The organism is Streptomyces sp. NPDC058307 (genome assembly GCF_042880295.1).
In the GTDB taxonomy this organism is placed as follows: Bacteria; Actinomycetota; Actinomycetes; order Streptomycetales; family Streptomycetaceae; genus Streptomyces.
Genome location: NZ_JBHVYZ010000052.1, coordinates 1 through 56336, shown reverse-complemented (window position 1 = coordinate 56336; position 56336 = coordinate 1). Strand labels below are relative to the sequence as shown.

The 56336-nt window shown below is 71.4% G+C and carries 52 protein-coding genes and 1 pseudogene (1 of these 53 running past the window's edge); 28 read left to right on the top strand and 25 right to left on the bottom strand.

The window, feature by feature from the left end; translation table 11 throughout:
- Both ACFVYN_RS30520 and ACFVYN_RS30515 read left to right on the top strand, forming a co-directional pair.
- Positions 1-67 carry the final stretch of a helix-turn-helix domain-containing protein gene (locus ACFVYN_RS30520; RefSeq protein WP_390004259.1) on the top strand. 710 nt of this gene lie to the left of the window's left edge, so the window shows 67 of its 777 coding nt (coding positions 711-777); the start codon falls outside the window, past its left edge; the stop codon is at positions 65-67.
- The gene (locus tag ACFVYN_RS30515) at positions 64-873 is read left to right on the top strand and encodes a chitosanase (protein ID WP_390004256.1); all 810 of its coding nucleotides are present in this window, start codon (positions 64-66) and stop codon (positions 871-873) included. Before ACFVYN_RS30520 ends, ACFVYN_RS30515 begins: the two co-directional genes overlap by 4 nt.
- Positions 874-1044: 171 nt before the next feature.
- Here the strand turns inward: ACFVYN_RS30515 and ACFVYN_RS30510 are convergent, their stop codons facing one another.
- The 6 genes from ACFVYN_RS30510 to ACFVYN_RS30485 all read right to left on the bottom strand — a co-directional run bounded on the left by ACFVYN_RS30510 (position 1045) and on the right by ACFVYN_RS30485 (position 5030).
- Positions 1045-2424, bottom strand: a complete 1380-nt coding sequence (locus tag ACFVYN_RS30510; RefSeq protein WP_390004254.1) for an 8-oxoguanine deaminase — start codon at positions 2422-2424, stop codon at positions 1045-1047.
- Between the two features lie 100 nt (positions 2425-2524).
- Positions 2525-3421, bottom strand: coding sequence for a factor-independent urate hydroxylase (gene pucL, locus ACFVYN_RS30505; RefSeq protein ID WP_390004251.1), 897 nt, complete (start codon positions 3419-3421; stop codon positions 2525-2527).
- 6 nt (positions 3422-3427) lie between these two features.
- Complete coding sequence (gene uraH, locus ACFVYN_RS30500) at positions 3428-3823, bottom strand: hydroxyisourate hydrolase (RefSeq protein WP_390004249.1); 396 nt, start codon at positions 3821-3823, stop codon at positions 3428-3430.
- Positions 3824-3825: 2 nt separating this feature from the next.
- Positions 3826-4338, bottom strand: coding sequence for a 2-oxo-4-hydroxy-4-carboxy-5-ureidoimidazoline decarboxylase (uraD, locus tag ACFVYN_RS30495; RefSeq protein WP_390004246.1), 513 nt, complete (start codon positions 4336-4338; stop codon positions 3826-3828).
- 84 nt (positions 4339-4422) lie between these two features.
- Positions 4423-4731, bottom strand: a complete 309-nt coding sequence (locus tag ACFVYN_RS30490) for a helix-turn-helix domain-containing protein (protein ID WP_352382529.1) — start codon at positions 4729-4731, stop codon at positions 4423-4425.
- Between the two features lie 47 nt (positions 4732-4778).
- Positions 4779-5030 (bottom strand): hypothetical protein, encoded by a 252-nt coding sequence (locus tag ACFVYN_RS30485; protein ID WP_390004244.1) that lies wholly within the window; start codon positions 5028-5030, stop codon positions 4779-4781.
- 136 nt (positions 5031-5166) lie between these two features.
- Between ACFVYN_RS30485 and ACFVYN_RS30480 the strand changes: the two genes are divergently transcribed.
- The 3 genes from ACFVYN_RS30480 (at position 5167) to ACFVYN_RS30470 (ending at position 7645) form a co-directional block, all read left to right on the top strand.
- The gene (locus tag ACFVYN_RS30480; protein WP_390004241.1) at positions 5167-6024 is read left to right on the top strand and encodes a TIM barrel protein; all 858 of its coding nucleotides are present in this window, start codon (positions 5167-5169) and stop codon (positions 6022-6024) included.
- Positions 6025-6071: 47 nt separating this feature from the next.
- Positions 6072-6965 (top strand): 2-hydroxy-3-oxopropionate reductase, encoded by an 894-nt coding sequence (locus tag ACFVYN_RS30475; RefSeq protein ID WP_390004239.1) that lies wholly within the window; start codon positions 6072-6074, stop codon positions 6963-6965.
- Between the two features lie 440 nt (positions 6966-7405).
- Positions 7406-7645 (top strand): hypothetical protein, encoded by a 240-nt coding sequence (locus ACFVYN_RS30470; protein ID WP_390004236.1) that lies wholly within the window; start codon positions 7406-7408, stop codon positions 7643-7645.
- Positions 7646-7872: 227 nt separating this feature from the next.
- Here ACFVYN_RS30470 and gcl read toward each other — a convergent pair whose 3' ends face one another.
- Positions 7873-9657, bottom strand: a complete 1785-nt coding sequence (gene gcl, locus ACFVYN_RS30465; RefSeq protein ID WP_390004233.1) for a glyoxylate carboligase — start codon at positions 9655-9657, stop codon at positions 7873-7875.
- A gap of 183 nt (positions 9658-9840) precedes the next feature.
- On the opposite strand from gcl, the gene ACFVYN_RS30460 reads away from it, so the two are divergent.
- Positions 9841-10521 carry a hypothetical protein gene (locus ACFVYN_RS30460; protein WP_390004230.1) on the top strand — a complete coding sequence of 227 codons (681 nt, stop codon included), beginning with the start codon at positions 9841-9843 and terminating at the stop codon, positions 10519-10521.
- 387 nt (positions 10522-10908) lie between these two features.
- On the opposite strand, the gene ACFVYN_RS30455 is transcribed toward ACFVYN_RS30460, so the two are convergent.
- Entirely contained in the window at positions 10909-12495 is a 1587-nt protein-coding gene (locus ACFVYN_RS30455; RefSeq protein WP_390004264.1) for an AMP-binding protein, read from the bottom strand.
- Positions 12496-12512: 17 nt separating this feature from the next.
- Positions 12513-14180 (bottom strand): AMP-binding protein, encoded by a 1668-nt coding sequence (locus tag ACFVYN_RS30450; RefSeq protein ID WP_390004228.1) that lies wholly within the window; start codon positions 14178-14180, stop codon positions 12513-12515.
- A 116-nt stretch (positions 14181-14296) separates the two neighbouring features.
- Between ACFVYN_RS30450 and ACFVYN_RS30445 the strand changes: the two genes are divergently transcribed.
- The 3 genes from ACFVYN_RS30445 to ACFVYN_RS30435 all read left to right on the top strand — a co-directional run bounded on the left by ACFVYN_RS30445 (position 14297) and on the right by ACFVYN_RS30435 (position 19116).
- Positions 14297-15127 carry a response regulator transcription factor gene (locus ACFVYN_RS30445; protein ID WP_390004226.1) on the top strand — a complete coding sequence of 277 codons (831 nt, stop codon included), beginning with the start codon at positions 14297-14299 and terminating at the stop codon, positions 15125-15127.
- A gap of 163 nt (positions 15128-15290) precedes the next feature.
- A complete protein-coding gene (locus ACFVYN_RS30440; RefSeq protein ID WP_390004223.1) occupies positions 15291-18107 on the top strand; it encodes an AAA family ATPase in 2817 nt (938 codons plus the stop codon).
- Positions 18108-18324: 217 nt separating this feature from the next.
- Positions 18325-19116 carry a S1 family peptidase gene (locus ACFVYN_RS30435; RefSeq protein ID WP_390004221.1) on the top strand — a complete coding sequence of 264 codons (792 nt, stop codon included), beginning with the start codon at positions 18325-18327 and terminating at the stop codon, positions 19114-19116.
- 122 nt (positions 19117-19238) lie between these two features.
- Here the strand turns inward: ACFVYN_RS30435 and ACFVYN_RS30430 are convergent, their stop codons facing one another.
- Positions 19239-20354, bottom strand: a complete 1116-nt coding sequence (locus ACFVYN_RS30430; RefSeq protein WP_390004218.1) for a winged helix DNA-binding domain-containing protein — start codon at positions 20352-20354, stop codon at positions 19239-19241.
- A gap of 152 nt (positions 20355-20506) precedes the next feature.
- Between ACFVYN_RS30430 and ACFVYN_RS30425 the strand changes: the two genes are divergently transcribed.
- Entirely contained in the window at positions 20507-21694 is a 1188-nt protein-coding gene (locus tag ACFVYN_RS30425; protein ID WP_390004216.1) for a magnesium and cobalt transport protein CorA, read from the top strand.
- 72 nt (positions 21695-21766) lie between these two features.
- On the opposite strand, the gene ACFVYN_RS30420 is transcribed toward ACFVYN_RS30425, so the two are convergent.
- The 3 genes from ACFVYN_RS30420 to ACFVYN_RS30410 all read right to left on the bottom strand — a co-directional run bounded on the left by ACFVYN_RS30420 (position 21767) and on the right by ACFVYN_RS30410 (position 24659).
- Positions 21767-23212 carry an MFS transporter gene (locus tag ACFVYN_RS30420; protein WP_390004213.1) on the bottom strand — a complete coding sequence of 482 codons (1446 nt, stop codon included), beginning with the start codon at positions 23210-23212 and terminating at the stop codon, positions 21767-21769.
- 114 nt (positions 23213-23326) lie between these two features.
- Positions 23327-23899 carry an acyltransferase domain-containing protein gene (locus ACFVYN_RS30415; RefSeq protein WP_390004261.1) on the bottom strand — a complete coding sequence of 191 codons (573 nt, stop codon included), beginning with the start codon at positions 23897-23899 and terminating at the stop codon, positions 23327-23329.
- A 10-nt stretch (positions 23900-23909) separates the two neighbouring features.
- Complete coding sequence (locus tag ACFVYN_RS30410; RefSeq protein ID WP_390004210.1) at positions 23910-24659, bottom strand: hypothetical protein; 750 nt, start codon at positions 24657-24659, stop codon at positions 23910-23912.
- Positions 24660-24936: 277 nt separating this feature from the next.
- Between ACFVYN_RS30410 and ACFVYN_RS30405 the strand changes: the two genes are divergently transcribed.
- From ACFVYN_RS30405 to ACFVYN_RS30375, 7 genes are all read left to right on the top strand, one after another.
- Positions 24937-25920, top strand: coding sequence for a hypothetical protein (locus tag ACFVYN_RS30405; protein WP_390004207.1), 984 nt, complete (start codon positions 24937-24939; stop codon positions 25918-25920).
- A 249-nt stretch (positions 25921-26169) separates the two neighbouring features.
- Positions 26170-27978, top strand: a complete 1809-nt coding sequence (locus ACFVYN_RS30400; protein WP_390004205.1) for a methylmalonyl-CoA mutase family protein — start codon at positions 26170-26172, stop codon at positions 27976-27978.
- Positions 27978-30176, top strand: a complete 2199-nt coding sequence (gene scpA, locus ACFVYN_RS30395) for a methylmalonyl-CoA mutase (RefSeq protein ID WP_390004203.1) — start codon at positions 27978-27980, stop codon at positions 30174-30176. The genes ACFVYN_RS30400 and scpA overlap by 1 nt, the downstream gene beginning before the upstream one ends.
- Positions 30173-31159, top strand: a complete 987-nt coding sequence (gene meaB / locus ACFVYN_RS30390) for a methylmalonyl Co-A mutase-associated GTPase MeaB (RefSeq protein ID WP_390004201.1) — start codon at positions 30173-30175, stop codon at positions 31157-31159. Before scpA ends, meaB begins: the two co-directional genes overlap by 4 nt.
- 170 nt (positions 31160-31329) lie before the next feature.
- On the top strand, positions 31330-32478 hold the full coding sequence (locus ACFVYN_RS30385) for an ABC transporter substrate-binding protein (protein WP_390004198.1): 1149 nt from the start codon (positions 31330-31332) through the stop codon (positions 32476-32478).
- A gap of 62 nt (positions 32479-32540) precedes the next feature.
- Complete coding sequence (locus ACFVYN_RS30380; RefSeq protein WP_390004195.1) at positions 32541-33788, top strand: sensor histidine kinase; 1248 nt, start codon at positions 32541-32543, stop codon at positions 33786-33788.
- Positions 33785-34441, top strand: a complete 657-nt coding sequence (locus tag ACFVYN_RS30375; RefSeq protein ID WP_390004191.1) for a response regulator — start codon at positions 33785-33787, stop codon at positions 34439-34441. Before ACFVYN_RS30380 ends, ACFVYN_RS30375 begins: the two co-directional genes overlap by 4 nt.
- Before the next feature lie 11 nt (positions 34442-34452).
- Here ACFVYN_RS30375 and ACFVYN_RS30370 read toward each other — a convergent pair whose 3' ends face one another.
- Positions 34453-35208, bottom strand: coding sequence for an ANTAR domain-containing protein (locus ACFVYN_RS30370; protein ID WP_390004189.1), 756 nt, complete (start codon positions 35206-35208; stop codon positions 34453-34455).
- 130 nt (positions 35209-35338) lie between these two features.
- Between ACFVYN_RS30370 and ACFVYN_RS30365 the strand changes: the two genes are divergently transcribed.
- Positions 35339-35683 (top strand): helix-turn-helix transcriptional regulator, encoded by a 345-nt coding sequence (locus ACFVYN_RS30365; RefSeq protein WP_390004187.1) that lies wholly within the window; start codon positions 35339-35341, stop codon positions 35681-35683.
- 150 nt (positions 35684-35833) lie between these two features.
- On the opposite strand, the gene rox is transcribed toward ACFVYN_RS30365, so the two are convergent.
- From rox to ACFVYN_RS30345, 4 genes and pseudogenes are all read right to left on the bottom strand, one after another.
- Complete coding sequence (rox, locus tag ACFVYN_RS30360; RefSeq protein ID WP_390004184.1) at positions 35834-37258, bottom strand: rifampin monooxygenase; 1425 nt, start codon at positions 37256-37258, stop codon at positions 35834-35836.
- Between the two features lie 142 nt (positions 37259-37400).
- Positions 37401-38420 (bottom strand): hemolysin family protein, encoded by a 1020-nt coding sequence (locus tag ACFVYN_RS30355; RefSeq protein WP_390004181.1) that lies wholly within the window; start codon positions 38418-38420, stop codon positions 37401-37403.
- Positions 38417-39754, bottom strand: a complete 1338-nt coding sequence (locus ACFVYN_RS30350; protein WP_390004178.1) for a hemolysin family protein — start codon at positions 39752-39754, stop codon at positions 38417-38419. Before ACFVYN_RS30350 ends, ACFVYN_RS30355 begins: the two co-directional genes overlap by 4 nt.
- Before the next feature lie 170 nt (positions 39755-39924).
- A pseudogene (locus tag ACFVYN_RS30345) lies at positions 39925-40116 on the bottom strand (hypothetical protein); the annotation flags it as partial.
- 223 nt (positions 40117-40339) lie between these two features.
- Between ACFVYN_RS30345 and ACFVYN_RS30340 the strand changes: the two are divergent.
- The 4 genes from ACFVYN_RS30340 to ACFVYN_RS30325 all read left to right on the top strand — a co-directional run bounded on the left by ACFVYN_RS30340 (position 40340) and on the right by ACFVYN_RS30325 (position 42815).
- Positions 40340-40564: a twin-arginine translocase TatA/TatE family subunit gene (locus ACFVYN_RS30340; protein WP_390004177.1), complete on the top strand. Its 225-nt coding sequence runs from the start codon at positions 40340-40342 to the stop codon at positions 40562-40564.
- 72 nt (positions 40565-40636) lie between these two features.
- Positions 40637-41263, top strand: a complete 627-nt coding sequence (locus tag ACFVYN_RS30335) for a hypothetical protein (protein ID WP_390004176.1) — start codon at positions 40637-40639, stop codon at positions 41261-41263.
- Positions 41264-41332: 69 nt separating this feature from the next.
- A complete protein-coding gene (locus tag ACFVYN_RS30330; RefSeq protein WP_390004174.1) occupies positions 41333-42043 on the top strand; it encodes a DUF1775 domain-containing protein in 711 nt (236 codons plus the stop codon).
- Between the two features lie 124 nt (positions 42044-42167).
- A complete protein-coding gene (locus tag ACFVYN_RS30325) occupies positions 42168-42815 on the top strand; it encodes a hypothetical protein (RefSeq protein ID WP_390004171.1) in 648 nt (215 codons plus the stop codon).
- Here ACFVYN_RS30325 and ACFVYN_RS30320 read toward each other — a convergent pair.
- Positions 42778-43641, bottom strand: coding sequence for an isocitrate lyase/phosphoenolpyruvate mutase family protein (locus ACFVYN_RS30320; protein ID WP_390004169.1), 864 nt, complete (start codon positions 43639-43641; stop codon positions 42778-42780). The two genes, ACFVYN_RS30325 and ACFVYN_RS30320, sit on opposite strands and share 38 nt — an antisense overlap.
- 146 nt (positions 43642-43787) lie before the next feature.
- On the opposite strand from ACFVYN_RS30320, the gene ACFVYN_RS30315 reads away from it, so the two are divergent.
- From ACFVYN_RS30315 to ACFVYN_RS30305, 3 genes are all read left to right on the top strand, one after another.
- Entirely contained in the window at positions 43788-44174 is a 387-nt protein-coding gene (locus ACFVYN_RS30315) for a DUF6153 family protein (RefSeq protein WP_390004165.1), read from the top strand.
- Positions 44175-44227: 53 nt separating this feature from the next.
- Positions 44228-44869 carry a DUF305 domain-containing protein gene (locus ACFVYN_RS30310; RefSeq protein ID WP_390004162.1) on the top strand — a complete coding sequence of 214 codons (642 nt, stop codon included), beginning with the start codon at positions 44228-44230 and terminating at the stop codon, positions 44867-44869.
- 68 nt (positions 44870-44937) lie between these two features.
- On the top strand, positions 44938-45246 hold the full coding sequence (locus ACFVYN_RS30305; protein ID WP_390004159.1) for a DUF3040 domain-containing protein: 309 nt from the start codon (positions 44938-44940) through the stop codon (positions 45244-45246).
- A gap of 3 nt (positions 45247-45249) precedes the next feature.
- Here the strand turns inward: ACFVYN_RS30305 and ACFVYN_RS30300 are convergent, their stop codons facing one another.
- Entirely contained in the window at positions 45250-45822 is a 573-nt protein-coding gene (locus tag ACFVYN_RS30300; RefSeq protein WP_390004156.1) for an HAD-IIIA family hydrolase, read from the bottom strand.
- Positions 45823-45992: 170 nt separating this feature from the next.
- On the opposite strand from ACFVYN_RS30300, the gene ACFVYN_RS30295 reads away from it, so the two are divergent.
- Positions 45993-46424 (top strand): SRPBCC family protein, encoded by a 432-nt coding sequence (locus ACFVYN_RS30295; RefSeq protein WP_390004153.1) that lies wholly within the window; start codon positions 45993-45995, stop codon positions 46422-46424.
- 119 nt (positions 46425-46543) lie between these two features.
- Here ACFVYN_RS30295 and ACFVYN_RS30290 read toward each other — a convergent pair whose 3' ends face one another.
- The 5 genes from ACFVYN_RS30290 to ACFVYN_RS30270 all read right to left on the bottom strand — a co-directional run bounded on the left by ACFVYN_RS30290 (position 46544) and on the right by ACFVYN_RS30270 (position 53203).
- The gene (locus ACFVYN_RS30290) at positions 46544-47698 is read right to left on the bottom strand and encodes an XdhC family protein (RefSeq protein ID WP_390004151.1); all 1155 of its coding nucleotides are present in this window, start codon (positions 47696-47698) and stop codon (positions 46544-46546) included.
- A gap of 46 nt (positions 47699-47744) precedes the next feature.
- Positions 47745-49202 (bottom strand): NCS2 family permease, encoded by a 1458-nt coding sequence (locus ACFVYN_RS30285; RefSeq protein WP_390004148.1) that lies wholly within the window; start codon positions 49200-49202, stop codon positions 47745-47747.
- Positions 49203-49372: 170 nt separating this feature from the next.
- The gene (locus tag ACFVYN_RS30280; RefSeq protein WP_390004145.1) at positions 49373-51763 is read right to left on the bottom strand and encodes a xanthine dehydrogenase family protein molybdopterin-binding subunit; all 2391 of its coding nucleotides are present in this window, start codon (positions 51761-51763) and stop codon (positions 49373-49375) included.
- Between the two features lies 1 nt (position 51764).
- The gene (locus tag ACFVYN_RS30275; protein WP_390004143.1) at positions 51765-52313 is read right to left on the bottom strand and encodes a (2Fe-2S)-binding protein; all 549 of its coding nucleotides are present in this window, start codon (positions 52311-52313) and stop codon (positions 51765-51767) included.
- Entirely contained in the window at positions 52313-53203 is an 891-nt protein-coding gene (locus tag ACFVYN_RS30270) for an FAD binding domain-containing protein (protein ID WP_390004141.1), read from the bottom strand. Before ACFVYN_RS30270 ends, ACFVYN_RS30275 begins: the two co-directional genes overlap by 1 nt.
- A 343-nt stretch (positions 53204-53546) precedes the next feature.
- Here ACFVYN_RS30270 and ACFVYN_RS30265 point away from each other — a divergent pair, with 343 nt between their 5' ends.
- Together ACFVYN_RS30265 and ACFVYN_RS30260 are read left to right on the top strand one after the other, a co-directional pair.
- Complete coding sequence (locus ACFVYN_RS30265) at positions 53547-55220, top strand: PucR family transcriptional regulator (protein WP_390004138.1); 1674 nt, start codon at positions 53547-53549, stop codon at positions 55218-55220.
- A 127-nt stretch (positions 55221-55347) separates the two neighbouring features.
- Positions 55348-56121: a hypothetical protein gene (locus ACFVYN_RS30260; RefSeq protein ID WP_390004135.1), complete on the top strand. Its 774-nt coding sequence runs from the start codon at positions 55348-55350 to the stop codon at positions 56119-56121.
- The last annotated feature ends 215 nt before the right edge of the window (positions 56122-56336 follow it).

Below are 56336 nucleotides of genomic sequence, written 5' to 3'. Positions count from 1 at the left end.
TCCGCGCTCCTACTTCACCGGACGGCTTCCCGCTCCCCGCTCCTGCCAGGCGATCGACACACGATGATGCGATTCGACACAACCGCCGCCCGCCGCACCCTGCTCGCCGCCCTCGGAGCCGGAGTACTGAGCTCCCGGTGGCCGACCGCCGGTGCCGCGGGCCCGACCGGGCTCGACGACCCGGTCAAGAAGGACCTCGCGATGCGGCTGGTGTCCAGCGCGGAGAACTCCTCGCTGGACTGGCAGGCGCAGTACTCCTACATCGAGGACATCGGGGACGGCCGCGGCTACACCGCCGGCATCATCGGTTTCTGCTCCGGTACGAGCGACCTGCTGGCGTTGGTCGAGCTGTACACGCAGCGGGTCCCCGGCAATCCGCTGGCCCCGTATCTGCCCGCCCTGCGCGCGGTGGACGGCACCGACTCGCACGGCGGGCTGGACCCGGGCTTCGTCCCGGCCTGGCGGACGGCGGCGGAGACCTCCGCGTTCCGCCAGGCACAGCGGGACGAGCGGGACCGCGGTTACTTCGACCCGGCGGTCGCGCGGGCCAGGAAGGACGGTCTCGGCACACTCGGCCAGTTCGTCTATTACGACGCGATGGTCATGCACGGCCCCGGCACCGACGCCCTGAGCTTCGGCGGCATCCGCGACCGGGCGCGCAGGGGCGCGGACACCCCCGCGGACGGCGGCGACGAGACCCCTTACCTGCACGCCTTCCTGGACGCCCGGGTGTGGGCGATGAGGCAGGAGGCGGCGCACAGTGACGTCAGCCGGGTCGAGACGGCTCAGCGGGTCTTCCTGGAGCAGGGCAATCTCGACCTGGACCCGCCGCTCAAGTGGAAGGTGTACGGGGACAGTTACGAGATCGGCTGAGCGGGGACGGCGTCCATGGGGTGGGTGACCTCCTGTGCCGGGAACGGAGACCGTTCCGGGGCGCGTGCGTCCAACACGCGCCCCGGGCACGGCCGCCGTGGAACCCGGAACGCGGGGTCCACGGCTGCCGGCCGGGAGCCGTCCCTCCCGACCGGAGTTCTGGTGAAGTGGTCAGCCCTGGGCGGCGATTCGGGCGAGGCGCTGGGCCTGTTCCCGCGTGGAGCGCGCGACGGCGTCCTCGTCGACGTGCAACAGGCGGCTGTCCTGCACGATCTGACGACCGTTCACGAACGAGGCGGTGACCGGTGCCGCCGCGCCGAAGACCAGCGCGGTCACCGGGTCGGCGATCGAGGCGTGGGCGAGGGTGTCGAGCTTCCACAGCACCAGGTCGGCGAGCTTGCCCGCCTCCAGGGAGCCGGTCTCCGCCGCGCGGCCCAGGACCTGGGCGCCGCCGTAGGTGCCCAGGCGCAGGGCCTGGCGGGCGTTGAGAGCCGCTTCCCGGTGGGCGCCGAGGCGGTTGATGAGCAGGGCGTTGCGCAGCTCGGTGTGGAGTTCGCCGGACTCGTTGGACGCCGTGCCGTCGACGCCGAGGCCGACCGGGACACCGGCCGCGAGCATGTCCGGGACCCGGGCGATCCCCGCGGCCAGACGGGCGTTGGAGGAGGGACAGTGGGCCACGCCCGTCTTCGTACGGGCGAAGGCGGCGATGTCGGAGTCGTTCATGTGGACGCAGTGCGCCATCCACACGTCCTCGCCGAGCCAGCCGGTGGACTCGAAGTAGTCCGTGGGGCCCATGCCGAACAGTTCCTTGCAGAACTGCTCCTCCTCGACGGTCTCCGAGCCGTGGGTGTGCAGCCGTACGCCGAGGCGGCGGGCCAACTCGGCGCCTTCCCGCAGAAGTTCGGTGGAGACGGAGAAGGGTGAGCAGGGGGCGACGGCGACCTGGGTCATCGCGTCGAAGGAGGAGTCGTGGTGCTCCTTGACGGTCGCCTCGGTCGCGGCGAGGGCGCCCTCCAGGGTCTCGACGGCGAAGTCCGGGGGCAGACCGCCGTCCTTCTCGCTGCGGTCCATGGAGCCGCGGGCGAGGGTGAAGCGGACGCCGGTCTCGCGGGCGGCGCGGATGATCGCGCCGGACAGGTCGCCGGAGCCGGCGGGGAAGACGTAGTGGTGGTCCATGGCGGTGGTGACGCCGCCGCGGGCCATCATCGCGAGCGAGCCCTGGGCGGCCGCGTAGACCATCTGCTCGTCGATCCGCGCCCAGGTCGGGTAGAGGGCGACGAGCCAGTTGAAGAGGTTGTGGTCGGTCGCGAGGCCCCGGGTGATCCACTGGTAGTAGTGGTGGTGGGTGTTGACCAGGCCGGGGGTCACCAGGTGGCCGGTGGCGTCGATACGGCGGTCGACGTTCTCCAGGCCCTCGGGGGCCCTGCCCGCGCCGAGCGACTCGATGCGGTTGCCGGCGATGACCAGGTACCCGGAGGCGTACTCCGTGTCGTCGGCGTCGACCGTCGCGATCGAACAGTTCTCGATGACGATGCGCTGGGCTGCTGCCATGATGCGTCTCCTTCACTGTGCGGAGTGGGCACGGCAGGACCCGGGGATTTGAGTGCCGCGGCCCGCACAGGCGGGCCGCGGGTGCCGCGGATGGAGTTGATCAGAGGTTGGTGAGGTCCACCGGGATCCTCGGCTCGACGCCGTCCCGCAGGACGGTCGCCTCGATCAGGCCGTAGGGCCGGTCGGCGGCGAAGTACACCTCGTTGTCGTTCTTGAGGCCGAACGGCTCCAGGTCGACCAGGAAATGGTGCTTGTTGGGCAGTGAGAAGCGGACCTCGTCGATCTCACCGCGGTTCTCGATGATCCGCGAACCCATCTGGTACAGGGTCTGCTGGAGCGAGAGCGAGTACGTCCCGGCGAAGGCCTGCAGCATGTGCGTCCTCACCTGCTCGTAGGACTCCTCCCAGTTGGGCATCTCCTGCTCGTCGTCGGACCAGTTGAAGCGCCAGCGGGCGGCGACCTGGGTGGCCAGGATGCGGTCGTACGCCTCGGGCAGGGTCGTGTACTTGTCCTTGACGTAGCCCCAGAACTCGGAGTTGGTCGAGTTCATCACCGTGAGGTCCTTGAGACCGGAGACGACCTCCCAGGAGGTGCCGTCGTAGGTGATCTGGGTCAGGCGGGTCTCCTGGCCCTGGCGGACGAACGAGTGGGCGTCCTCGCCGGGCGTCTCGATCCGCTCCCAGGTGTACTCCTCGATGCGGATCCGCGCGGTCCTGATCGGCTCCTGACTCGTCACGAAGTGCCGGGCGAGGTGGATGCCGAACTGCTCGGCGGACTCGATGCCGTGCTCCTTGGCGAAGGCGTACACCGTGTTCTTGGTGGTGTCGGTCGGCAGCACGTGGGCGTTGGAGCCGGAGTAGTGGACCTCGTCCATGTCGCCGCTCAGCGACACCGAGACGTTGAGGTCCTTGATGTGATGGGTGGCGCCGTCCCGCGTGATCCTGACGACTCGGTTCTCGGCCTTGCCGTACTGGTTCTGTCCCAGAATGGTGGGCATCTCTAGCTAGCTCCCTCGGTATACGGAGTAGCCGAACGGATTGAGCAGCAGCGGTACGTGATAGTGCTCGCCCGGCTCGACGGCGAACGTGATCGCCACCTCCGGGAAGAACACACCGGCACCGCTGTCCCGATTCGCGGGGGCGTCCTGCTGCGCATCGGCTTGCTTCTTCAGGAAATACGGCTCCACGGCGAAGTCGAGCCGTACGTGGGTGGTCCCCTCCGGCAGCGCCGGCAGGTCCTTGCACCGCCCGTCCGCGTCGGTCGCGGAACCGCCGAGCGCCTGCCAGTCGGCGTCCCGGCCGCTGCGGGCCGCGAGCTGGACGGGGACGCCCTCGGCGGGCCGGCCGACGCTGGTGTCCAGGATGTGCGTGGACACGGACGGGGTGGTGCTCGTGCTCATGGTCAGGCGTCCTCTTCGACGATGCGGGCGAGCCGGATACGGTTGATCTTGCCCAGCTCGGTGCGGACGATCTCGCGTTCCCGCTCCGGCGCGTTGCCGATCCGTTCCTCGACCGCGTCGCGCATCTGCTCGGCGGTGCGGCCGGTCGCGCAGATCAGGAAGACATGGCCGAACCTCTCCTGGTACGCCAGGTTCAGTTCCAGCATCCACGCCCTGAGCTCCTCGGAGGCGCCGGCCATGCCGCGCTGCTCGCGGGCGGAGGTCGGGTCGCCGGGCTTGGGGCGGCCGATCGGGGGGTGCTGGGCCATCGCCTCGGCGAGGTCGTCGGCGGTCAGCTCGGCCATCGCGGCGTCGCTGGTGGCGTAGAGGTCTTCCGCGGTCGCGTAGGGGCGGGCGGCGAGCAGCCGACGAGCCCACGCCGTCGAGGCGCACGCCTCGAGGAGGACGGCATGGGCCGCGTGCTCCTCCAGGACGTTGAACCGGGCCAGGCCGGGGGACGTGGAAGTCGAAGTCACGGGAGTCAGCTAACGCCCCCACGCGACATCACGTCAACACTTTGTTGAAAATTCGCGGTTACGAAACCCGGCAGGGTCCGCAGCCTACGCTTTGTCCCGGTTCAGGTAGTTGTAGACCGTGAAGCGGCTCACCCCGAGGGCGCTCGCCACGGTCTCCACGCCATGCCGTACGGAGAAGGCGCCACGCGCCTCGAGTATGCGTACGACCTCCTGCTTGGCCTTGCGGTCCAGGTCGGCGAGCGGCTTGCCCTGCTTGCGCTCCATGGCGGCCAGGATGTGATCGAGGGAGTCCGCGAGCTGCGGCAGTCGTACGGCGACCACGTCGGCGCCCTCCCAGGAGAGCACGACGTCGTCGGGGCCGGCCTCGTCGGGCGGGACCATCTCGCCGCCCATGGCGTCGATCAGGGGCTTGACCGCCGCGATGAACGGCTCGTCACTGCTCACGCGCCGGCCTCCCCGACCACGTTCACCTGGAGGGAGATCCGGGTGGCACCGTTGGCCAGGGTCCTGCGCAGCAGGGCGTCCACGGCGGCGAGCACCTCGTCGACACCGCCTTCGGCCGTGTTGCCGAACGGGCCGACGTCCACCGCGTCCAGGTCGGCGGCCTCGATGACCTCACGGGCCACGAGCGCGTGCGCCGGGGCCTCGTCGAGGTCGAAGGGTTCGGTCGTGAACTCCACTCTCAATCGCACGCGCACAACCTAACCCGCGGTGCCGTTTTCCGTCGGGCCCTCTTGACAACGCCTTCGACCCGACGGCAATCTTCCAATAAGCAGAAACTAACTTCCGCATTACGGAAACACTCGCCACGGAAGGGAGCGTCCCGCGATGACAGCTTTTGAGTCGAGCACAGCCGCAGACCATCGCTTCAACGTCAATCTGTCGATCCTCTTCACGGAACTCCCGCTCCTGGAGCGCCCCGCGGCAGCCGCCGCGGCCGGCTTCACCGCGGTCGAGCTGTGGTGGCCCTGGATCGACACCCCCACCCCCGCGCGGTCCGAACTCGACGCCCTGAAGAAGGCGATCGAGGACGCGGGCGTACGGCTCACGGGCCTGAACTTCTACGCCGGCCGGCTGCCGGGCCCCGACCGCGGCGCCCTGTCCCTGCCCGGCGAGGAGTCGGAGCGGTTCCGCGCCAACATCGACGTGGCCGCCGACTTCGCCGGATCACTGGGCGCCACCGCGCTCAACGCCCTGTACGGCAACCGTGTCGACGGCGTGGACCCGGCCGAGCAGGACGCGCTCGCGCTGGAGAACCTGGTCCTCGCGGCCCGCGCGGCCGACCGGATCGGTGCCGTCCTCCTGATCGAGGCCCTCAACAAGCCCGAGTCACCGCTGTACCCGCTGGTGAGCGCGCCCGCGGCGGTGGGGATCGTCGACAAGGTCAACGCCGCGACCGGCCTCGGCAACGCGAAGTTCCTGATGGACCTCTACCACCTGTCCATGAACGGCGAGGACCTGCCGGCGGTGATCGAGGAGTTCACCCCGAAGACCGGCCATGTGCAGATCGCCGACAACCCGGGACGCGGTGCGCCCGGCACCGGCACTCTGCCGCTGGAGGAGCTGCTGGGACAGCTGAGCAAGGCGGGATACGACGGCTGGATCGGCCTGGAGTACAAGCCCGGCGACCGGCCCAGCGCCGAGGCCTTCGACTGGCTGCCCGCGGAGCACCGCGCCGCCAACTGACGCCGGTCCCTCCCTCCTTCAGCTCGCCCCTTTCAGAGAGGTACCCCATGACCACCACCCTCCCCAAGATCGCCTGGATCGGCCTCGGCATCATGGGCTCCCCCATGTCCGAGAACCTGGTCAAGGCGGGTTACGACGTCACCGGCTTCACCCTCGAACGGGACAAGCTCGACCGGCTGGCCGCCGCCGGTGGCACCGCCGCAGGTTCCATCGCCGAGGCCGTCCGGGACGCCGACGTGATCATCACGATGGTGCCCGCCTCCCCGCAGGTCGAGGCCATCGCGTACGGCCCCGAGGGCATCCTGGACAACGCCCGCTCGGGTGCCCTGCTGATCGACATGTCCTCGATCACCCCGCAGACCTCGGTCGACCTGGCGAAGGCGGCCGGGGACAAGGGCATCCGCGTCTTGGACGCGCCCGTGTCCGGCGGTGAGGCCGGTGCGATCGAGGCCGTGCTGTCCATCATGGTCGGCGGTGAGCAGGCCGACTTCGACGAGGCCGAGCCGGTCTTCGAGGCGCTCGGCAAGACCATCGTGCTGTGCGGTCCGCACGGCTCGGGCCAGACCGTGAAGGCCGCGAACCAGCTGATCGTCGCCGTGAACATCCAGGCGTGCGCCGAGGCCGTGGTCTTCCTGGAGAAGTCGGGCGTGGACCTCAAGGCCGCGCTGGACGTGCTGGGCGGCGGTCTCGCCGGCTCGACGGTACTGACGCGCAAGAAGGACAACTTCCTCCAGCGCGACTTCAAGCCGGGTTTCCGGATCGACCTGCACCACAAGGACATGGGCATCGTCACCGACGCCGCCCGCAACGTCGGGGCGGCCCTGCCGGTCGGCGCCGTGGTCGCCCAGCTGGTCGCCAGCCTGCGTGCGCAGGGCGACGGGGGGCTGGACCACTCGGCGCTGCTGCGGGCGGTCGAGCGGCTGTCCGGCGCCCAGGTCTGACCTGCGCTCCCCTCCCCTCCCGAAGACTCCGGGCGGCGCCGCCGCTGACATCTGTCCTGTCGCGCCCAGGCGACGGCGCCGCCCGGACACCACTTCCACCGGTTCGACCGCGTGGAGAACTGAGACTCCCCGACCGCATCCGCCGCGCCGGGCGACCCGGATGAGGGGTGGTCGCCCGGTACCGGGTGCGGTCGGGGGAGGACCGCGGCGGCGCGCGAGCCAGTGCGGTGGTGAAGGTTCCGGACCCTCCTTCTTCGACCTGAGGGAAGGAGCGCGCCCCGGTTCCGTCGCCGCCGCCGCGGTCCCGGCAAAGCAATGACCGGCAGGAAAAGCAGGAAGACAGAGCGCCGGATACGGACGGTCCCGTATCCGGCGCTTCGCCGTGCGGCGGCCACGGTCACCAGGGTGCGGATTCCCTCCGGCCGCAGCACGCTGAAGGCATGGCAGCACATCCGATACAGCATCCGCATGTGGTGGTGCACGCTCCGGCCCTGGACGGCTCACGACGGGTCACCGCGGACGACGAGAGCCTCGGCCTCGCCTCGCACCTGGACGACGTCGTGGAGCTGCTCCGGCTCGCCGACCTGGACCGGATCGAGGTCGAGGACGACGACATCGTGGAGTGGCAGGGCGGCGGTCCCGACGACTGGCCGGGGCTGTCCGAGCACCACGGGCAGTGAGCGGGCATACGGCAGCGGTCGTAGGCCGCCTACGGAACCCTCAAATCAACCTCTGAACATGATTCAAGGGGCTTCACCCCGCCCCTGCCGCGGGCACATTCTCTAGGGGTGAGGCCCGCCGGCACGGGGGCGGCGGGTCCCGCGACGGGGGACGGCTTCGGGGGAGCCGGGCACGGGAAAGGGCGGTCCGACCGTAACGGTCGGACCGCCCTTTCCCGTGTGTGGTGTCAGACTTTGAGCGGCTTGATCGACGTCGGCGCGTGGGCCGGCTCCGTCGCGATCTCCTCGAACTCGACCACGTTGGAGATGTCGTTCGTCGTCGACATCGAGATGTTGGTGACCCGCTCCAGGATGGCCTCGACGACCACCGGGACCTGGAACTCGGCGGCGAGCTTCTTCGCCTGCTCCAGGGCGGCGCCCAGTTCCGCCGGGTCGGTCACCCGGATCGCCTTGCAGCCGAGGCCCTCGGCGACCTTGACGTGGTCGACGCCGTAGACGCCCAGCTCCGGGGAGTTGACGTTCTCGAACTCCAGGTTGACCTGGAAGTCGATGTCGAAGGCGCGCTGGGCCTGGCGGATCAGGCCCAGGTAGGAGTTGTTCACGAGGACGTGGATGTACGGGATCCGGTGCTGGGCCCCGACGGCCAGCTCCTCCAGCATGAACTGGAAGTCGTAGTCGCCCGAGAGCGCCACGACCTGTCCCTCGGGGTCCGCCTTGGCGACGCCCAGCGCGGCCGGGATCGTCCAGCCGAGGGGGCCCGCCTGACCGCAGTTGATCCAGTGCCGGGGCCTGAAGACGTGCAGCATCTGGGCGCCGGCGATCTGGGAGAGGCCGATCGTGGAGACGTACCGGGTCTCCGGGCCGAAGGCCTTGTTCATCTCCTCGTAGACACGCTGCGGCTTGATGGGGATGTCGTCGAAGTGCGTACGGCGCTGGAGGGTCGCCTTCTTCTCCTGCGCCGAGGCCGCCCAGGCCGAGCGGTCGGGGAGCCGGCCCGCCGCCTTCAACTCCCTTGCCACCTCGACGAAGAGCTCCAGGGCTGCCCTGGCGTCGGAGGCGATGCCGTAGTCGGGCGCGAAGATCCTGCCGATCTGGGTGGGCTCCACGTCGACGTGGACGAACTTCCGGCCGGCCGTGTAGACGTCCAGCTTGCCGGTGTGGCGGTTGGCCCAGCGGTTGCCGATGCCGAGGACGAAGTCGGACTCCAGGAAGGTGGCGTTGCCGTAGCGGTGCGAGGTCTGCAGGCCCACCATGCCGGCGTTGAGCTCGTGGTCGTCGGGCAGGACGCCCCAGGCCATGAGGGTCGGGACGACCGGGACGCCGGTCAACTCGGCGAACTCCACGAGGAGTTCGGCGGCGTCGGCGTTGATGACACCGCCGCCGGCGACGATCAGCGGGCGGGCGGAGGCGTTGAGGAGACCGAGCGCCTTCTCGATCTGGGCGCGGCTCGCGACCGGCTTGTAGACCGGGAGCGGCTGGTAGGTCTCGGGGTCGAACTCGATCTCGGTGAGCTGGACGTCGATCGGCAGGTCGACGAGGACCGGGCCGGGGCGGCCGGAGCGCATGAGGTGGAAGGCCTGCTGGAAGACGCCCGGGACCTGGGCCGCCTCCAGGACGGTGACCGCCATCTTCGTCACCGGTCCCGCGATGGAGGCGATGTCGACGGCCTGGAAGTCCTCCTTGTGGATCACGGCGGTAGGGGCCTGGCCCGTGATGCACAGGATCGGGATCGAGTCACCGGTCGCGGAGTACAGGCCGGTGATCATGTCGGTGCCGGCCGGCCCCGAGGTGCCGATGCAGACGCCGATGTTGCCCGGGTAGGTCCTCGTGTACCCCTCGGCCATGTGGGATGCGCCCTCGACATGGCGGGCGAGGGTGTGGTGGATGCCCCCGGAGGCCTTGAGCGCGGCATAGAAGGGGTTGATCGCCGCGCCGGGGACACCGAACGCGTCCGTGACACCTTCGCGCTTGAGGATCTCAACTGCCGCGCGGGCAGCGGTCATTCGAGCCATCGAGTACTCCTGCTTCGACTGCTTCTACTGCTTCGGCTGTCGGATGCGTACTCCCGTCGCGCCCCGCGGCGAGCACTTCCGTATAATGGAATATGTTTTCTACTATCTGGAAGTAATGTAGGTGGGCGGGCGAAGACCGTCAAGAGGCGGACAACCGGGCACGCCCTGGAGGACGATGAGCCCATGTCCGAGAGCGTGTCGGTGCGCTGTCCGGTCTGCCGGCGCGAGCACCTCTACGCGGCGCCGTCGTACCCGTGCGAGTGCGGCGCCCCCGTCTGTCTCCCGCTGGACCGGCACGGCGTGCCCACGGCCGTCACCCACCAGGTGTGGGACGAGGCGTGGGTCGCCGTGGCGTGCGCGGTCTGCGGCCGCAAGGCCGAGTGGCCGCAGCCGGAGCTGGGCTGTGGCTGCGGGACGGTCCTGCGGATCGCGGTGGCCGGGGAGACGTGCCCGTCGGCGCAGCCGGACGGGGACGCCCCCGCTCCCCCGCGCCGCTCCTTCCAGCCGATCACGATCCGCACCGCGCGCGACGCGGTCACCGTTGCCGCGCTGTATCTGCGCTGGCTCGGCTACCAGGACATCCGGCGCGCGGACCAGCGGCCGCCGTCCGGCATCGGTCTCTCGGCCCGCGGGCTGCTGGCCCAGGTGGACCCGACCGTGCGGCCGGCCTCACCGCGGGACGTGGAGTGCCTGTGGCTGACGGCCATGACGGAGTCCGCGCGGTGCGTGTACTTCTCCCTGGCCGGCTACACCACCGAGGCCCGCACCAGCGCCGACACCCTCGGCGTCCCCCTGTTCGTCCTGGACCTGACGGGCACGCCGCAGCCGGCGAACAGCCTGGCGGACGAACTGGAGGGGCCGTAGGCCTTCGGCGACTCGGCAGCGCCGGGCCAGAGCGGGGGCGGCGCCCCCGAGGCAGGACGGTCGGGGTGGACGCGTCCCGATCACGCTCGGCGAAGACGCGCGGACCGTCGTCAGCGACACGACCGGCGACGCCCGCACCCGGCCGGGGCCGGTCAGGACCACCACCTGACGGACCCACGGCGTTCGAGGCGCAGGGCCCCCCGGCCGGTGCAATCCCGGCCCGCTCACCGGCCGGCGGGTAGGGCAGGGGGCTGCTTCCCGACGAGCCGTCCGCCGAGAGGCCGTGCACCGGCTGCCGGGCGCCCCATTCCCGGCCGAGCTCGGTGAGCCGAGCTCGGAGATGTAGCGAGAGCCCCTACCGGGGCCCGGCACAGGCCGGCGGCGTGCTCACCCCCGACCGTACGTCTCCCGCAGCTCCACCTTGCGTACCTTCCCGGACACCGTCATCGGGAAGGCGTCCAGGATCTTCAGCCGGCTCGGGAACTTGTAGTGGGCCAACCGTCCCTCGCAGAAGCCGCGCAGGTCCTCGAGGGTCGGCGGGTCGGCCGGGTCCCGCGGGATGACGCAGGCGAGCACCTCCTCGCCGTAGCGCTCGTGAGGGACGCCGACCACCTGGACGTCCGCGATCTTCGGGTGGCCGTAGAGGAACTCCTCGATCTCGCGCGGGTAGATGTTCTCCCCGCCCCGGATGATCATGTCCTTGATGCGGCCGACGATCTCGACGTACCCGTCCTCGCGCATCATCGCCAGGTCGCCGGTGTGCATCCAGCGTCCGGCGTCCACGGCCTCCGCCGTCTTCTCGGGCTCCTGCCAGTAGCCGAGCATCACGCTGTAACCACGGGTGCACAACTCCCCCGAGGTGCCCCGGGGTTGGGTGACCCCGGTCGCCGGGTCGACGACCTTGACCTCCAGGTGGGGCAGCACCCGGCCGACCGTGCCGGTGCGGTGCTCCAGGTCGTCGTCCCTGCGGGTCTGCAAGGACACCGGGGACGTCTCCGTCATGCCGTAGCAGATGGACACCTCCGCCATGTGCATCTCCGCGACGACCCGCTTCATCACCTCCACCGGACACGGCGAGCCCGCCATGATGCCGGTGCGCAGGGAGGAGAGGTCGTACGTCGCGAAGTCGGGGAGGTTCAACTCCGCGATGAACATGGTCGGGACGCCGTAGAGCGAGGTGCAGCGCTCCTGCTGGACCGCCCGCAGTGTCGCCGCCGGGTCGAAGGACGGGGCCGGGATCACCATGCAGGCGCCGTGCGAGGTCGCCGCCAGGTTGCCCATCACCATGCCGAAGCAGTGGTAGAAGGGCACCGGGATACAGATCCGGTCCTGCTCGCTGTAGGAGATCAACTCACCTACGAAATAACCGTTGTTGAGGATGTTGTGGTGGGAGAGAGTGGCCCCCTTGGGGAAGCCCGTGGTGCCCGAGGTGTACTGGATGTTGATCGGGTCGTCGCAGGACAGTTCGGGATACGCAGCCGCACGGTCGCCGCGCCCCACCAACTCCCCCCAGCTCGGGTCGCCGATGTAGACGACCTCGCGCAACTCCCGGCACCTGCCGCGCACTTCGTCGATCATCGCCCGGTAGTCACTGCTCTTGTGACTGAGCGAGGCGAAGAGGACGGAGATCCCCGCCTGGTTGAGGACGTACTCGACCTCATGGGTGCGGTACGCCGGGTTGATGTTCACCATGATCGCGCCGATGCGGGCGGTGGCGTACTGGACGAGCACCCACTCGGGGCAGTTGACCGCCCAGATGCCGACCCGGTCGCCCTTGGCGATCCCGGACGCGAGCAGCGAGGATGCCAACTCATCGACATCGGAGCCGAATTGCGCGTACGTCCAACGCCGCCCGGACGGCACGTCGACGAGCGCCTCCCGGTCGGGCCAGGTCGCCACCGCCCGGTCCAGGTTGGCCCCGATCGTGTCGCCGAGCAGTGCGGTGTCGCTGGTGCCGTGCGTGTACGAGTTCACCGCGTGCGTGTACGAGTTCACCGGAAGTCCTCCTCGCGGTACTCCGCGTCCGAGCCCGCCGCCGTGGCCTCACGCAGCTCGATCCGCCGGATCTTGCCCGACACCGTCTTGGGCAGCTCCCCGAACTCCAGGCGCCGGATCCGCTTGTACGGCGCCAGTGTCTGCCGGGAGTGCTCGAAGAGCACCTTGGCCGTGTCGGGACCGGGCTCCCAGCCCTCCGCAAGGACGACGTACGCCTTCGGGACCGCGAGCCGCAGCTCGTCCGGCGCCGGCACGACGGCCGCCTCGGCCACCGCCTCGTGCTCCAGGAGCGCGCTCTCCAGCTCGAAGGGGCTGATCTTGTAGTCGGAGGCCTTGAAGACGTCGTCGCTGCGCCCGATGTAGGTCAGATACCCGTCCTCGTCCCGCGACGCCACGTCGCCGGTCCGGTAGTAACCGCCCGCCATCGCCTCCGCCGTACGGTCCGGGTCGCCGTGGTAGCCGGTCATCAGGCCGACCGGCCGGGCCGACAGGTCCAGTGCGATCTCACCCTCGGCCGCACCGGGCGCGCCGGACACCGGGTCGAGGAGTTCCACCTTGTAGCCGGGGCTCGGGCGGCCCATCGAGCCGGTCTTCAGCACCTGCCCGGGGCTGTTGGAGACCTGCACGGCCGTCTCGGTCTGGCCGAAGCCGTCCCGGATGGTGACGCCCCAGGCCCGCCGGACCTGCTCGATGACCTCGGGGTTCAGGGGCTCGCCCGCGGCCACCACCTCGCGCGGCTTCCGGCGCAGCTGGGTCAGGTCGGCCTGGATGAGCATGCGCCACACGGTCGGCGGGGCGCAGAAGGTCGTGACCCCGGCGCGGTCCATCTCCGACATCAGCCGGGCCGCGTCGAAGCGCGTGTAGTTGTGGATGAAGACGGTCGCCTCCGCGTTCCACGGCGCGAACAGGTTGGACCAGGCGTGCTTGGCCCAGCCGGGCGAGGAGATGTTGAGGTGCACGTCACCGGGCTGGAGACCGATCCAGTACATGGTCGCCAGGTGCCCGATCGGATACGACGTGTGGGTGTGCTCGACCAGCTTGGGGCGGGCCGTCGTCCCGGAGGTGAAGTACAGCATCAGCGGGTCGTCGGCCAGGGTCGGGCCGTCCGGCAGGAACTCCTCGGAGGCGGCGTAGGCGTCCTCGTACGGCTGCCAGCCCTCCGGTACGCCGCCGACCGCGATGCGCGTGTAGTCGCCGGGCACCTCGTCGAACTTGGCGGCGTCCTCGGCCCGCACCAGGACGTGCCGCACCCGGCCGCGCTCGACGCGGTCGCGCAGGTCGGCGGGGCCGAGCAGCGGGGTCGCCGGGATGACGACGGCACGCAGTTTCATGGCGGCCAGGGCCGTCTCCCACAGCTCGGCCTGGTTGCCCAGCATGACGAGGATCCGGTCCTCGGCCTCCACCCCGCGCTCGCGCAGCAGGTTGGCGACCCGGTCGGACCGTTCGGCCAGCTCGGCGAAGGACAGCCGGACCTCGCTGCCGTCCTCCTCGACGATGTGCAGGGCGATGCGGTCGTTGCCCCGTGCGATGACGTCGAACCAGTCGAGCGCCCAGTTGAAGTGTCGCGGGCGGGGCCAGGCGAAGCCCTCGTACGCCGTGGCGTAGTCCTCGCGGTGCTGCAGCAGGAAGTCCCGCGCCCCGCGGAAGTCCTCCGTGGCCGTCATCTTTGTGTCCTCCTCGTACCGGACCTTGCCGGGCGGCTCTCTGCCATCGTGTAATCCGTGATGCAGGTCTCACTACCCCCGAACGGGGGTGTGTGCCGCGATGGAGGGACGAACAGGTGACGGTGGACCCGGTCGGCGCGGTGGAGATCCGGCGTGCACTCGTGCGGCTGCGGCGCACCACGGGCCTTCCGGTCGCCTTCGGTGGTCTGGTGGAGTCGGGGCGCCCGCAGATACGGATCAGCGAGCTGAGCGGTACGGCCACCACCGCGCTCCTCGCCCTCGCGGTGACCTCGGGCAACGGCCTCGGCGGCAGGACCGTCGCACTGGCCCGCCCGTGCGCCGTGGCGGACTACTCCCTGTCCCGGCAGATCAGCCACGAGTACGACGCCGCCGTCGCCGCGGAGGGCCTGCGCTCGGTGCTGGCCGTGCCGGTGGTCGTACGGCGCCGGGTGCGCGGCGTGCTCTACGGCGCCCTGCGGGACGCCCGGCCGCTGGGTGACCGCACGCTGACCGCCGCGGTGGACGCGGCCCGGGACGTGGAGCAGGCGCTGGTCGTCGGCGACGAGGCACGGGACGTGCTGGTGGCGGCACGGGCCGAGCCCGGCCACGATGACGCCTCCGGGTGGGAGCAGGTCCGGGAGGCCCACCTGGCGCTGCGGGCGCTGGCCCCGCGGATCACCGATCCCGCGCTGCGGGCCGAACTGCTCCACGCCTGCGCGCTCCTGACCACCGATCCCGAGCCTTCCAGGTGGGTCTCGCTGGCCCCGCGTGAGCTGGACGTCCTGGCCTGCGTGGCGGCCGGGGCGACGAACGCGGTGGCGGCGGAGAGACTGGGCGTGAGTGCCGAGACGGTCAAGGCGTATCTGCGGTCGGCCATGCGCAAGCTCGGGGCCAGGACGCGTGGCGAGGCGGTGGTCGCCGCCCGCCGGTCGGGACTGCTCCCGTGACAACCCGGCCGCTCCCGTAACATTCGTAGACATCCCATTCATTCATGGGTGCTTTGAATTTCTCCATACGGAACCGGTTGTTATCTCACTCACCACATCTTCCCGCCGAATTTCGGAGCAGCTTGCCTAATATTGGCCAGGACACGACACAGGGAGGGAAGCGGTGACCGTGCCACGCGACTTCCAGGAGCCTGCGAGATGTCGCCCCGACCTGGTCATCGGCCGGGACGAGCTGTTCGTCCAGGCCCGTGAGCAGCTGGTCCGCGGCGGCAGCGTGCTGCTGCACGGCCCGGCCGGAATAGGCAAGTCGACCGTGCTACGCGCCCTGGCCACGGAATACGGCGAAGCGGCCCACACCGTGTTGCGCTGCTCGGCCACCGAGTCGGAATCCCACCTCCCCTTCCTGGCCCTGGCCGACCTCTTCGGCCTGGTCCTCGACGACGTGTCCGACAAGCTGCCCGCCGCCCAGCGCACCGCGCTCGAATCGGCACTGACCGGCCGCGGCGAGTCCACCCTCCAGCGCGACGGCCTCGCCCTGCGCCTGGCCGTGCTGTCGGCGCTGCGTGCGCTGGCCGCCGAGGGGCCGGTCCTGGTCGTCGCCGACGACATGCAGTGGCTGGATCCCGCCAGCCTGGAACTGCTCGGCTTCGCCGCCCGCAGGCTCGGCGACATCCCGGTGCGGATGCTGTGCGCGGTCCGGACCGACGGCCCCGAGTACGACCGCCATCTACGCGCGTTGCCCCAGGACAGTCTCGCCCTCCGCTTCAACCCGCTCACCCGCGCCCAGGTGGCCGCGCTGCTCGACCACCGCGGCTACACCGGACTGCAGCGCTCCACCGTCCGGGACATCCACCGCACCAGCGGCGGCAACCCGTTCTACGCCCTGGAACTCGGCCGCGCCCTCAGCGAGAACCCGACCCCGCCCCGCCCCGGCGAGCCGCTTCCCGTGCCCACCTCCCTCAGGGCCCTGGTGCTCAGCCGACTGCAGATGCTCTCCGAGGAGGCCCGGCGCACCCTCCTGGTGGCGAGCGCGGGCGCCCGTCCCACCCCGGCCCTGCTGCACGCGGCAGGGCGCGGGGACGCCGAGGCGGAGATGGCCCAGGCGGCCGCGCTGGGCCTGCTCGCGACGGAGACCGAGGGTCCCGCCGTACGCTTCGCGCATCCGCTGATCTCGGCCGCGCTGTACGCGGAGGCGCCGGCGCAGGAACGGCGGGACGCGCACCGGGCGCTGTCCACGGCCGCCTCCGACCCGATCGAACGGGCCCGCCACCTGGCCCTCGCGACCATCGGCACCGACCCCGAGGTGGCCGCCCGGCTCGCCGAGGCCGCGGCCCTGGCCCGGGACCGGGGCGCGCCCTCGATGGCCGCCTCCCTCGGGCTGCTGTCGGCCCGGCACACCCCGGCCGACAGCGTCCCCGCTCCCGACGTACGGCGGCTCACGGCGGCCGAGGACGCGATCACCGCCGGTGAGCTGGACCTCGCCCGGGACATCGCCCGGGACGTGCTCACCCGGGCCACCGTGCCCGCGGACCGGGTGCGGGCCTGGATCATCGTGATCGACACCGCGGGCCACGCCATGACGGAGGTCGACGCGGTCTTCCCGCAGGCGCTGGCCGACGCGGGCGACGACCCCGAGCTGCTCGCCCTGATCCGCTACCAGCTGGCCTGGCGGGCCCTGCTCGTCGAGGGCGACTTCGACGAGGCGCGCGGTGAGGCGGCGCACTCGGCGGCGCTGGCCGCGCGGGCCGGCGACCGCTACAACGAGCTGATGGCGCTGTCCTTCCAGGCCCAGCTGGAGACCCTCATGGGCCATCCGGACGCCCCCGCGACCATCAAGCGCGCCCTGAAGGAGCCCCAGGACCCGCGGGTGGCCTGCCATCACAACGGCGCCGGGTACTCCCGTTTCCGCTGGCTGATCATGAGCGACCAGCTGCCCGAGGCCCGCGCGACGGTCACCGCGCTGCTGCGCGAGGTGCGGCGGCGCGGCTCCGTCGAGAGCGAGGTGCACTTCCTGCGCGGGGTGGCCGAGACCGAGCTGCGCTCCGGGCACTGCGGCCGGGCGCTCGACCTGGCCCGGGAGAGCCTGCTGATGGCCCGGGACACCGGGATCGGCGAGGTGGCCTCGGCCGTGCTCGCCTCCCTCGCGGAGGCCTCGGGCGGCCAGGTCGAGCGGGCGCTGGAACTGGCCCGGGAGGCGGTCGACCACGCCGAGGAGAACGGCGACCAGATGTACGAGTCCCGGGGCCTGGCCGCCCTCGGGTACGCCCAGCTCGTCGCCGGGGACGCGCAGGGCGCGGTCCGTTCGCTGCGCCGGGTGCGCGAGCTGGAGCACGGCCTCGGCATCACCGACCCGGCGCGCGGCCGCTGGCAGGGCGACCTCGCCGAGGCCCTCGTACGGATCGGGGAGACCGGCGAGGCGCAGGACGTCATCGACGTGACGCGGGTGAACGCGCTCCGGCTGGGCCGGGAGAGCGTGCTCGCCGTCCTTGACCGGGCCGAGGCCCTGGTGCGGGCGGCACGGGGCGAAGTCGACGCCGCGCTGGTGCAGTTGACGTCGGTACAGGATCGTCTCGCCAAGCTGGGGTACGGCCTGGAGGAGGCCCGCGCCGCCTTCGCGCTGGCCCGGTTGCGCACCCGACGGCCCGGTCCGACGTCGTATGACGAGGCGGCCCGGCTGTTCCGGCGCTGCCGGGCGCTGCCGTGGCTGCGGCAGGTGGAGGCGGCCGCGCTGGCCCGGCCGGCGGAGCCGGAGCCCACGCACACCGTCGCGTCGGACGGACTGGACGGCCTCGAAGGGCTCGCCTCGATGGAACGTCAGGTGGCGGCGCTGGTGATGGAGGGCGCCACCAACCGGGAGATAGCCGCCCGGCTGTTCATCAGCGTGAAGACGGTCGAGGCGACGCTCACGCGGGTCTACCGCAAGCTCGGGATCCGCTCCCGGGTGGACATCGTCCGGCTGGCGGCGGGCCGCCGACCGTAGCCCAACGCCCGTTCACAGCAGGGCCCCTGAGGGCCGACCGAGGGTTTTCCCTGCCCAACTCCCCTAGGGGGTTCCCTCATTGGGAACGGGAACTCCCGCGTTCTAGCTTATGAACGTGCCGCTCGCCCGGGCATACGGGGGTCGGTCCCGCGACCCCCGTGTACTACCCCCCACACCCGCGCGACCCCCCACCGGCACTCCTTGAGGAGACTCACCGATGTTCGGTCCCACCCGTGCGAAGAAGGCCGGCGCCGTGGCCCTGGCGACCGCCGCTGCCGCCGCCACCGCGTTGCTCGGCGCCCCCACCGCCGTCGCCGCTCCCCAGCCCATCGTCGGCGGTACGACCACGACCACGACCTCGTACCCGTTCATGATGCAGATCACGGACGCCTCCCAGAACCAGTTCTGCGGCGGCACCCTGGTCTCCGCGACCAAGGTCGTCACCGCGGCCCACTGCATGGTCGGCGAGACCACCGGCAGCGTGCGAGTCGTCGGCGGCCGCACCTACCTCAACGGCACCAACGGCACGGTCAGCCGGGTCAGCAAGATCTGGATCAACCCGGACTACACGGACGCCTCCAACGGCGACGACGTGGCCGTGCTGACCCTGTCGACGTCGATGCCGTACACCAAGGCGTCCTACGTCTCCTCCTCCCAGACCAGCGTGTACGCGGCCGGCACCACGGCCCGCATCGTCGGCTGGGGCACCACCTCGGAGAACGGCAGCTCCTCCAACCAGCTGCGGACCGCGACCGTCCCGATCGTGTCCGACTCCAGCTGCAGGAGCTCCTACGGTTCGTCCTACGTGGCGAGCGACATGGTTTGCGCCGGATACACCTCCGGCGGCACAGACACCTGCCAGGGCGACAGCGGCGGTCCCCTGCTCATCGGGGGCGTCCTGGCAGGGATCACTTCTTGGGGAGAGGGCTGCGCGGAGGCCGGTTACCCGGGTGTCTACACCCGGCTGACCACCTTCTCGAGCCTTGTGACCGCGCAGGTCAACTCATAGGTCCCCAGAGGTTCTCCTGAGCATCCCTCAGGTGAGAGACCGGGGGCGTTGCGGGCCACCACGAGCGGCCCGCAGCGCCCCCTATCCATGTGATCGGTCCGTGCATGAGTGAGGCGACTCTTTCAGGACGGCTGTCCCCGTACGACCGTCCCGAACCGGATGTCGTACGGCGTTCCCGGGTGCAGCGTGGCGAGCATCCGCTCCCCCTCGGCGGTGACGTCCTCCCGCTGCGCCCTGGTGAGCTTGCCGAACGGCTCGACGACGAGCTCGCCCCCGGTGAGCCTCCAGACGCCCGCGAGGAAGCCGTCGACGAGGAGCGTGCGGTAGGCCTGGTTGCCCTGCCAGCTGCGGCCCCGGTACTCCTTCGGCACCACGCGGGTGCGGTCGGCGTGGGAAAGCAGGAGGTTGTCGAACTCCGGCAGGAAGCGGGGCGGGGCGGGGGTGTCGGCATCGGGGCGCGGGGCGTCGGGGAGGTCGAAGAGTTCGACTCCGCTCTCGTCGCGGAGGGCGAGCAGCCGCGGGCGCAGCCGCTCGAAGGTTTCGCGCAGGCGGGTCAGGCCGGCCCAGGACTGCATGTCCTTGACGGAGGCGGGGCCGAAGGCGGCGAGGTAGCGCAGGACGACGTCCTCCGGCGCGGGCGCGGGTCCGGCGGGGCGGCCCAGCCAGTGCTCGGCGGTGGTGAGCGCGACCTGGCCGCTCCTGCCCCACAGCCCGCGGGGTGTGACCTGGACGAGGGGCAGCTTGCAGCGGGCGGCTACGGCGAGCGCCTGCGGATCGGCGTCCGGCCACTGGGCGACCAGGGCCTCGCGCAGCTGCTTCATCGTGCGCGGCTCGCTCTCGACGAGCTCCCTGGCGAGGACGGCGAGGCGGTCGAGGTCGACGCCTTCAAGTCCCTTGCGGAAGTGGGTGAGTTCACGGTCCCGGGCGGGCTGCACGAACGGCCGCAGGGTGAGGCAGTCCTCGGCGGTGTGGGTGTGGATGGTCGAGCGCATGGTGACGATCCGGACGACCTCGCGGTCCGCCATCAGCTCCGACAGCGCCTCGGGGGCGAACCCGTCGAGGCGGGCGGCGAGGGCGTGGTACGGCGGCTTGACGTTCTGGGCCTGGAGGCCGAGGAGATGCCCGACGGCCGCCTTCGCGGACAGACCGGACCGGCGCAGGAGCAGCTGCCGGTCGAGGGTCGCGCGGTTGAGGGCGCGGGTGCCGAGCACGGGGGCCGACGCGGTCGTCTTCGTCATGGGGAACACGCTAGAGGTGCTTGCGGACAGCTTCTGTCCGCAACTGTCACCGTGTCCCCGCACGGTCCTCCCGAGGGATGTAATTTGCCCCGTATACCCTGCTCCGTGATCACGCCGACATCGGCTCGGCCCGAGAGCGAGAGGCAGCCACGATGTCCGAGCGACGCGCTCGCCCCGCCGCGAAGAGCTCCACCGCCGAGGGCTCCGCCGCCAAGGGCTCCAGGAAGTCCGCATGGCGCCGCGCCCTGTCCCCGCCGTCCGCGCCTCCGGGGACCCGGGCACCCGGGGGCGAACCCCCCGCGTCCGAGACGACGGAACCGCCGAGCATCGTCCAGGCGGCCCTCTACCGGGACGGCGTGCGCGTGTCCTCCCCCGTGACGCTCGCGGACACCTTCCGCGAACTGCGCGAACAGCCGTCCGGCATGGCCTGGATCGGCCTGGTCCGCCCTCCGGAGAACGAACTCCTCTCCCTGGCCGAGGAGTTCGACCTGCACCCCCTGTCCGTCGAGGACGCGATGGAGGCCCACCAGCGCCCCAAACTGGAGCGCTACGGCGACACGCTCTTCGTCGTCCTGCGGGCGGCCCGCTATCTGGACGCCCCCGAGGAGGTCGACTTCGGCGAACTGCACATGTTCGTGGGCCCCGACTTCGTGATCACGGTCCGGCACGGGGCGGCGCCCGACCTGTCCGCGGTGCGCCACCGCATGGAGAAGACACCGGAGCTGCTGAAGCTGGGCCCCGAGGCCGTGCTCTACGCCATCCTGGACGCGGTGGTCGACGGCTACGCCCCGGTCGTGGCAGGCGTCCAGAACGACATCGACGAGATCGAGACGGAGGTCTTCCGCGGCGACCCGGAGGTCTCCCGCCGCATCTACGAACTCTCCCGCGAAATGGTCGAGTTCCAGCGCGCCACCCGCCCCCTCGTCGGCATGCTGCACGCCCTGATGGCCGGCTTCACGAAGTACGGCACGGACGAGGAACTGCAACGCTACCTCCGGGACGTCGCCGACCACGTCACCCACACCAGCGAACGAGTCGACGGCTTCCGCCAGGCCCTCGCCGACATCCTCACGGTCAACGCGACCCTGGTCACCCAGCAACAGAACGCGGAGATGCGGGCGTTGGCGGAGGCGGGCTTCGAACAGAACGAGGAGATCAAGAAGATCTCGTCGTGGGCGGCGATCCTGTTCGCGCCGACGCTGGTCGGGACGATCTACGGCATGAACTTCGATCACATGCCGGAGCTGGGCTGGAGCTTCGGATACCCCTTCGCGATCGGGTTGATGGGGGTAGTTTGCGTAAGCCTGTACCTAATTTTCAAGCGGCGGGACTGGCTCTAAGGTCAGGCAATGACGCTGAGGGGCACGCTGACCGGCGCCGGCCTGTCTGTCGCTTTGCGCGAGGTGACGCGGTCACGCCGCCTGTTCCGAGCGCTTCCCGGGCAGTAGTTGGATAGCCACGGCCAGCACCACCGCGAGGGCGATCAGATACACCAGTCCGGCGTCCAGTCCGGCGGCAGTGCTCTTCGGCGTGCCGTCGGCCCGGCCGTAGTAGATGATTCCGATCAGCGCGACCCCCATCGCGTTGCCCACCTGCATCATGGTGGTAAGCACACCGGCCGCCGCACCGGCCAGCTGGGGCGCGATGCCCGCGAGCACGATGGCATTGAGCGGCGCCATCACCATGCCCAGGCCCGCGCCGTCCAGCAGCAGAGCGGGCATGAGCGACCAGATGCTCCCGCCGACGCCGGTGTGGGAGACGGTCAGCAACAGCCACAGCTGGCCCACTGCGAGCACGACCCCGCCGATCGCCAGCGCCTGCCTCCCCAGCCACGTGCCCAGCTTCCGGGCCGACAGCGACGTGACGAAGAAGCCGACACCCATCACGGCGAAGGTGAGCCCGGAATCCAGGGCGTTCAGCCCCCGGCCCTGCTGCAGGTACAGAGCGAGCACCAGGAAGAAGGACGCCACACCCGAGTAGAGGACGAGCACCGCGACCAGGCCGACGGTGAAGGCACGCTGGCGAAAGAGCACGAGGTCGATCAGGGGCGAGCCGCCGCGCGCCCTCAGCCTGTGCTGATACCACGCGAACACCCCGAGCAGCGGCAGGGCCAGTGCCAGGCAGACCCACGTCCATACGGGCCAGCCCTTCTCGCGGCCCTCGACCAGCGGCAGCACCACCGCGACCAGGCCGAGAGTGACCACCAGGGCGCCCGGGATGTCGAGCCGGCCGCTCTGCGGGGCGCGCGACTCGGGAACCACCCGCGACGTCAGCAGCAGAGCCGCGACGCCGATGGGCACGTTGATCAGGAAGCAGCTGCGCCAGCCGAGGCCGGCCACGTCGGCCTGGATCAGCGCCCCCCCGATCAGCTGACCGCCGACCGAGGCGGAGGCCAGCACCATGCCGTACGCCGTGAAGGCCCGGGCACGGGCGGGGCCGGCATAGGCCACCCCGAGGATGGTCAGCACCTGCGGGGAGAGCACTGCCGCACCCACGCCCTGGACCACACGGGCCAGCACCAGTACCGAGGCGGTCGGAGCGATCCCGCACACCAGGGACGCCACGGTGAACAGCAGCAGGCCGAGCACGTAGAGACGGCGCCGGCCGAACACGTCGCCGAGGCGTCCGGCCGTGATCAGCCCGCACGCGTAGGCCAGGCCGTATCCCGCCACGATCAGCTGCACCTGGTCGGTGCCCGCGTCGAGTTCGTGCTGCACCGCGGGAATGGCCACGTTCACGATGAAGAAGTCGAGGACGACCATGAAGGTACCGGCCAGAATCACCGGCAGGGCCAACGGGCTGGGAGCGTCGCCCCCCTGTTGTTCTCGTGCTTTCCGTGAGATGTCTACGTCGGCCACGGCGTCCTTCCCCGTTCGTGCGAATGTGTAGGGCTGCCCCCAATCTCCGTGGCCCGGGTCATGCTGTCGATTACCTCATGGGTAATTGTCCGGCTCACCGGACGCTGCGTAGCCTCACGACGGCGAGGAACCAGGTCGGTATCGGGGTGGTCGTGCTTCCAGGTCAGGTAGCCCGCCGCGCGCCGTCCCCCGGCGTCCATGCCCACCACATGCCGCAGATCCGGAAGTTCCTCGGCGATCCGCACCGCGGTGGCGTGGTACTCCTCCTCCACGAAGAGCAGCCGGGCCCCCGAGTCGCGCAGTGACCGTCACCCCACGGGCGCGCAGCTCGGCGGTGACCTCATCCAGGGAGGCGGAGCCCCCCGAGACGACGCACTGCCTCGGCGCGTTGTACGCGGCCACGGCGAGGTCGTCGTACTTCTCCACGAGCGGCCGCACCGTGTCCGCGTCGGCGCGCACCGCCACCATTCCGCCGGACGCGGCCACGGAGTCCATCAGCCGGGCCCGGGCGGCCACCGCCTTGACCGCGTCGGCAGGCGTGAACAGTCCCGCGACGGTGGCGGCCGTCAGCTCCCCGAGACTGTGGCCCAGGACCACGGAGGGCCGCACTCCCCAGGACAGCCAGAGCTGGGCCAGCGCGTACTCCAAGACGAACAGCGCGGGCTGCGCGTGGCGGGTGCGGTGCAGCTCCTGGGGATCACGCGACCTCGCCGGCGTGCGCGACGGACTGTTTGGCGAGGCCGAGCAGTTCTTCGCTGGTGATACCGCGGTCGCCGGCTGCGGTGTGCAGGGTGAGGCCCGTCGCGGGATCGGCCTGGGCCTTGAGGATCTCGCCGAGACGGTTTTCCCACTCGACCCAGCTGCCAGGGGCACCCTCCAGCAGGGACAGTTCGTTGAGCAGGACGGGCAGGGGGGCGATGCCGCGGTCAGGGCCGGTGCTGTGGCTCTCGGTGCGGGTGTTGGCGTAGCGCATCCGCAGGAACGGGACGCGCTCGCGGTCGAGCTTGGTCGGCTGGAGCGCCAGGCGGAACAGGTGGATGGCTTCTTCCTCCGTCTCCGTTCCGGAGAACTCGCAGCGGTAGCCGGGGAAGAGGGTCCAGGTGGTCTTGTGGAGGTCGGCGTCGTCCTGGGCATGGTTGTCGTGGACGCCGGGGCCGACGACCGCGACGGTGTCGAACTCCCAGCCGGGGCAGGTGAACCCGCCCAGGGCCACCAGTGGCCGGCCACTGTCGGTGATGTCCGTGCTGTGCTCGCGTGCGAAGGCCAGCACGGCCTGTGCCAGGGTCGCGTCGTAGCAGCCCATGACCCGCATCTCCAGCAGGTGCTCGTGGTCCGGGGTGAGGACGGCGTCGAAGTTGAAGATCATGCGGGACCAGTGCCAGGCGTCGGGCAGGCCCTCGATGGGGGCGGCTCCGGGCTGGGCGGCCACCTTCGACGTCAGGTCCATCGTCCGGCTGTCTTCCTGTCGCTCACTGTTGTGCTTCTGAGTGTGTCTGCTGCCGGAGCGGGTCAGGAGCAGGAGTAGTTGGGTCCGGTGTCCTGCCGGTACGTCACCTCAACCGCCCACCCAGACAGCACCACACCCATGCCCGCCACTCCCCCGGTCGTCAACTCACGATCAGCAACTGCCACTTGCTCGCCATGAGACACAACTAGACTCAATGTCTCGGATTCGATTGTGTCTGCTGGTGACGTTTCGCGTCCTCAGAAGGGGGTGGTCACCCATGACCGTGGAGTCGATACCGGTAGAGGCCGCGCCGGAAGCGCTGGCCTGGCAAGGCGACGAACTGGCCTCCGGATGCGGTCGGCGCTGGAGCCGTGACGGGGCGGAGCGGAAGGTGGCCCTCGAGTGGAGCTTTCCGTTCGACGCCGGGACCACCTCGGCGTCAGGGCCGTACTCCGCGGTGTTCCAGGAACGCGGCACCGAGGCACTGCTGCTCGCAGGAGAACAGGTCGTGCGGGAACTGGACCGCAGCGACTACCAGGCGGAGAACTACGACTACCCGCTCGCCCTCGGCGCACTGGGTGACGGGCGCGAGGTCGTGGTGCACTGCCCCGACGAGTACAACGTGCTCCAGATCGAGGACGCGGCGAGCGGCGAGCGGCTGACCGCCGGCGGGCGTGAGCCTAGGGACGTCTTCCACTCCCGGCTCAGCCTGAGTCCGGACGGCCGGTACCTGCTCTCGGTCGGATGGGTCTGGCATCCCTTCGGAACCGCCATGGTCCACGACACGGCGCTAGCGCTCACCGACCCCGGCACTATGGACGGCGAGGGTCTGCTGCCGGCCGCGGCGGTCATGAAGGGCGAGGTGACCGCGGGCTGCTGGCTCGACGTCGATCGGCTGGTGCTGGCGACGGGGGCCGAAGGGGGCAGCGGCGCAGAGGAGACCACGCTTCCGGCTCGCCACCTCGGTGTGTGGTCGGTGTCCGAGGGACGGTGGCTCCACCGCAACCCGATCGCCGATGCCGAGCCGGGTGTCCTGCTTCTGCCCCGTGGCGATCAGGTGATCTCTCTTCTCGGCCACCCGAGGCTGCTCGACACGGCCACCGGGCGTCTCGTCGCGGAATGGCCCGAGGTCGGCGTATCCGTCAAGACCACATGCTTCGGCGTCACCCACGTCCCCACTCCCGTGGCCGCCCTCCACCCCGACGGCACCCGGCTGGCCGTCGCGCAGACAGAGAGCATCGCCCTCATCACACTCCCGTGATCCGGCTCTGCCGTCGCGACGCTCCCCTGATCCAGCTCTGCCGTCGCGGCCACCGTGCCCGACGCCTACGCAGGTCACGAGATCCACTGCTGACCGGTAAACACCGGCTGACCGGGAGCTGAGCCCCTGCCGCCGGTCCGGCGGCGACCGCTCCACGGGCCCGGGAGACCGGGGTCACAGTCTTGTTGCGGGCAAGGTCACAGCCGTGCCCCCTGCTGCTCCTTTGGGGGTCTGGCCTAGCATCCGAGCATGACGGTCCTGCCTGACGACGGGCTCTCGCTGGCCGCCGAGTTCCCTGACGCGAACCTTGATCAGTGGCACAGCCTGGTGGCGGGTGTCCTGCGCAAGTCGGGCAAGGAAGTCTCCGGCGCGGCAGCGGAGGACGCCCTGTCCACCGCGCTCGAGGACGGGCTGCGCACCCGCCCCCTGTACACGGCGCACGACACCGCGCCCGACACCGGTTTCCCCGGCTTCGCGCCCTTCGTGCGCGGCGCCCGCCCCGAGGGGACCACCACCGGCGGCTGGGACGTACGGCAGCGGCACGCGGTCGCCGACAACAGCGCGGTGCTCACGGACCTGGAGAACGGCGTCACCTCGCTGTGGCTGGTCGCGGGCGAGGGCGGTGTCCCGGTCGCGTCGCTCGGCGCGGTCCTCGACGGCGTCCTCCTCGACCTCGCGCCGGTCGTCCTCGACGCCGGCGGCCAATTCCAGGCCGCCGCACAGGAGTTGCTGCGGCTCTACGACGCGCGCGGCATCGACCACAAGGCCGCGCGCGGCAACCTCGGCGTCGACCCGCTGGGCCACGAGGCCCGTACCGGCGAGGAGTTGGACTTCGCGCCGGTCGTCCCGCTGGCGCGGCGGTGCGCCGAGGAGTACCCGGGGCTGCGGGCGCTGACCGTGGACGCGCTGCCGTACCACGAGGCGGGCGGTTCGGCCGCGCAGGAGCTGGGCGCCTCGATCGCCACCGGTGTCGCCTATCTGCGGTCGCTGACCGCGGCCGGGCTGAGCGTCGAACAGGCCTGCGGACAGCTGGAGTTCCGGTACGCGGCGACGGCCGACCAGTTCCTCACGATCGCCAAGCTGCGGGCCGCGCGCCGCCTGTGGGCGCGGGTCGCCGAGGTGTGCGGGGCGCCCGGAGCCGGTGCGCAGGCGCAGCACGCCGTGGTGTCGCCGGTGATGATGACCCGCCGTGACCCGTGGGTGAACATGCTGCGCGCGACGATCGCCACCCTGGCCGCGGGGGTCGGCGGCGCGGAGGCCGTCACCGTGCTGCCCTTCGACCACGCGCTCGGCCTCCCGGACGGGTTCGCGCGCCGTGTCGCGCGCAACACCTCGACGATCCTGGTCGAGGAGTCGCACCTGTCCCGGGTGATCGACCCGGCGGGCGGCTCCTGGTACGTGGAGCGGCTGACCGACGAACTCGCCGAGGCCGCCTGGCGGTTCTTCCGGACGATCGAACGCGACGGCGGCCAGGCGGCCGTCCTGCGCTCCGGCCGGATCCGCACGGACCTCGCGACGACGTGGGCGCAGCGCTCCAAGAAGCTCGCCACCCGGCGCGAACCCATCACCGGCGTCAGCGAGTTCCCGCACCTCGGCGAGAAGCCCGTGCGGCGGGCCCCCGCGCCCGAGCCGCGGACCGGCGGGCTGCCCCGGGTGCGGCGCGACGAGGCGTACGAGGAACTGCGCGCCCGTTCCGACGCCCACCTCGCGGCGACCGGGTCCCGGCCCCGGGTCTTCCTGGCCGCGATCGGCCCCGCCGCCGCCCACACCGCGCGCCTGACCTTCGCCGCCAACCTCTTCCAGGCCGGCGGCGTCGAGCCCGTCACCCAGGGCACCTTCGAGGAGAGCGGCGCCACCGAGGCCTGCCTGTGCTCCAGCGACGCGCTCTACGAGGAGCAGGCCGAGGACCTCGCGGGGACCCTGAAGGCTCAAGGCGCCCGGCACGTGTTCCTCGCCGGGCGGCCCGGGCAGTACTCCGGCGTTGACTCCTACGTCTTCGCGGGCTGCGACGCCGTCGCCGTGCTCACCGCCACCCTCGACCGCATGGGAGTGTCCTGATGACCGCCCCCGCCGGCCCTTCCATCCCCGACTTCACCGGGATCGAGCTGGGGGCCCCGGCCCCGGCCCCGGGCGGCGGTGCCGACGAGTGGCGTACGGCCGTGAAGGGCGCCACGCAGGGCGCCGAGCCCCTCTGGGAGACGCCGGAGGGCATCGAGGTCAAGCCGCTCTACACCGGCGCCGACCTGGAGGGTCTGGACTTCCTGGAGACGTACCCGGGTGTGGCGCCGTACCTGCGCGGCCCGTACCCGACGATGTACGTCAACCAGCCCTGGACGATCCGCCAGTACGCGGGCTTCTCCACCGCCGAGGAGTCCAACGCCTTCTACCGCCGCAACCTCGCGGCCGGCCAGAAGGGCCTGTCGGTCGCCTTCGACCTGCCCACGCACCGGGGTTACGACAGCGACCACCCGCGCGTGACCGGTGACGTCGGCATGGCGGGCGTGGCCATCGACTCCATCTACGACATGCGGCAGCTCTTCGACGGCATCCCGCTGGACAAGATGTCCGTGTCGATGACGATGAACGGTGCCGTGCTGCCGGTGCTGGCGCTGTACATCGTGGCGGCGGAGGAACAGGGCGTACCGCCCGAGAAGCTGGCCGGGACCATCCAGAACGACATCCTCAAGGAGTTCATGGTCCGCAACACCTACATCTATCCGCCGAAGCCGTCGATGCGGATCATCTCCGACATCTTCGCCTTCACCTCGCAGCGGATGCCCCGCTACAACTCGATCTCCATCTCGGGCTACCACATCCAGGAGGCCGGTGCCACGGCGGATCTGGAGCTGGCGTACACCCTCGCGGACGGCGTGGAGTACCTCCGGGCGGGCCGCGAAGTCGGCCTGGACGTGGACGCGTTCGCGCCCCGGCTGTCCTTCTTCTGGGCGATCGGCATGAACTTCTTCATGGAGATCGCCAAGCTGCGCGCGGCCCGCCTGCTGTGGGCCAAGCTGGTCCGGCAGTTCGATCCGCAGAACCCCAAGTCCCTTTCGCTGCGCACCCATTCGCAGACCTCGGGCTGGTCGCTGACCGCGCAGGACGTCTTCAACAACGTCACACGTACGTGTGTCGAGGCGATGGCGGCGACGCAGGGCCACACGCAGTCGCTGCACACCAACGCCCTCGACGAGGCTCTGGCGCTGCCCACCGACTTCTCCGCACGCATCGCCCGCAACACCCAGCTCCTGATCCAGCAGGAGTCCGGCACGACCCGGGTCATCGACCCGTGGGGCGGCAGCGCGTACGTCGAGAGGCTGACGTACGACCTCGCCCGCAAGGCCTGGCAGCACATCCAGGAGGTGGAGGCTGCGGGCGGCATGGCCAAGGCGATCGACGCCGGTATCCCGAAGCTGCGCATCGAGGAGGCCGCGGCCCGCACCCAGGCCCGTATCGACTCCGGTCGCCAGCCCGTCATCGGCGTCAACAAGTACCGGGTCGAGACCGACGAGGCGATCGACGTCCTCAAGGTCGACAACTCCTCCGTGCGGACCCAGCAGATCGAGAAGCTGCGGCGGCTGCGCGCCGAGCGGGACGAGACCGCCTGCCGGGACGCCCTGGACGCGCTGACCCGGGCCGCCGACGGCGAGGGCAACCTGCTGGAGCTGGCCGTGCACGCGGCCCGCGCCAAGGCCACCGTCGGCGAGATCTCCGACGCCCTGGAGAAGGTGTACGGCCGGCACGCCAGCCAGATCCGTACGATCTCCGGCGTGTACCGCAACGAAGCAGGGGAGTCCCCGTCCGTGGACCGCACCCGTGCCCTGGTGGACGCCTTCGAGGAGGCCGAGGGCCGCCGGCCGCGCATCCTGGTCGCCAAGATGGGCCAGGACGGCCACGACCGCGGCCAGAAGGTGATCGCCACCGCCTTCGCCGACCTCGGCTTCGACGTCGACGTCGGCCCCCTGTTCCAGACCCCGGGCGAGGTGGCCCGCCAGGCCGTCGAGGCCGACGTGCACATCGTCGGCGTCTCGTCGCTGGCGGCCGGTCACCTCACCCTCGTACCGGCGCTGCGCGAGCAGCTCGCCGAGGAGGGCCGGGAGGACATCATGATCGTGGTGGGCGGGGTGATCCCGCCCCAGGACGTGCCGACCCTCCTGGAGATGGGCGCCGCGGCCGTCTTCCCGCCTGGGACGGTGATTCCGGACGCGGCCCACGACCTGGTGCAGCGTCTGTCGGCCGACCTCGGGCACGGGCAGTGATCGATCTCGACGCGTATGTGAAGGGTGTCCTCGACGGCAGGCGGGCGATCGTGGCCCGTGCCATCACGCTCGTGGAGTCCACCCACCCCCGGCATCGCTCCCTGGCCCAGGAGTTGCTCACCGAGCTGCTCCCGCACAGCGGCCGGGCGCGGCGGATCGGGGTCAGCGGGGTGCCGGGCGTGGGCAAGTCGACGTTCATCGACGCGTTCGGCACCATGCTCACCTCGCTGGGGCACCGGGTGGCCGTACTCGCCGTGGACCCGTCCTCCACCCGCACGGGCGGCTCGATCCTGGGCGACAAGACCCGGATGGAACGCCTGGCGGTCGACCCTGCCGCCTTCGTACGGCCCTCCCCCAGCGCGGGCACGCTCGGCGGGGTGGCGAAGGCGACCCGGGAGTCGATGGTCGTGATGGAGGCCGCCGGCTACGACGTGATCCTGGTGGAGACCGTCGGTGTCGGGCAGTCGGAGACCGCGGTCGCCGACATGGTCGACTCCTTCCTGCTGCTGAGCCTGGCCCGCACCGGCGACCAGCTCCAGGGCATCAAGAAGGGGGTCCTGGAGCTCGCCGACGTGATCGCGGTCAACAAGGCGGACGGCCCGCACGAGCGCGACGCCAAGGCGGCCGCACGTGAACTGGCGGGCGCCCTGCGGCTCATGCACGGCAAGGACGCCTTCTGGACTCCCCCGGTGCTCAGTTGCAGCGCCCGCGAGGCGACCGGCCTGGACGTGGTGTGGGAGCGGCTCGAACAGCACCGGACACTCCTCGACTCCGCCGGGCGGCTCACCGCCAAACGCCGGGACCAGCAGGTCGGTTGGGCCTGGACGATGGTCCGGGACGAACTGCTCGGCCGTCTGCACTCCCACCCGGCCGTACGGTCTCTCGCCCCGGACCTCGAACAGCAGGTGAGGGAGGGCCGGTTGACGGCGACGCTGGCCGCCGAGCGGATCCTTGAGGCGTTCGGCGGCACGACTGGGGACTGACGGCCCGGAGGGGGCCGCCCGTTCATCCTTTCGGTTGAACGGGGATTCCATCGTCGGCCGGCCTGTCGATCCGTACGGACGACGCGGTGGCGCACGAGCCCGCAGCACAATGGCTGTCGCCCATGGCGCCGGGCTCTGAACGTCACCCCCCTCAGAGAGGTCTCCGCAGCATGTCCAGCTTCCCCAGCAGGCGACGTGTCCTCACCACCGGGGCCGGTGCCGCCCTCGGTCTCGGAGCGGTCGGCGCCACCGCGGCCTCCGCCTCGGCCTCCCCCGGCACGGCCGCACGGCACGCGACCGGGCCCGAGGAGACCCGCACGCTCGACGAGCTCTACCAGGCCGCGCTCAAGGAGGGCGGGAAGCTCGTCATCTACGCCGGCGGCGACACACCGACCCAGCAGGACGGCACCAAGGCGGCCTTCAAGGCCCGCTTCCCCGACATCGACCTGACGCTGATCGTCGACTACAGCAAGTACCACGACGTCCGCGTCGACAACCAGTTCGCGACCAACACCCTCGTCCCCGACGTCGTACAGCTGCAGACCCTCCAGGACTTCGTCCGCTGGAACCGGCAGGGGCGGCTGCTGCCCTACCGGCCCGCCGGGTTCTCGAAGCTGCACAAGTCGTTCAGGGATCCGGCGGGCGCCTGGGTCGCCGTCTCGGTGATCGCGTTCAGCTTCCTCTACGGCACCGCGGCCGTGGGCTCGGACGCCCCGCGCAGCCCGCTCGACCTGGTCGACCCGAAGTGGAAGGGCCGCATCGCCTCGTCGTACCCGCACGACGACGACGCCGTCCTCTACCTCTACTCGCTGTACGTCCAGCGGTACGGCTGGGACTGGGTGGCCCGACTCGCCGCGCAGGACGTGCAGCTCGCGCGGGGCAGCAACTCGCCGGGCGTCGCCGTGTCCACCGGGCAGAAGGCGATCGGCATCGGTACCTCGGGCTCGGCCGTCCCCTCCTCGACGTCCGCGACGAAGTTCGTGATCACCGACGGACATCCCTTCATGGCCTGGGGCCAGCGCGCGGCCGTCCTCAAGCAGGCCGCCCACCCGACGGCCGCCAAGCTGTACCTCAACTGGCAGCTGTCCGCCGAGACGCAGCAGAAGGCCTTCAACGGCTGGTCGGTACGGACCGACATCGCGCCCCCGGCCGGCCTGAAGCCGGTGTGGGAGTACCCGAACGCGCACGTGGACGGCTTCCCGGAGTTCATGGCCGACCGCGCCGAGGTGGAGCGCCTGAAGCAGACCTTCGCCCTGTACTTCGGCGAGGTGAAGGGTGAGCCCACGCCCGGCGTCCTGGGGCTGCACCCCGGCGCCTGATCCCACGTCGGCTCTTCACCCCGTTCACACAGCCGGCGGATAGACTCGGACCCCCTGTCCCGATGGATCTTTCGTTCAGGGGGTTCGTCGTGTACGACCACCGCGCTCCGAGGCACTTCCCGCACCTCGTGTTCTTCCTCGTGGTCGGCGCCGCACTGGTCCGGCTCGTCGCCCTGGACATCGCGCTGTGCTGGGACATCGTGACCGTCAGCGCACTGCTCGCCACGACCTACGCGGCCGGGCTGGCGCTGTGGCACAGAATGGGGCCGCTCGCCCGGCACGCCTGGGCGGCGGCCCTGGTCGCGTTGTGGGCGGTGCTCGTCACCCTCACCCCGCCCCTCCTGACCAACGCCTACGTCTGGTGTGCCGTGCCCCTGGCCTGCGCGGCCCTGCGCGCGCTCGGACGCCGGGCGGCCGCGGCCCTGGTCGGTGTCATCACGCTCGTCCTGATCGGCCAGCTCACCCGGAGCGCGGGCGGCTTCGACCCGGAGGTGGTGCTGATCCCGGTGGCGGCCGTGTGGGGCACGGTGGCCCTGTACCGGGCGCAGCAGCGGGACGCCGCCGAACGGCAGCGCCTGGTGGACGAGTTGCGCGGCACGCGCGAGGTCCTGGCGCGGGAGCAGCGGCGGGCCGGGATGCTCGCGGAGCGCGAGCGCATCGCCCGGGATCTGCACGACACGCTCGCGCAGGAGCTGTCTGGCAGCCTGATGCTGCTGCAGGCCGCCGAGCGGGAGTGGGAGCACCGCCCGGACGCGGCCCGCACCAGGGTGCGCGCGGTCGCCGACGGTCTGGACGTGAGCCTCGCCGAGACCCGGCGGATGATCCGTGACCTCACCCCCTCCGTGGTCGTCGAGGAAGGCGTCGAGGGCTCGCTGCGGTTGTTGTGCCTGCGGGCCCAGCAGGACGGCACGGCGGCGCGCGTACGGTTCCGTTCGATGGGCGAGCACCGGCCCGAGCTGGACGAACAGGCCGCTACCACCCTGTTCCGGGTGGCGCAGGGCCTGCTGGCCAACGTACGGGAGCACGCGCGGGCGACCAGCCTGCTCGTGACCCTCCATCACACCGCGGACCGCGTCGACCTGGACGTCTGCGACGACGGTGTCGGCTTCGACCTCGCCCGCGTCGCCGGCCGGCCCCCGTCGGACCGCGGGTTCGGCCTGCCGGCCGCCCGGGCGAGGCTTCGGGAGTACGGCGGTGATCTCGCCGTCGACTGCGCACCGGGCCGGGGCACCCGGATCCGGGCCACCGTGCCCGCCCGGACGTCGTCCGCCACGCTCCTGGCCGAGAGCCCCGCGGCGGCCGTCCGGTGACCGGGTCCCCGCTGCGTCTGCTGATCGCCGACGACCACACCGTCGTACGGGCCGGGCTGCGTGCCCTGCTGGAGGGCGAGCCGGACATCGACGTGATCGCGGAGGCCTCGGCCCCCGAGGAGGCCGTGCGCCTCGCCGTGGAGCTGGCCCCCGACGTCGTCCTGATGGACCTGCGGTTCGAGGGCACGGCCCGCGTCAGCGCCGTCCCGGACGGTGTCGATGCGGTCCGCGCGCTCGCCGCCCGGGCTCCGGCCGTGCCCGTGGTGATGCTGACCAGCTACTCCGGACGCGCCGACGTGGTGCGCGCGCTGGAGGCGGGCGCGCGCGGTTACGTCCTGAAGGCCGGGCCGCCGGAGGAGCTCTTCAGGGCCGTGCGCAGCGCCGCGGTGGGCGGGATGGGGCTCGCCCCGGAGGTCGTCGGCGACCTGGTCGGCCAAGTGGTCAGCCCCGCGCCGGAGTTGACGCGGCGGGAGCGGGAGGTCGTGCAGCTGATGGCCGACGGCCACAGCAACCGTGCCATCGCCGACTCCCTGTACCTCAGCGAGGCGACGGTCAAGACGCACCTGGTGCGCGTCTACCGCAAGCTCGGCGTGGACAACAGGGCGGCGGCGGTGTCCGAGGCGGTGCGGCGGGGACTGCTGGAGCTCACGTAGACGCCGGCCTGTCAGTCCGGCCCCGCCTCCCGCACCTTGGCGACGGCCATCGCCATCTGCTGCTGCACCTGCTCGGGCACCGGGACTCCATGGGCGGCGCCCATCAGCTCCTCGGCGAGATCGCGCATCTTGGTGTTGGTGTTCTGGGAGGCGGCGACGAGCACCGTCCAGGCGTCCTCGGCGCTCAGCCCGAAGGAGGCCATGACGATCCCGCGAGCCACGTCGATGGCCGGCCGGGTCCGCATCGCCCGGCGCAGCTGGTCCACCTCCAGGCGCAGTTCCTGATCGACGTCCATGGGCCGGGGCCGCTCCGCCATGACGGGGACGGGTTCGGCGGCCGTGGCGTCCGAGCCGTCGGGGCTCCCGGCGGTCTCGGTGGTCTCGGGGTTCTCGGCGGTCTCGGGGTTCTCGGTCACGAACAGCTCACGGGCCCCGGTCAGGTCGAGCAGGCGTCCGACGGTCGGGCTGTACGCCCGGACGGTGACGGTCTTGCCCTGCTCCAGGGCCTCCCGGCGCAGGCCCAGCAGGACGTTGAGGCCGGCGCAGTCGCAGAACCGGACCTCGTCGAGATCCAGGTCCACCCCGGTGGCAGAGCGGTCGAGGACGCCGTAGAGCTCGGGCTGGAGTTCCTGGGCTCCGATGTCGAAGTCACCTCGACAGGTGACGACGATCCGTTCCCCGGCCACCGCGGCCTCGATCGTGGCCAGACACGACGGGCGCGCGTCCAGCGTGGTGAGGCGCTGCGCCGAGTGCGCAGGTTCCGGCATGGCCCTCTCCCTCATGTCTCGGCTGCCTCTGTCCCCCAGAGTCCCCTTCATCGACAACATACGTCAACCAATACACGAAACAAACTTCAGGTTTTTGAATGCGCGAATGCCTGGTCGCTAGACTGCTGCCATGGATGGAGTGCCCGAGTCTCACACCGGATGGACGTTCGTCACCAACCATGCGCGGGTGCTGGCCGCGATCGCCGACAACCCCAGCACCCGGATCCGCGACATCGCCGCGCACTGCCGGCTCACCGAACGCGCCGTACAGAAGATCATTTCCGATCTGGAGCAGGACGGATACCTCTCCCACGTGCGGGAGGGGCGGTCCAACATCTATCGCATCGACCCGGGCAAGGTCCTGCGTCATCCTGCGGAGGCCGGCCTCACGGTGGCGGCACTGCTCTCCCTGCTCGTCCAGGACGAGGCGGACCGCGGCCCCCTCGACGACAGCCGGCGGCACACCCCGGCCTGACCGCCACCGTCAGATCCCACCCGGTACGCGCCTGACGGCGGTGCGGCGGAACCCGTGGGCGCTCCCAGCTGTACCGCCCACTTCTCGCACTCCAGCCCGACTCCCCGCCACCCGAAGGCCTCCGGTCGCCCGATCGCCCGCTCAGGCCACTCAGGCCGCCGCGCCGAACCACCTCGGCAGCCGGTCCAGCAGGTCGCGCTGGTCCTCGCCGGCCCATGCCACATGGCCGTCCGGCCGCAGCAGTACCGCGGGGGCGTCCAATTTCCCGCCGGCGTCGACGACGTGGTCGACCCGGTCCGCCCAGCCCGCCGCCGACAGGCGCCCGGTGCGGTCGAGCAGCAGTCCGCGGCCGCCGCGCATCAGCTCGTACAGGCGGCCGCGCCGCAGCGTGCGGTCCCGCAGGCGTCGGCCGAGCAGCTCATGGCCCTCGCCGAAGTCGTAGCGGACACCGATCGCGGTGATCTTCTCGATCAGGTACCGGTTCACCTCGTCGAAGTCCATCAGCTCGGACAGCAACCGCCGCACCGCCTGCGGCCCGGGCTCGGTGGACAGCAGCTCCATCTGCGCGCGGGTGTTGTTCAGTACGTCGGCGGCCACCGGGTGCCGTTCGGCGTGGTAGCTGTCCAGCAGGTCCTCGGGTGCCCAGCCGGCGACCTCGGCGGCCAGCTTCCAGCCCAGGTTGAACGCGTCCTGGAGGCCGAGGTTGAGGCCCTGTCCGCCCACCGGCGGATGGACGTGCGCCGCGTCGCCGGCCAGCAGCACCCGGCCGACCCGGTAGCGCTCGGCCTGCCGGGTGGCGTCGCCGAAGCGGGAGAGCCAGCGCGGTGAGTGCACGCCGAAGTCGGTCCCGGCGACCGCCCGGAGCCGTCGCCTGAACTCCTCGAGAGTCGGCGCGGCCGAGCGGTCCCCGCTCACTCCCTCGGCGGGCACGACGACGCGGTACAGCCCGTTGCCGACAGGTCCGAGACCGAACCGCTTCTGGGTGCGGCGGATCTCGGTCACCACGGCGGTGACCGTCTCCGGGTCCACGCCCACCTCCATCGCGCCGAGCAGCGTCTCGGCCTTGGCGGGTGCGCCGGGGAAACCGACCCCGAGCAGCTTGCGCACGGTGCTGCGGCCGCCGTCGCAGCCGACGAGCCAGCGCGAGCGCAGCCGCGTGCCGTCCGCGAGCTCGGCGCTCACCCCGTGCTCGTCCTGGCTCAGCCCGACCACTTCGCAGCCGCGCCGGATCTCGGCGCCCAGCTCGACGGCGTGCTTGGCCAGCAGGCGGTCGGTGACGGTCTGCGGGATGCCGAGGACGTAGGCGTGCGCGGTGTCCAGCCCGTCCGGCCAGGGCTTGTCGATGGCGGCGAAGTAGCCACCGGCGGTGAACTGCTTTCCGTGTGCGAGGAACCGCTCCAGCAGCCCACGCTGGTCCAGCACCTCGATGCTGCGCACATGCAGGCCGAGCGAGCGGACGATCTCGGTCGGCTCCGGCTCCTTCTCCAGCACGACCACGCGCACACCGTGCAACCGCAGTTCGGCGGCCAGCATCAGACCGGTCGGGCCGCCCCCGGCGATGATCACGTCGAACACCGGATCCCCCATCCATGAGCGAAGGCCATGATTGTGCGGCACCACCGGGGCCTTGCCGCAAGACACCCCTTGAGCTATACGTTGAAGAGGGCAAGGAGGTCGTGACCTCCCTGCCCTCGCTCATGTGCGCGCGGAATCCGGATCAGGCCGACTGCGGCTGCAGGTACCGCGCCAGCAGGTCGTCCAGCGTCACCATGCCCGTGAGCGTGCCCGCCGCGTCCCGTACGACCGCCAGGGAGGCCCGGTTGCGGCGCAGGAGGTCGATCGCGTCGGCGACCGTGGTGTCCTCCGTCAGCTCCGGGACCGGGCGGGCCAGGGCGCGGGCGGTACCGGTGCGGCCCTGGGCGCGGGCGACCAGGGCGTCGCGGGCGTGGAGCGAGCCGAGCACGAGGTCGCCCTCGCGGACCAGCATGCGGGTGCGGTCGTGGTCGGCGGCCGTGCGCAGGACGGCGTCGAGGTCGGCGGTGCCGGGCACCGAGGTGATCTCCGCGGCGGGGACGCGGAGCTCGCCGACCGGGGTCCCGGGCTCGGTGAGCGAACGGGTGAGCAGCTTGGAGTCTGCCTCGCTGATCAGTCCGAGGCGCTCCGACTCCTCGACGAGGTGGGTGAGTTGCTCACGGTTGTGCACCGCGGCCAGCTCGTCGCGCGGGGTGACCCGGCACAGCCGTACCAGCGCGTTGCTCATCCTGTTCAGCACCGAGATCAGCGGCCGGACCATCTTGACGACAGCCCGGAAGGGCGGCGAGAGCAGCATCGCGGAGCGCTCGGGGTGGGCGATGGCCCAGGACTTGGGGGCCATCTCGCCGAGCACCATGTGCAGGAACACCACGACGACCATGGCGAACACGAAGGCCACGCCGTAGCTGAGTCCGCTGGGCAGGCCCAGGTCGTGCAGCAGCGGGTCGAGTTCGTGGGAGATCGCGGGCTTGGAGACCGAGCCGAGGCCCAGCGTGCAGACGGTGATGCCGAGTTGGGCGCCGGCCAGCATCAGCGACAGCTCGCGCATCCCGACCAGGGCCGCCTTCGCCCCGCGCCGCCCCTCGGCCGCGGCCTTCTCCAAGCGGTGCCGTTTCGCGGCGACCAGCGCGAACTCGGCGGCCACGAAGAAGCCGCTGCCGATCAGCAGCAGGACGGTGAGGAAGAGCGCCATCGGGAAACTCATGTCTGCTCCTGCGCCGGTTCGGGAAGCCTCTCGACGCGGACCAGCTCCGGTACGTGGCGGTCCAGTGTCCGTACGTCGATCACCGCGCGGCCTGTGCCGAGCAGCTCGACGGTGACCCGGTCCCCGATGGCCGGGAAGCGGCCGAGGCGGTCCACGACCAGCCCGGCTGCGGTGTCGTAGTCGTCCTCCTCGGGCAGTTCGACGCCGGTGGCGTCGGCGATCTCGTCGAGACGCCGGCCCGCGTCGACCAGCCAGCCGTTCCCGTCGGGCACGGCGAGTTCGGTGACGGTGTCGCTCTCGTCGGCGATGTCGCCGACCAGTTCCTCGGCGATGTCCTCGTAGGTGACGATGCCGGCGACTCCGCCGTGCTCGTCGAGGACCACGGCGAACTCGTCATCGGAGTAACGCATCTGCTCGACCGCCTGCGGCAGCGGGAGGGTGTCGGGCAGCAGGAGCGGGGGGCGGGCGAGGACGCGCGCGGTGGCCCGGGTCAGCTCATGGGCCGGCAGGCGCGTCAACTCCCGTACGCCCAGGACCCCGGGGACGTCGTCCGGGTGGTCACCGAGGACGGGGTAGGTGGAGTGGCCGTGCTTGGCGATCAGGTCGATCGCCTCGGCGGCGGTGGCGTCCCCCCGCACGAAGACGGCGTCGACGCGCGGCACCATCACCTCGTCGAGGGTGCGCTCGGAGAACTCCAGGGCGTGGTCGAGGAGTTCGGCGGTGTCCCGGGGCAGTTCGCCCTGTTCGTGGGACTCGCCGATGAGGTGGCCGAGCTCCTCGAGGGTGGCGCCGTGGTGGAGTTCCTCGACGGGTTCGATGCCGACCCTGCGGAGCAGGCGGTTGGCCGCCCCGTCGAAGACGTGCACCAGCGGGCCGACGACCTTGAGGTAGCCCAGCGTGGAGGGGGCGAGGGCCTTCGCGAGCCGCTCGGGGACAGCGATCGCGAGGTTCTTCGGGGCGAGTTCGCCGAGGACCATCTGGACAACGGTGGCCAGGACGAAGGCCAGCACGACGGAGATCGCGCCGACGGCTCCCCCGGGGACGCCCAGGCCGGTCAGAGCGGGTTCGAGCAGGGCGGAGACCGACGGCTCGGCGATGAAACCGACGACCAGACCGGTGACGGTGATGCCCAGCTGGGCGCCGGAGAGCATGAACGACAGCCGCTCCAGGACCTTCAGCGCGCGGGCGGCCCTCCGGTCCCCGGCCTCCGCCTCGCGGGACAGGGCGAGCCGGTCCGCGGAGACGTACGCGAACTCCTGGGCGACGAAGTAGCCGGTGCCCGCGGTCAGCAGGAACACGGCCAGCAGGCCGAGAACGGCGCTCGTGGTACTCAACGGCGCGGCGATCGCGTCGGGCGGGAGTCCGTCGGGGTGGCGGACACGGGCGTGCTCCTTGGGTAGGGACGTGCGCTGGGTGAACGACCGGGGCGACAGCGGCGTTCCCCGGATCCGCCGGCCGGGCGGCGTGCCCGTCCGGCGCTCACGCGGTGGCCGGGCGCAGGCTGCTGGGCGCCGGAGAGCTGGAAGGTGAGCCGGCGTACGGCCTTCAGCGCGCCCTCGGCGCCGCGCTCACCTGCCTCGGCGGCCCGCTCCAGGTCACCGCGCTCGACGGTGGCCAGGGAGAGCTCGGCCGCGACGGACACGGCACAGGCCAGGGTGAGGAGGAGGGCCGACGCAAGCAGCACTGTCTCGGTCACCGTTTCACCTCCGCCCGTCCGTCTGTGCGGGACGCGGCACGGCCGGTACTGGGAGGCTCACCCATCGCGGAACTGTGGCTCCTTGTTGTCGGGGCAGGTCGTACCCAATAGTAAAGGACGGGCAAAGCAACCTGTGGGGACACCCGGCCGGGAGTGCGGGTACGCTGCCGGTCCGGCGGGCGTCTCGTCCGACCTCGGCGTCACCCCCGACGGAGGCCTTCCCATGTTCGGACTGAGCGAGCTCGCGGTCATCCTGCTCGTCGTCATCGCGGTCATCGCCGTCAAGAAGGGCCCGGAACTGGTCCGTACGGCGGGCAGGTCGGCGCGGATCCTGAAGGCGGAGGCCCGCGCGGCGCAGGAGGGCCGGCCGGAACCCCAGGTCATCCAGGGGGAGGTCCTGCGGCCCGGAACCGGCGGGGGCACCGAGCCGGGGTCCGGCAGCCGCTGAGACTCCCCGCGTCCGTACCCGTCCACGGTTTCCCTGCCGCCCGGCCCCGCGATGATCCATGATGAGCGGGCCATGCACCTGCCGGCCACGCCCACTCGCGCGCCACTGCCCGTTCTGCGGGCCACGGTGTTCGCCGTCGTCGGCACGGTGCTCGGGATCAGTGCCCATCATCTGCTCGCCGAGGGCCCGGTGCCCTGGGGCCACGGTGCCGCCGCGACGGCCGTGCTCTTCGCGGTGGGCCTCGTCGGTGTGCAGCGCCCCAGAAGTCTGGCGACGGTCGTCGCGTGCAGTGTCGCGGGACAGTCCGGGCTGCATCTGTGGCTGACGCTCACCGCAGCCGCGCGGCACTCCGGCGGCCATGTGCACGACGCCCACTCGGCGTGGCACGAGCGGCTCCATGACTCCCTGGCCATGACGGCGGCCCACTCGTTGGCCGCCGCGCTCGTCGCCGTCCTGCTGCACCGCGCGGACGCGGCCTGTTGGAGCCTGGCCCGCGGGGTGACGGCGGCGCTCGACGCGGTACGGGACCGACTGGCCGCGGCCCGACTGCTGTTCACCCGGCCCGCGTCACCCACGCCGACGGCCACGGTGACGGTCGCGGCGACGTACGACGAACGGCCGCTCACGGCATGGCCGTTGCTGGCGCACGCGGTGGTACGGCGGGGTCCTCCGGCGACGAGCGCAGCGCTCGCCCACTGACCCCGAGGGGACGCCGCTCCGGCCCACACCGGACGGCCGCCCCGCCGTACCCCCTGCCTGGAGACCTCCATGTCCCGTATCCCCCTGTCCCGTATCCCCCTGTCCCGTCTGTCCGTCGCCGCCGCCGGAGCCGCAACGGCCGTACTGCTGACCGCCGTTCCCGCCGCCGCCCACACCGAGGTCGAGGCCGACAAGGCGCAGGCCCTCGCCGAGAACGTCACCGTCTCCTTCCACGCCGAGGCCGAGTCCGACACCTCCGGGATCAAGGAGGTCCGGGTGGTCCTGCCCGAGGGCATCGCCCCGGCCGACGTGACGTACGGCAAGGGCCCGAAGGGCTGGAAGTTCAGTGCGACCGACGACGGCTACAGCGTCAAGGGCGCGGAACTGAAGACCGGCGAGAGCGCCGAGTACACCGTCGTCGTACGGCAGTTGCCCGACGCGAAGGAGGTGCCCTTCAAGACCCTGCAGACCTACGGCGACGGGCACGTCGACCGCTGGATCGAGCTGGACGAGAACGGCGAGAACCCGGCGCCCACACTGAAGCTGAAGGCGGCGGCAGCGGGCGCGAAGCCGGTCAGCCCCTCCCCGAGCGTCTCCGAGAGCCCGGCCCCGCCAGCCGTGGAAACCGAGCCCGCCGCCTCCCCGCAGGCCGCCGGCACGGAGAAGGACGACGAGGGCGGGCTGTCCGCGGGCGCCTGGACCGGGATCGGCGCGGGCGTCCTCGTGGCGGTGGCCGCGGTGGTCCTCGCGGTACGGCGGCCGGGCGGCACCGAGCAGTAGGGGTCCGAGCGGTAGGGGGTCCGAGCGGTAGGGGCACCCGGTCCGGGGGTTTTCCCCCGGACCCCGGATGAATCCGCTGCCTCCGGGTAGGCCAGCCACACGGCGTACCCGGAGATGGAGTGCCATGACCTGCGCGACCTCCCCCGCACGGCACGGGACCTGGGCGGTGGCCCTGACCGTCGCCGCCCTGGTCCTCACCGGAGCCTGCGACGACGGCGACAGCGGTGACGAGGGGACCTCCCGCACGGGCAGCCCCTCCGTCACCGGCTCGTCGGCCCCCACCACGGCCGGGGTCTCCCCCTCCCTCTCCGTCTCCCCGGCACCGACCGCGACCGCGCCCTCGGACCCGGAGCAGGCGGAGCGGGACATCCGGGAGGCGTGGACGGTCCTCTTCGACCCGGAGTCCTCCCTGGACCAGCGCAGTGACGTGGTCGAGGACGGCGACGAGAACGCCCTGATGATCGACAACCTCTTCCGCGACCCGAGCGGCAGCAAGCTGCGCGCCGAGGTGACCTCCGTGTCGTACACCTCGGACGTGCGCGCCGAGGTGGCCTACGACCTCACGCGCGAGGGGCGTCGGCTGGACACCGGCGGCCCGGGGGCGGCCGTACTCCAGGACGGCGACTGGAAGGTCGCGCTGCGGACGGTCTGCTCGCTGACGCGGCACGCCGAGGACGCGCCCGAGGCGCCGAGCTGCGTGCTGCCGTCCTCCAGCTCTGCCACTGGCCCTTCATTCAGTCCTGCCTCCGGCCCTGCCGGAACAGGTCGTTGAGTTCCGTCTGGGAGAGTTGGCCGGTGGCGTACGAGAAGGTGCCCAGGTCGGCCAACTCCCTTGCCGCGTCGAGCAGATGGCGGTACATGGCACGGGCGATGCTGCCGCCGACCGTGACCCGCCGGACGCCGAGTCCGCGTAGGTCGTCGAGGGAGAGGGCGTCGCCGGTCAGGCCCATGACGACGTTGAGGGGGCCGTCGAGCGCGCGGACCAGTGTGCCGATGGTCTCGGCGTCGGCGGCGCCGGGGACGAACGCGCAGTCGGCTCCGGCCTCCAGGTAGGCGTTGGCCCGCCGTACGGCCTCGTCGAGCGTGCCGCCGACCAGGAGCGCGTCGGTGCGACCGACCAGGACGAAGGGCTCGCCGTCGGCCGCCAGGGTCTCGCGGGCGGCACGGACGCGGTCGGCGGAAAGGTTCGGGTCGTAGAGCGGACGGGTGCGGTCGCCGGTGAAGTCCTCGATGTTGCCGCCCGCGGCTCCGGCGGCGAGGGTCCTCGCGATGGTGGTGGCGACGGTCTCCGGCGACTCGCCGTAGCCGTCCTCCAGGTCCGCGCTCAGCGGTACGGCGATCCCGTGCGCGATCTCGCGGACCCGGCCCAGCATGGTGTCGCGGTCGACGCGGTCCTCGGGCGGCTGTTCGGCGAAGAAGTCGTGGTCGGGCCGGCCGAGGGAGAACGCGACGCCCGCGCTCGTGGTCGCCACGGCCGGGAACCCGGCCGCCTCCAGGATCCGGGCACTGCCCAGGTCCCACGCGTTGGGGAGCAGGAAGCAGCCCTCCCGGTGCAGTTCGGCGAAGCGCTGTGCCCTGGCCCGGCTCTCGGTGTCCACACGGTCCTTCCCGGCCCGCCGCCCCTCGACGTGCTCCCGGAGAACGTACGCCCGAGGCGCTCTGAACGGAGGGCGGTGCCGGGCCGTACGTAGGTCGGACGGCGTTGACGCACAACCCTGCTACAGCCCCCTCTAGAATGAGCCCGATGATCAACTCCGAGCAGCCCGCCGCGCGTCCGCCCCTGTGGCGGGCGCTGCTCCTGCTCGGGCTGCTCGTCGGGGTGCTGGGCATGCACGCCCTGGCCCCCGGTGGCGGCATGGCCGGGCACGAGGGCAGGTCCCCGCACCTGACGACGGTCACCGCCGCCGTCGACACGGTCTGTCACGACGGCTGCGGCTCGGGCCACCTCCACCACGCGGACGCGACCTGCGTTTCGGGGGCCGTCAGCGGTGGGCCCGCGCTGCCCGCGCTCGTTCCCGACCCGTCGGGAAGCACCCTGGGCACGGTCGACCCGTGCGCCCAGACGGTCACGGCCCGGGACGGTGCCCGCGCGCCGCCCTCCCTCGCGGAACTCCAGCTCCTGCGGATCTAGACACGACGTGCTCCGTCACGTCCAGATCCCTTTCCCAGCACTGGAGTTCCAGCATGCGCATCACCCGTACCCTGATCCGCCGTGCCTGTCTCGCGGCGGTCGCCGTGAGCGCCGCCCTCACCCTCACGGCCTGCGGCGGCGACAGCGACGACAGCGGCTCGGCCGCCTCGTCGCCCTCGGTGTCCGCCGAGACCTCGGCCGACGCCCACAACGCGCAGGACGTCTCCTTCGCGCAGGGCATGATCCCGCACCACCGGCAGGCCCTGGAGATGGCCCGACTGGCCGCCGACCGGGCCTCGTCTTCCGAGGTCAAGGCTCTCGCCGCCCGGATCGAGAAGGCACAGGGCCCGGAGATCGAGACCATGTCCGGCTGGCTGAAGACCTGGGGCGAGAAGGTCCCCGAGGACATGGCAGGGGACATGCCCGGCATGGACCACTCGGCGCACTCCGGCATGGCCGGAATGATGGACGGCGCCGACATGGAGAAGCTGGAGAAGGCGTCCGGCAAGGACTTCGACTCCATGTTCCTGACCATGATGGTCGAGCACCACGAGGGCGCCGTAGAGATGGCCGGGACCGAGCAGACCAAGGGCGAGTACCGGGCCGCCAAGGCCATGTCCGGTGACATCGTCACCACGCAGACCGCCGAGATCGGTGAGATGAAGAAGCTCCGCGGCGAGAACTACGGGGGCTGACCGGACGGTTCGCAGAGTCCTTCTCCGGGCACCCGGAGAAGGACTCGCCGGATCCACGAGGAGCGACCGTGTCGACAGAGCGACTCCCCGATCACGAACAGCGCATCCTGGACGAGGTGGAACGCGCCCTGCGCCGCGACCGCCGCCTGGACCGCCGGATGCGCACCGGGCGGCTGCGCCGCCGGCCGGACCTGTCCCGGGTGACGCACTACCGGCCGCACGTCCTGACCGTGGGCCTGCTGCTCGCGGTGTCGATCACGCTCATGGTGACGGGCATCGTCACCTCGCGGCCCGCGGTGATCTGGGCCTTCGCGGCCGTCTGGCCCCTGGCCCTGTTCGCGGTGTTCCGCCTGCTGTGCCGCTGGACGGAACCCTGACCGTCACGCCTCGCCGTTCTCGAAGGCGGACTCGATCGGCCGCTCGTCGACCAGGACCCGCCCCTGCGGCGGCCCGGTGAGCAGCGCGCGTACGGCGGTCAGGACGTCCGGCGCCACATGATCGGCCCGTGCCGTCTCCTCAGGCCGGGTCCGCTCGTCCGGTACGAGGATCCCGTGGGCGCCCACCCGGGCCGCGGCCTCGGCGTCCGCGGCGGTACCGACGACCGCGCAGTCGGCCGGCGCGGTGCACACCCGGCCCGCCGCCCAGAGGATCAGGCCCGGTTCGGGCGGACGGCAGTGACAGCCGTCGTCGGGGCCGTGCGGGCACACTCCCCAGATGTCGAAGGGGCCGAGGAGTTCGTCGACGCGGTGGTTGACGGCCCGTACGTCGGCGTCGCTGAGCCGGTGGTGCCGGGCGCCCGGTCGCAGCGCCACGAACCCGGTGCGCACGTCGTGCTGTCGCAGCATGTCGAGCGCTTCGCGGGCACCGGGCGCCGGGCGCACCCGTTCGGGGTCGAGCGGGTCTTCGGCGAGGATGCTGTCACGGTCGAACAGCACCGTACGCACGCGCGTCATACGGCTACCTCCCGGCTCTCGCGTGCACTTCTTCCCTCTCCGCGAGTAACCGCGTGGGGCCGGTCCATGCGGCCGGACGCGATCTTCCGGGCCAGGTGCACCCGGGCACCGGGCATGTGAGACCCCTGTGAAATCCCCGCTGAGCAGGACCGACTCCCTAAGATCGGCTCGTGGTCACCTTCCTGCTCGAACGTACGGCCCCGCTCTCCCAGGACGAGGCCTGGCGCCGCCTCACTCAGTGGCCCCGCCACGGCGAGGCCGTCCCCCTGACCCGCGTCACCGTCGTGCCGCCGGGGCCGACGGCCGAGGGCACCCTCGTCGTCGCCCGTTCGGGGATCGGCCCGCTCGGCTTCGACGACCCCATGGAGGTCACGGTCTGGCGCCCGCCTGCGGAGGGCGTTTCCGGCCTGTGCCGTCTGGAGAAGCGGGGCCGGGTGGTGAGGGGCTGGGCCGAACTGGAGGTGCACCCGGGCCCGGGAGGCCGGGCGCGCGTGATCTGGCGCGAGCAGCTGCGGGTTGCCCTGCTCCCCGAACCCTTGCTGGGAGTGGCGGCCAGGTCGGTGTTCGGTCGCGCGCTGAACCGGCTGCTGCGAAGCGCCTGAAGGACCTGCAACGGTGGGCGCCATGACGGCGGTTGAGGGTACGGCCGTGCGGGTGGACGAAGCCGGGGCGGCGGTCCGCGGTGCGCGTTCGCGTGGCCGGACCGGCCCCAGGTGTCCGCTCAGGCCACCGACCCGATGCGGCGGGCCGGTACCGACGTCGCGTCGTGATGGATCGGCGTGTGCGCGCCGGTGAGGGAGACCCCGCTGCCGCCCCTCCGGTTCGCGACGATCTCCGCGGCGATCGACAGGGCCGTCTCCTCGGGTGTCCGAGCGCCGAGGTCGAGGCCGATGGGTGACCGCAGCCGCGCCAACTCCAGCTCGGTCACACCGACTTCGCGCAGGCGTTCGTTGCGGTCGAGGTGGGTGCGGCGGGAGCCCATGGCGCCGACGTAGGCGACCGGGAGGCGCAGCGCCCGTTGGAGCAGGGGGACGTCGAACTTCGCGTCGTGGGTCAGCACGCACAGGACCGTCCGGGCGTCGACCTGCGTGTGCTCCAGGTACCGGTGCGGCCACTCGGCGACTATCTCGTCGGCCTCCGGGAAGCGCGCCTTCGTCGCGAAGACGGGGCGCGGGTCGCACACGGTGACCTGGTAACCGAGGAACTTCCCGATCCGGACGAGCGCCGACGCGAAGTCGATCGCGCCGAACACGATCATCCGGGGCGGTGGCACGGAGGACTCGACGAGCACGGTGAGCGGGGCGCCGCAGCGCGAGCCCTGCTCGCCGATCTCCAGAGTCCCGGTGCGGCCCGCGTCCAGGAACGCGCCGGCCTCGGCGGCGATCGTGCGGTCCAGCTCGGGATGGGCGCCGAAACCGCCGTGACCGGACGGGTCATCGGGTCGTACGACGAGCGCGCGGCCGACGAGTTCCCGCGGCCCGGAGACGATCCGCGCCAGCGCCGCAGCCCGCCCCTTCGCCGCGGCTTCGAGCGCTGCCGCGACGACCGTACGGACGGGGTCGCCGGCCCGGACCGGGGTGACGAGGATGTCGATGACCCCGCCGCAGGTCAGGCCGACGGCGAAGGCGTCTTCGTCGCTGTAGCCGAAGCGTTCGAGGACCGACTCCCCGTCCTGAAGCGCCTGTTGGCACAGTTCGTAGACCGCGCCCTCCACACAGCCGCCGGAGACCGAGCCGATCGCCGTGCCGTCGGCGTCCACCGCGAGGGCGGCTCCCGGCAGGCGGGGCGCGCTGCCGCCGACAGCCACCACGGTGGCCACGGCGAAGTCGCGTCCCTGCTCGACCCACCGGTTGAGCTCGTCGGCGATGTCCAGCATGTCTCGGTCTCCTTAACAGCGGTCGCGTACAGGGGTGTTCGGGCGGCTAGTGCACGCCCATCCAGCTCTCGATCGGGTTGAGGGCGTAGTACACCACGAAGATCACCGTCAGCCCCCACATGAAGGCGCCGATCTCCCGCGCCTTGCTCTGCGCGACCTTGATCGCGACGTACGAGATGACGCCCGCGGCGACACCCGCCGTGATCGAGTAGGTGAACGGCATGACCACGACGGTCAGGAAGACGGGGATCGCGGTGGCGCGGTCGGCCCAGTCGACGTGGCGGGCGTTCATCATCATCATGGCGCCGATCACCACCAGGGCGGCGGCCGCGACCTCTCCCGGCACGATCGCCGTGAGCGGGGTGAAGAAGAGACAGGCCGCGAAGAACAGTCCGGTGACGACGGACGACAGGCCGGTACGGGCGCCCTCGCCCACCCCGGTCGCCGACTCGACGAACACGGTCTGGCCCGAGGCACCGGCCACCCCGCCGATCGCACCGCCGGCGCCGTCGATGAACAGGGCCTTGGACAGGCCCGGCATCCGGCCCTGCGCGTCGGCGAGCTTCGCCTCGGTGCCGACGCCGATGATGGTGGCCATCGCGTCGAAGAACCCGGCGAGCACGAGCGTGAACACGATCATGCCCACCGTCATCGCGCCGACCTCGCCCCAGCCGCCGAACTCGACGTGCCCGAAGATCGAGAAGTCGGGCATGGAGACCGCGCCGCCGTGCAGTTCGGGGGCGCCGCTCGCCCACTGCTTCGGGTCGCCGGCACCGGTGGCGTTGAGGATCACGGCCAGTACGGTTCCGCCGAGGATGCCGATCAGGATCGCGCCGGGGACGCCTCGCGCCTGGAGCATGAAGATCGCGAGAAGGGTGAGGGCGAACAACAGGACGGGCCAGCCCGCGAGTTCGCCCGTCGGGCCGAGCGTCACCGGGGTGGCTTTGCCCTGGTGGACGAAGCCGGCCTTGTAGAAGCCGATCAGGGCGACGAACAGGCCGATACCCATGGTGATCGCGTGCTTGAGGGCCAGCGGGATCGCGTTCATGATCATCTCGCGCAGGCCGGTGACGACCAGCAGCATGATGACCACGCCGTACATCACGCACATGCCCATGGCCTGCGGCCAGGTCATCACGGGCACGACCTGCGAGGACAGCACGCCGGAGACGGAGAGGCCGGCGGCGAGGGCGAGGGGCACCTTGCCGAAGAAGCCCATCAGCAGCGTGGTGAGGGCCGCCGCGAACGCGGTCGCGGTGATCAGTGCCTTCTGGCCGAGCGTGTCCCCCGCCGCGTCCTTGCCGGACAGGATCAGGGGGTTGAGCAGGAGGATGTACGCCATCGCCATGAAGGTGGTGACGCCGCCGCGCAGTTCACGCGCGACCGTGGATCCTCGCCGGGATATGTGGAAGTACCGGTCGAGCCAGGACCTGCCGGCCGGGACGCGAGTGCCTTCTCCCGCGTCGTCGGCGACGGTCGCCGGCTCCAGTGACTGCTGGGTCATGTGGGCCTACTCCCAAGGTTCACAGGGGCACCCGTCAACCGCCTTTACGGCTGCGGGATTTGGGAAGGTGTTTCGGCCGCACGACCCGGGGGACGGCCCGAGACGAACGAACTGGGTACTCCGGGCGGCGCGGCGAGGTGTGACGTCCCGGTGCCGCCCGGAGAGACCCGCTATGCCATGCCCGTGAGGTGTTCCGGGCGTACCGGCGTCCTGTTGAGCTCCAGCCCGGTCGCGTTGCGGATCGCCGCGAGCACGGCCGGGGTCGAGGACAGGGTGGGTGCCTCGCCGATGCCGCGCAGCCCGTACGGCGCGTGGTCGTCGGCGAGTTCGAGCACGTCGACGGGGATGGTCGGCGTGTCGAGGATCGTGGGGATCAGGTAGTCCGTGAAGGAGGGGTTCCTGACCTTCGCCGTCTTCGGGTCGACGATGATCTCCTCCATCACCGCGATGCCCAGGCCCTGGGTCGTACCGCCCTGGATCTGGCCGATGACGGACAGGGGGTTCAGCGCCTTGCCGACGTCCTGGGCGCAGGCCAGCTCGATCACCTTGACAAGACCGAGCTCGGTGTCGACCTCGACGACCGCGCGGTGGGCGGCGAAGGAGTACTGGACGTGTCCGAAGCCCTGCCCGGTGCGCAGGTCGAAGGCCTCGGTGGGCCGGTGCCGCCACTCCGCCTCGACCTCGACGCTCTCGCCCTCCAGTACGTCGGCCAGGTCCGCGAGGACCTCGCCGCCGTCGGTGACGACCTTGCCGCCCTCCAGGAGCAGTTCGGCGGTGGCCCAGGCGGGGTGGTAGGAACCGAACTTGCGGCGCCCGAGCTCCAGGACCTTCTCCCGGACGAGCTCGCAGGAGTTCTTGACGGCGCCGCCGGTGACGTACGTCTGGCGCGACGCGGACGTCGAACCGGCGCTGCCCACCTGCGTGTCCGCGGGCTGAATGGTCACCTGTGCGACCCCGAGCTCGGTGCGGGCGATCTGCGCGTGGACGGTGACCCCGCCCTGGCCGACCTCCGCCATGGCCGTGTGCACGGTGGCGACGGGCTCGCCGCCGACGACCTCCATGCGGACCTTCGCCGTGGAGTAGTCGTCGAAGCCCTCGGAGAAGCCGACGTTCTTGATGCCGACCGCGTAGCCGACACCCCGTACGACGCCTTCGCCGTGGGTGGTGTTGGACAGTCCGCCCGGCAGCTGCCGTACGTCGGCCGCTTCGCCGGCCGCGAGCCACTGCTGCTCCGGAGGAAGCGGCATCGCCTTGACGCGGCGCAGGAGTTCGGCCACTGGGGCGGGCGAGTCCACCGGCTGGCCGGTCGGCATGATCGTGCCCTGTTCCATGGCGTTCAGCTGCCGGAACTCCACCCGGTCCATGCCCACCGCGTCGGCCAGCTTGTCCATCTGCGCCTCGTAGGCGAAGCACGCCTGTACCGCGCCGAAGCCGCGCATCGCGCCGCAGGGCGGGTTGTTGGTGTAGAGGGCGATGGCCTCGATCTCGACGTCGTCGACGACGTACGGCCCGATGCCGAGCGAGGAGGCGTTGCCGACGACGGCCGGCGAGGCGGAGGCGTACGCGCCTCCGTCCAGGACGATCCGGCACTTGACGTGGGTCAACTTGCCCTCGGCGGTGGCTCCGTGCTCGTAGTAGAGCTTGGCCGGGTGCCGGTGGACGTGACCGAAGAAGGACTCGAACCGGTTGTAGACGATCTTGACGGGCTTGCCGGTGCGCAGTGCCAGCAGACAGGCGTGGATCTGCATCGACAGGTCCTCGCGGCCGCCGAAGGCCCCGCCCACGCCGGACAGCGTCATACGGACCTTGCGCTCGGGCAGCCCGAGGACCGGGGCGATCTGCCGCAGGTCGGAGTGGAGCCACTGGGTGGCGACGTAGAGGTGGACGCCACCGTCCTCGTCCGGCACGGCGAGACCCGACTCGGGACCGAGGAAGGCCTGGTCCTGCATGCCGAAGGTGTACTCGCCCTTGACGACGAACTCGGCCTGCTTCGAGGCCTCTTCGACATCACCGCGGATGATCGGCTGCCGGTGCACGATGTTCGGGTGCGGGACGTGCCCGACGTGGTGGTCGTCGCGGCCCTCGTGGACGAGGATCGCGTCGGGGGCGGTCGCGGAGGCCTCGTCGGTGATGACGGGCAGCTCGCGGTACTCGACCTTGATCTTGGCGGCGGCGCGGCGGGCCGTCTCCGGGTGGTCGGCGGCGACGATGGCGACCGGCTCACCGTGGTGCCGGACCTTGCCGTGGGCGAGGACCGGGGTGTCCTGGATCTCCAGCCCGTAGTTCCTCACCTCGGTCGGCAGGTCGTCGTAGGTCATGACGGCGTACACGCCCGGCAGCGCGAGGGCCTCGCTCGTGTCGATGGACACGATCTCGGCGTGCGCGACGGTCGAGCGCAGGATCTGCCCCCAGAGCATGTCCTCGTGCCACATGTCGGACGAGTACGCGAACTCGCCGGTGACCTTGAGGGTGCCGTCCGGGCGCAGCGTGGACTCGCCGATGCCGCCCTTGGTCTTCGAACCCTGGGTGATCTTGGTGGGAGTGCCGTTAGGAGTGGACACGTCAGACCGCCTCTCCCTGCCGGGCGGCCGCGAGGCGTACCGCGTCCATGATCTTCTCGTAGCCGGTGCAGCGGCACAGGTTGCCCGAGAGCGCCTCGCGGATGTCCGCGTCGCTCGGGTTGGGGTTGCGCTCCAGCATCTCGTCGGCGGCGACCAGCAGCCCCGGTGTGCAGAAGCCGCACTGGACGGCGCCGGCGTCGATGAACGCCTGCTGGACCGGGGAGAGTTCGGTGCCCTCGCCGGTGTGGGAGTCCTTCTGGGAGTCCTGCCCCTCCGGCGCCCGGTGCCCGCACGCACGCTGCTTGGCGTAGTCCGCGAGCCCCTCGACGGTGACGACCTCGCGCCCCTCGACCTGCCCGGCGGCCACGAGACACGAGCACACCGGGACGCCGTCCAGCCGGACCGTGCAGGACCCGCACTCCCCCTGCTCACAGGCGTTTTTCGAACCCGGAAGCCCGAGCCGCTCGCGCAGCACGTACAGCAGGGACTCGCCCTCCCACACGTCGTCGGCTTCCTGCGGACGTCCGTTGACAGTGAAGTTGACGCGCATTACGCAGCTCCCTCCGTGGTGGCGGCGGTGCCGCGGTAGGACTCCCAGGTCCAGGTCAGCGTGCGGCGGGCCATGATGCCGACCGCGTGGCGGCGGTAGCTCGCCGTGCCCCGGACGTCGTCGATCGGGCTGCAGGAGGCGGCGCACAGGTCCGCGAACTGCTTGGCGACCGAAGGGGTGATGATCTTGCCGTTGTCCCAGAACCCACCCTCTTCCAGAGCGGCGTTCAAGAACTCCTCGGCGGTCTTCGCCCGAACGGGTGTGGGAGCGGCCGAACCGATCCCCGTCCGCACGGTCCGCGTCTCGGGATGCAGGGCGAGCCCGAAGGCACACACGGCGATGACCATGGCGTTCCTGGTCCCCACCTTGCTGAACTGCTGGGGCCCGTCCGCCTTCTTGATGTGCACGGCACGAATGAGCTCGTCGGCGGCCAGCGCGTTGCGCTTCACGCCGGTGTAGAACTCGTCGATCGGAATGAGCCGGGACCCCCGGACCGACTCGACCTCGACCTCGGCGCCGGCGGCGAGGAGGGCGGGGTGGGCGTCACCGGCCGGGGAGGCGGTGCCGAGGTTGCCGCCGACACCGCCGCGGTTGCGGATCTGCGGGGAGGCCACGGTGTGCGAGGCGAGGGCCAGGCCCGGGAGCTCGCCGCGCAGGTGCTCCATGATGCGGGTGTACGGCACCGAGGCGCCGAGCCGCACGGAATCCTCGCCGACCTCCCACTCGGTGAGGTCGGAGATGCGGTTCAGGTCGAGCAGGTACTCGGGCCGCCGATGGTCGAAGTTGATCTCGACCATCACGTCGGTGCCGCCCGCGATGGGCACAGCGGTGGGGTGCTCGGCCTTCGCGGCGAGCGCCTCCTCCCAGCTGGCGGGGCGAAGGAAGTCCATGACCGGCTCTCTTCTACGTCTCGTGATCGTACGGATCGAGCCAGATCGGGTGCGGCGGGCCCGGCTCGTTCATGTGCTGTTTACGCGGAATGAAGCCAGTACACAGCCGTGTACTCCGACGGGGTCAGTCACGGAAACCATGAAGGAGTTGGCTGGTCGCGGCCCTCATCTTGTAGATTCGTATGAACGGAGGTCCTCGGTAACCTCTATGTTTTCCTGCGGAAACGGGCGACACAGCCCGCGTGACCTGGGACACAGCCCCGGAGTGGGCGAAAAGCCGCTCCCCTCCACCACCCCCTCCCCCCCATCGTAGATTTCGAGACAAAGAACGGCGGCGACGAGAATGCGGCTGCGCGCACTGCTGGACACCGACGCGCTGGGCCTGCGGCTGCTCGGCGGCGAGGACGAACTGGACCGCACGGTGCGCGGTGTGATGACCACGGACCTGCGCGACCCCAGCCGCTACCTCTCGGGCGGCGAACTGGTCCTGACGGGCCTCGCCTGGCGCCGGGACGCCGCCGACTCGGAGCCTTTCGTACGACTCCTGGTGCAGGCCGGAGTGGTGGCGCTGGCGGCCGGCGAGGCCGAACTGGGCAACGTCCCGGAGGACCTGGCCGTCGCCTGCGCCCGGCACCGCCTCCCGCTGTTCGCGGTGCACGAGTCGGTGGCCTTCGCGACGATCACCGAGCATGTCGTACGGCAGGTCTCCGGAGAGCGCGCGGGCGACCTGGCGGCTGTGGTGGACCGCCACCGGCGCATGATGACCTCGGGCCCGGCGGGCGGCGGCCCGGACGTGGTCCTCGACCTCCTGGGTTCCGACCTGGACCTGCGCGCCTGGGTCCTGTCCCCCACCGGCCGCCTGATCGCGGGCCCGAAGGTGGCGGGCCCCGGCCTCCCGGCGGACATCTGCGCGAAGCTCGCGGCGGAACACCTGGCCGCGGCCCGCACGGGCCGCCGGGGCCCGCACAGGGTCACGCTCGGCTCGTCGACGTACTCCCTCTTCCCGGTCCGCAGCAGCGGCCGCTCCGCGCAGGCCTCCAGGGACGTACGCGAGACGGTCCTGTCGGACTGGCTGCTCGCCGTGGAGGCGGACGCCGGCGACTGGCCGGAGGAGCGCCTGGACCTGCTCCAGGGCGTCACCCAGCTGATCGCCGTCGAGCGGGACCGCAGGGACGCGGCCCGTACGGTCCGCCGCCGCCTGGCCCAGGAGGTCCTGGAACTGGTCCAGACGGGAGCGGCACCGGCCGAGATCGCCGCCCGCCTGCGCGTGGCGGCCCCCGTCCTCCTGCCCGGCCTGGGAGCGGCCCCGCACTGGCAGGTCGTGGTGGCGAAGGTCGAATGGCAGGACGGCGACCTGGAGGGCGGTGCCATGGCCCAGTCCCTCCTGGAGGAGATCCTGGTGGACCCGCAGGCGACCGGCCCCGAACCCTCCGACCGCATAGCGGTGGCCCACACCGGCGACGAGGCGATCGCGCTGGTCCCCCTGCCCGCGGTCTCGATCGAACACGACGGCTCGGAGACAGGCATCCTGGCGGACGCCCTCCTGGAATCGGTCCGGGACCCCCTGTCGGCAGGCCTGGACGACGACGGCAGGGTCACCCTGGGCGTCAGCGCGTCGGTCCACTCGGCGGAGGGCCTGCGCGGCGCCCTGGAGGAGGCCCGCCACGCCCGCAGGGTGGCGGCGGCCCGCGCAGGCCGGGTCTGCGCGGCAGGCCACCAGGAACTCGCCTCGCACGTCCTGCTGCTCCCCTTCGTCCCCGACGACGTACGCCGCGCCTTCACCGCCCGCCTCCTCGACCCGCTCCGCGACTACGACCGCCGCCACCGGGCCGAGCTGATCCCGACCCTTGAGGCCTTCCTGGACTGCGACGGCTCCTGGACGCGCTGCGCGACCCGCCTCCACCTGCACGTCAACACGCTGCGCTACCGCGTCGGACGGATCGAGCAGTTGACGAGCCGGGACCTGTCACGCCTGGAGGACAAGCTGGATTTCTTCCTGGCACTGCGGATGAGCTGACCTCCGCGACCCCCCGGACTCCCACGACTTTGTGAATTCCTTCACCCACCCCCTTGGCCGGGCCCGTCGTTTCGTGCTGAGATGCCGCCACCACTCAAAGCTCGACGGCGCGCTCGGGGAGGGCAACGTGGCGCATACCGCCATGTCTGGTAACGGAACGACCGCCGGTGACGATCCACTCCAGACCGCGGTATGGCGGCTGCGCTCACGGGCCTGCTGGGCCGACGCGGCCGCCCTGATCCAACCGGTCACCGCACCGGCGGCCCTGCAGAGAGCCGCACTTCTGGTGGAACGCTGCCTGTACACGGAGCAGGGCTGGCCCGAGGCGGAGGACGCGCTGCGCACCGCCGAGGCACTGGCCCACAGCGACGAGGAACGGGGAGCGGCCGCTTGTGAACGAGGGCACCTTGCGTACGCCTCGACGCTCCACGGGGTCCGGGACCGCGCGGACGAGGCGCGGGCGGCGCTGGGGCGGGCGGCGGCGCTGATCCCTCCGGGGGCTCCTGGGCGGGCTCTGCTGGACTTCCGCCGGGGCCTGCTGGCGGAGAACCTGACCCGCTCCCCCCAGTCGGCCCGAGCCGCCTACCGCCGCGCCCACGCGGGCGCCACGGCCCAGTCCGACCCCCTGCTCCTGTCCTTCACCTGGCGCCACCTCGCCGGACTGGCCCTGCGCGAAGGCGAGTTGGCCGAGGCGCGGCACGGCTTCGCCGAATCACTGAGGATCCGCGAGGAGTTGGGCTACCTGGTAGGAACAGCCCCGGCCCTCGCGTCCCTGGCGGACGCGGAGGCCGAGCCGGAGGCATCCCGACTCCGCGAGGAGGCACGGCGGTTGTACCGCTTGCTGGGCGGCGTACCCACATGGCTGTCCCGCCAGCTGACGCCACCGGCGGCTACGGCGTGAATCCGCCTACGGGCGTGCCGGGTGAGGTTGTCGGGCGGCTGCGGGTGCGTTGTGGCTGGTCGCGCGGTTCCCCGCGCCCCCAGGAGGTAGCGGTCGCCCTGCGCCAGTAGGGACCGTTAGCCACCACGGGCCGTTCGCCGGACCGCGCGCCAACGATGGACCGTTGGCCGCGTACGGCGGGCAGGGGACGGGGTGGGGGGTGTCCGCCCGCAGCG

Coding starts and splice junctions, on each gene's coding strand:
- ACFVYN_RS30515 (WP_390004256.1), top strand. CDS start 64: ATGATGCGATTCGACACAACCGCCGCCCGCCGCACCCTGCTCGCCGCC.
- ACFVYN_RS30510 (WP_390004254.1), bottom strand. CDS start 2,424: ATGGCAGCAGCCCAGCGCATCGTCATCGAGAACTGTTCGATCGCGACG.
- pucL (WP_390004251.1), bottom strand. CDS start 3,421: ATGCCCACCATTCTGGGACAGAACCAGTACGGCAAGGCCGAGAACCGA.
- uraH (WP_390004249.1), bottom strand. CDS start 3,823: ATGAGCACGAGCACCACCCCGTCCGTGTCCACGCACATCCTGGACACC.
- ACFVYN_RS30490 (WP_352382529.1), bottom strand. CDS start 4,731: ATGGGCGGCGAGATGGTCCCGCCCGACGAGGCCGGCCCCGACGACGTC.
- ACFVYN_RS30480 (WP_390004241.1), top strand. CDS start 5,167: ATGACAGCTTTTGAGTCGAGCACAGCCGCAGACCATCGCTTCAACGTC.
- ACFVYN_RS30475 (WP_390004239.1), top strand. CDS start 6,072: ATGACCACCACCCTCCCCAAGATCGCCTGGATCGGCCTCGGCATCATG.
- ACFVYN_RS30470 (WP_390004236.1), top strand. CDS start 7,406: ATGGCAGCACATCCGATACAGCATCCGCATGTGGTGGTGCACGCTCCG.
- gcl (WP_390004233.1), bottom strand. CDS start 9,657: ATGGCTCGAATGACCGCTGCCCGCGCGGCAGTTGAGATCCTCAAGCGC.
- ACFVYN_RS30460 (WP_390004230.1), top strand. CDS start 9,841: ATGTCCGAGAGCGTGTCGGTGCGCTGTCCGGTCTGCCGGCGCGAGCAC.
- ACFVYN_RS30450 (WP_390004228.1), bottom strand. CDS start 14,180: ATGACGGCCACGGAGGACTTCCGCGGGGCGCGGGACTTCCTGCTGCAG.
- ACFVYN_RS30435 (WP_390004221.1), top strand. CDS start 18,325: ATGTTCGGTCCCACCCGTGCGAAGAAGGCCGGCGCCGTGGCCCTGGCG.
- ACFVYN_RS30430 (WP_390004218.1), bottom strand. CDS start 20,354: ATGACGAAGACGACCGCGTCGGCCCCCGTGCTCGGCACCCGCGCCCTC.
- ACFVYN_RS30425 (WP_390004216.1), top strand. CDS start 20,507: ATGTCCGAGCGACGCGCTCGCCCCGCCGCGAAGAGCTCCACCGCCGAG.
- ACFVYN_RS30410 (WP_390004210.1), bottom strand. CDS start 24,659: ATGGACCTGACGTCGAAGGTGGCCGCCCAGCCCGGAGCCGCCCCCATC.
- ACFVYN_RS30405 (WP_390004207.1), top strand. CDS start 24,937: ATGACCGTGGAGTCGATACCGGTAGAGGCCGCGCCGGAAGCGCTGGCC.
- ACFVYN_RS30400 (WP_390004205.1), top strand. CDS start 26,170: ATGACGGTCCTGCCTGACGACGGGCTCTCGCTGGCCGCCGAGTTCCCT.
- scpA (WP_390004203.1), top strand. CDS start 27,978: ATGACCGCCCCCGCCGGCCCTTCCATCCCCGACTTCACCGGGATCGAG.
- ACFVYN_RS30385 (WP_390004198.1), top strand. CDS start 31,330: ATGTCCAGCTTCCCCAGCAGGCGACGTGTCCTCACCACCGGGGCCGGT.
- ACFVYN_RS30380 (WP_390004195.1), top strand. CDS start 32,541: ATGGATCTTTCGTTCAGGGGGTTCGTCGTGTACGACCACCGCGCTCCG.
- ACFVYN_RS30370 (WP_390004189.1), bottom strand. CDS start 35,208: ATGCCGGAACCTGCGCACTCGGCGCAGCGCCTCACCACGCTGGACGCG.
- ACFVYN_RS30365 (WP_390004187.1), top strand. CDS start 35,339: ATGGATGGAGTGCCCGAGTCTCACACCGGATGGACGTTCGTCACCAAC.
- ACFVYN_RS30355 (WP_390004181.1), bottom strand. CDS start 38,420: ATGAGTTTCCCGATGGCGCTCTTCCTCACCGTCCTGCTGCTGATCGGC.
- ACFVYN_RS30340 (WP_390004177.1), top strand. CDS start 40,340: ATGTTCGGACTGAGCGAGCTCGCGGTCATCCTGCTCGTCGTCATCGCG.
- ACFVYN_RS30335 (WP_390004176.1), top strand. CDS start 40,637: ATGCACCTGCCGGCCACGCCCACTCGCGCGCCACTGCCCGTTCTGCGG.
- ACFVYN_RS30330 (WP_390004174.1), top strand. CDS start 41,333: ATGTCCCGTATCCCCCTGTCCCGTATCCCCCTGTCCCGTCTGTCCGTC.
- ACFVYN_RS30325 (WP_390004171.1), top strand. CDS start 42,168: ATGACCTGCGCGACCTCCCCCGCACGGCACGGGACCTGGGCGGTGGCC.
- ACFVYN_RS30315 (WP_390004165.1), top strand. CDS start 43,788: ATGATCAACTCCGAGCAGCCCGCCGCGCGTCCGCCCCTGTGGCGGGCG.
- ACFVYN_RS30310 (WP_390004162.1), top strand. CDS start 44,228: ATGCGCATCACCCGTACCCTGATCCGCCGTGCCTGTCTCGCGGCGGTC.
- ACFVYN_RS30300 (WP_390004156.1), bottom strand. CDS start 45,822: ATGACGCGCGTGCGTACGGTGCTGTTCGACCGTGACAGCATCCTCGCC.
- ACFVYN_RS30290 (WP_390004151.1), bottom strand. CDS start 47,698: ATGCTGGACATCGCCGACGAGCTCAACCGGTGGGTCGAGCAGGGACGC.
- ACFVYN_RS30285 (WP_390004148.1), bottom strand. CDS start 49,202: ATGACCCAGCAGTCACTGGAGCCGGCGACCGTCGCCGACGACGCGGGA.
- ACFVYN_RS30275 (WP_390004143.1), bottom strand. CDS start 52,313: ATGCGCGTCAACTTCACTGTCAACGGACGTCCGCAGGAAGCCGACGAC.
- ACFVYN_RS30270 (WP_390004141.1), bottom strand. CDS start 53,203: ATGGACTTCCTTCGCCCCGCCAGCTGGGAGGAGGCGCTCGCCGCGAAG.
- ACFVYN_RS30265 (WP_390004138.1), top strand. CDS start 53,547: ATGCGGCTGCGCGCACTGCTGGACACCGACGCGCTGGGCCTGCGGCTG.